Raw genomic sequence first — 42,573 nt, 5'->3', positions numbered from 1 at the left:
TAAGACCTTGCCATTGGAATTGTCCAGACTAATCACTTCTCGATCTATCTTACCTTACGTCCTAACTAAGCTGGCGATTGCTATATTTTTCAGGCTCACAACTTACTGGCTTGTTTAACTGCTCAACAAAATGTGGGTATGTCACTACGCTTACATCCAGATCTACCCCTTGAGACCCGAGTTTATCGCTCGAAAGCGATTCTAGAGGCGGTTGGTATGGGCGATCGGGTCAATTATTATCCCGATAATCTTTCAGGAGGACAAAAACAACGAGTTGCGATCGCAAGAGCATTGGTTAGCGAGCCGAAAATAGTTCTTGCGGACGAACCAACTGCAGCCCTGGATAGTAAGTCTGGGCGGGATGTGGTTGATATCATGCAAACGCTGGCGAAACAACAAGGTTGTACAATTCTCCTGGTAACACACGATAATCGCATTCTCGATATTGCTGATCGCATTGTGCATATGGAAGACGGTCGCTTGGCTCGAGATACAGCTCTAGTAGGTAGTGACAGGTAAATGACCCCAACTTGCTACGGGGAAGTTAGGTTCCAGTTTCTCATCCGCACGTAGCGTGCGTGAACAGAGGAATGTCGCTGCAACTTAGACTATTACGTATTGTTATAATTTATCAAGGAGTTGGATTGGGATAGCGGGCGTGAACCGCATTAATTTCTGTTAATATTTCCTCTGATAAATTGACATTAATACTATCAAGATTTTCCTTGAGTTGAGCCATCGTCGTTGCCCCAATAATCGTACTCGTAACAAACCAGCGTGATCGCACGAATGCCAGTGCTAATTGAGCCGGAGTTAAATTAAACTTCTCCGCAATTTCCACATAGGATTTCACTGCTAAAGGCATATTACCTTTGTCATAACGCATACCAAAGCCTTTAAATAAATCCAAGCGGGTGTTAGCAGGAATACCATTTAAATATTTGCCGGTTAATAATCCAAACCCCAAAGGACTATAAGCCATTAAACTTACATTATGAAACCGACAAGCTTCCGCTAAATGAATACTATAAATCCGATTAATTAAACTAAAAGCATTTTGAATCGACACAATCTTGGGTAAATTGAGTTGCTGTGCCAAATGAGTAAATTCACAGATTCCATAGGGTGTTTCATTACTCACGCCTAAATAGCGAATTTTACCTTCCTTAATTAAATCTGCAAACACTTCTAACTGTTCCACAATCGGAATCGTTTCCCGTTCTTTGGCGATATCATATTCCCATTCCCCAAATATCGGCGTGTAGCGGTCGGGCCAGTGAATTTGATATAAATCGATATAATCTGTTTTCAGGCGCTTGAGGCTATCATTAACCGCTTGGGTAATATTTTGCCGATCAACTTGGCATTTACCATCACGAATCCAAGTAAAATGACGGCTAGGTCCAGCAACTTTCGTCGCAACAATAATTTTATCGCGCTGTTGCTGATGTAACCATTCACCAATATATTCCTCTGTCCTCCCCTGAGTGTCTGCACTTCCCGGTACAGGATACATTTCCGCTGCATCGAGAAAATTTACTCCACAAGCAACTGCATAATCTAGCTGCTCCTTTGCATCTTCCAGGGTATTCTGTTTCCCAAAGGTCATCGTCCCCAGACAAATTTCCGAGACCAGTAAATCACTATCCCCTAGTTTGTTGTACTTCATCTGCTTGCCTATGAGGTTACGCTAAAAATTGTAAAAGATTTAAGTTTAGTGTGACGGTAAAACTGAAAAGCTTCTTCATCCTCGAACTTTTTTCAGCTTTATTTTATTTTCCCTGGGAAAGTCCCCTCTGTATTGTTTGATATGGGTAAAGCTTTTTGTAATGATGGTAAATGAATGGAACATCAGTCCCTGTGGAAATGACTTTCATCTCCTACGTACCTTGAATATCCCGTTGCACGGCAACATAGTAATATCAAAATGACCGACTTCGTCGGAAGGAAGAAGGAAGACGGAAGAGGGAAGATGTCAATAAGCGCGTTTTCCATAAACGCAGTGCTGGCGTAGCCAAAAAATCTTCCATCAAGCATTGCTGACGCAACGCTACGCTAACCGACCCCGAAAGGATGCAAGCCCCGTCCTTCCAGGACCCAGAAGGTTAGAGCCTACGGCGTCGGCGAAGCCTCTGACTAACGTCACGCTATAGCTTCGCTACCTACGGATCCGCTAAGGGAGGAGTACAAGCAACTTTGGACGCGCTGCGCGTTCAGCTTGCTGCGTGCAAACGGCAACATAAAACCTTCTTCCTTCTTCCTTCTTCCCTCTTCCTTCGCTGTGACCTGCATCTGAATAACCAATCTTGTCTGCGATCGCATAAACGTTTAAATCTGTTTCTAATAACAGCAGGCGCGCTGTAAACATCCGACCTTATTAATAAAGTAAATTGTGAATCTGAGTTTATGATGAGAATTTGTAGAAATCTACATAAGAAAGCCGATAGGGGATTCTAATCGTAAATATTTCCTTTGCTCTGAGTTAATAATTTTTCCGCGATAAGATAAGCCTAAACGATTAATATATAGGATTTGATAATTTGAGGACGAATGAGTCCTGCTTGCTTCATTCTATTTTTCTAAATTTGTTGAAATCTTTGCAGCCAATTACTTTCAGCTTATCAAGCGTGCCATTCGTCTATGAGACAAGACTGGTAAGTTCTCAAGTTCTGTTAATTAACCTCTGCAATTATTTGTGGTATTTGTACTTGTTTAAAGGTTTGTATAATAGGCTGAAGAATTACCAGCATACTATGTCCCAGATATCTGATGTCGATATTCGTCCAATGCGAGATGACGAGCGACAGAATGTGTATGCCATAATGCGTCGAGCTTTTCCACTTGTTGATCGATGGTTCTTTTCGTGGACACCGAATGTCCTGGTAGCTGAACAGGGTGGGCAACTGCTGGGAGCTATTGTGCTCAAGTTATTCCCTCTACCACATAATCGTAAAGGAGGTTCGATCTCTTGGGTGTTCACAGCACCAGAGGTACGCGGACGGGGATTGGGGCAACGTCTCGTTGAGAGTGGGCTCGACTTCTTTGAGCGGCAAGGTTGTGATGAGATTCTGACCACTGTTGAAGGTTTCAACACTAGCTCGAGTAAACTATTTGCCACGCGCGGTTTCAGGATACTTTCACCGGGAACTCAGTTCAGACGCTACGGATTGGCGACATTTGCAGTATGGGTAAAGGTCTTTCATTATTTGGATGTTGGTCACTTCTTGTGGGTACGACGTACCTCACCGGAAGCAGATAGTGCAACCTTGCAGTGGTGGGGGACTATTTTAGCAAATTCTTTGATTGGTTTGTTGATGTTATGGCGACTTGACGGTTCCAAGGCAATTAGTTTGGGTATGTGGATGGTTCTAACGCTGATGCTCGTTGTGTTGTTTGGTCTGCGTTATCTGGGCATGTGTTTGATGGCGCAGAAGCAAGGTCTTAAAGTTCGTTTCCGTGCATGGGAATCAGGATTTCCACTCAGCATAATCATCACACTGATATTTGCTGGGGCGATATACCCCATACCAGGTGGCGTTTATCCCACAACAAACCAATGGCGATATCGAGACTTGCTTCCGAAGTTGGGTTGGATCGCATTAGCTGGAACTCTTCCAGTATTAATCATGCTATGGGGAGTCTGTGCAATCTTGCAGTTGAACGTGCCACCACCTTACTTCAGACCTTGGCTGAGCATAATGCTTCTGTTGGGCAAGCCGTTGCTTCTCTTTGATATTGCAATCCCGTTTTTTCCATTTATCAGCTTCAATAGTCGGCGGTTGTGGGATTGGAACAAAATTATCTGGGTAGTTATGACTGCAACGGTTGTCGCGCTATTTTTGGTTTAGGTCTTATTAAATTAAAAAATATGAATGGTTGAATTGTAAGCAAGCAGTAAACACGTTTTTGGTGGGACTGTGCCAAAAGAAAAATTCTGTGGAATAAGATTGAACCCGTCTATAGATAAGTTGTATGGTCAATTTTTCAACCCCACTTCAACATCGTTTTTTCTAAAACCCTCAAAATCAGTCATGACATTTACTCCTATTTGAAAGCAAATTTCTACTCAAGTCATAGTTAAACATCTATATGTTTATTTTTTTAGCTACTTTTTCTTTAGCTCATTATTATTCAGCAATTTAAATATTAACTTGCTAATAATTAGTTTATTAAATTTATAAAAATTCAGATGTTTGAAACTTTAAATTTTACAGTTTTTAAATATATAAACATTTAAGTTCTATTTTGAATACTTGACAAATGTTGAAAAGCTGAGATACTTAAACATCTGAACATGTAGGCGTAGAGTGCTATTTGCCACAAATATTTTGGTGGGAGGATTAGAAACGAGAAAAATGATAGTGACCGTAGCAGCATTGAAAGGTGGTGTGGCAAGTGTGATTCGTTTTCTCTAAACCTTGTAGATTAGAACTTCAGCCGACTGAAGATAATCTCAAGGGGGACGAGAAGCTTGGTTTGAATTAATTTGAACCTTGATAACTTAATGTTTGATGTAAGGCGCGGAATATTACAAATTGTAAATTCTAATTCCTTACCTCCCTGGTGATGGGAGATAGCAATATCCCTATTTCGTCAACCTGACAACTGACGGGATAAAGCGGGATATAAAGCGGGTAATCTGAAATTCGGTAAGAAACCCCCGCAAGCTGGAAGGATATGATTAGCGAAAGCAAACCTATGTCTGAACCTACGTTACCTCCAACAAGCTCACCCGAATTTAGAAGCTTGAGTCAAAATGACACGGCTTAAATGTCTTCTAGGCTTTGCCAGCTAGAAGAATCACTCAAACTGTTCCTTTAACTTGCCGAGTAAAGGAAATCACACAGTATAAGCCCGTAGGATAGTAGGAATCTAACCCCTTCGTAAAACAAGCATTAGGAACGAAGTAACTTAATAAGTTTCTCTTAAGGAAGGTCGATTTCTTAAGTAGTCAGTCAGGCGCATGAACTTATTAAGCGGGATTGTATCAGAAGCAAATGCCTTGTTGTAATGACAAGGATACGCTGACGGATACACGGAATAGTGGAGATAAAAACCGTGAGTAAGAGTATACAAGTCATGAACACAGGAAATCTGATGTATGAATGGAAGGACATTCCCTGGCGCAAGCTAGAGAAACAAGTCTTCAAGCTCCAGAAACGAATTTATCAAGCCTCAATCCGTGGTGATGTCAAAACAGTAAGAAAACTCCAAAGGCTTCTACTAAAATCCAGAGCAGCAAAGCTACTCGCAGTAAGAAGAATAAGTCAGGATAATCGTGGTAAGCGAACCGCAGGGATTGACGGGATTAAAAACCTTAAACCCAAACAACGGTTGCAACTTGCGGCTAATCTTGAGTTACCTAAAAAAGCAATGCCCATACGTCGCGTCTGGATTCCAAAACCTGGAAAGGAAGAGAAGCGATGCAGCGCGGTCTTGGGGGTTTCCCCCATGAGCGACTGCATCAAGAAGCGACCGTTAGGTATACCTACAATGCGGGACAGGGCATCACAAGCTCTGGCAAAGCTAGCACTAGAACCAGAATGGGAAGCTCAATTTGAACCCCATAGCTACGGTTTTAGACCTGGAAGGTCAACCCATGATGCGGTCAAATATTTATTTCTCAGCATGCGCAGACAAGAAAAATACGTACTGGATGCGGATATCAGTAAATGTTTTGACCGAATAAACCACAAAGCACTTCTAAATAAGCTAAATACCTTCCCACTAATGAGAAGGGCAATAAAAGCTTGGTTAAAGTCGGGAGTAATGGAAGGAAATAAAATCTTCCCAACCAACGAAGGAACACCGCAAGGTGGATGTATTTCGCCATTATTGGCAAATATAGCTCTGCATGGATTGGAAGATTACATCAAATCATCCTTCCCTAAAAGTAAAAAACTGGGAAATATAAAAGAAGCAAGCTGGCAACCTACAATTGTCAGATATGCTGATGACCTAGTAATACTGCACCGGGATTTAGAAGAACTAAAAAAAGCTAAGAACTTAGCTCAGAAATGGTTGAATAAAATGGGTTTAGAATTTAGCCTCACTAAAACCAAAATCTGTCATACATTCTACGAATATGAAGGAAATGAATCTGGATTTAACTTCCTTGGATTTACCTTCAAACAATACCCATTAGGTAAAAGAAATCGTAGAAAAGTAGCAGGAGGTGGTTACAGTAGGGATGCATTACATAAGACCATAATTACGCCCACGCAAGATTCCATCAAGAGACATAAAGACAAATTAAGCCAAATTATTGATGGATATAAAACTGCAACCCAAGAAAAATTAATAGGAATTCTTAACCCAATAATTGTAGGTTGGGCGAACTATTATTCAGCAGTTAATTCCAAAGAAATATTTGGTGACATAGACAATTGGCTTTATATAAAACTCAGGAGATGGGCTAATCGTAGGCATCCTATGAAGCCAAAACATTGGATTGCGAATAAATACTGGAATGTTGATTCGTTAGGCAAATGGGAATTCTCTGAAGGTAACATTCCTCTCAAAGAACATAAAAAAACACCCATTAAAATGCACATCAATGTCAAAGAAAACCGCAGCCCATTTGACGGAGATTGGACTTACTGGAGCACCAGAAGAGGTAAGCATCCGGGTCTGAGACCAATATTAGCAAAACTTCTTCGGACACAAAAAGGTAGATGCGCACACTGTAAGTTAAACTTCACTTTAGAAGATGTGATCGAGGTACACCACATAGACCTCAATCACAAAAATCAGAAGTATAACAATCTACAGGTACTACACGGACATTGCCACGACCGCAAACATTGAGGTACTGTTGCGAGCCACTATTACGAGGAGCGCAGTGAATTGAAAGATTCATGCTGCGTTCTGAAGCCGAGTCAGAAAGGTGACTTTCTGGCTTAGGTTAACAATCTACAACTGCATTACATTTAGCTACTTATTTCCAACAAAAGGCTGATACTCTATTAATCGATGGTGACCTTAATCGCAGTGCATTGGATTGGTCTAATCGGGGTAGTTTGCCATTTAAGGTTGCTGATGAGAAACATGGAGTTGAATTAGCAAGCCTTTACGAACATATAATTATTGACACGGGAGTAATACCGAATAATGATGAATTAAAAACTGTTGCCCAAGGGTGTGATTTACTAGTTGTACCAACTACCCCTGATGCTGTAGCTTTGGCTGCTACCTTGCGAATGGTAGAAGCGTTAAAGGAATTTCAGGTTAATTATCGAATTTTACTAACCTTGATTCCTCCTAGTCCAAATAAAGCTGGAGCGGAGGTGAGAAAGGCTTGTATTAATGCTGGTTTACCGATGTTTAAATCTGGAATTCGCCGACTAGCAGTGTTCCAGAGAGCAGCTTTGGAGGGGGTTCCAGTTAATGTAGTAAAAGACCCTTATGCACAAATCGCTTGGCGATGCTACTTTGAAATGGGAAAGGAGATTTTAGCGTGAGTCCAAAGAGAAAAAATAGCCGTTTTGACGATTTAATTGATGCTGCTCAGAATCGTATATCTAGAGATAGATCTCAGTCTAATGATGTTAAAAGCAGTCCAAGGAGTAAAAGTACCGACCCCAACTATACTCGTACAACAGTTTATTTGCCGAAACAATTACACCGACAGCTTAAAACTGCTGCAGCTTCTGAAGTCAGACAAATGAGCGATATCATTATTGAACTGATTGAAGAGTGGTTCGAGAAAAGAAATGGGAAGTAACCAGGAGAGAGGATTCAGCAGCGATCGCACGTTCTCTGGGCGGAATTTCAGTTCCACAATGGGCTTTACATCTGAATTCTATATTTTTTTGCACGCCGACCAAGATAGCAAAGATTACTGATTTTTTTTAAGTACATTCTTAGTGAATCTCCATTTAGACGCAACAAAGGCGAAAAATCCAGTTCCTCCTAGTGCAATTGGAATTCCGATAACTTTATCCCAATTTTCCTTAAACCAATCTCTTTTGTTAACTGCGACTGTGATGGGGCGCTCAAATGTTTTTAAATCTACTAACTCTTCTGATTCATTTGAAAGCTTTACCCTGGCATAAACTATTAGAATTAATGTTTGCTGACCTGATTTTGTTGGTGTCACGCTCCAGCGCCACTTGACCGATTTTCCATCTAATAAAGCTCGATTTTTTTCATCAATGGGTTTGACCTCAAAGTTATTTCCATCGAGGTGTGCTTTCAAAAAATCACTTACTTTAATTTGAGCAACTTCAGCGTCCTTACCCAATTCTGACTTTAGGTCGCGTTTCAAATCATCGGTAATACGCATCTCAACTATTTCAGCTTCATCAACCTTCATTTGAGCAGGTGTTTTAAATGCAATCTGTCCGGGTCTGAGTTTACTAAAAGCTTTCCTTAAATCATTAGAGAAGTCATTGGAACGGTTGTTAGATCGCGATCGAGCAGCAGAAGAAGAAGGAGGAATAGAACCTGATTTGAAGCCATCAATGGATTCAACACGGGGACTATGAGGTATTGCTTCATTGCTAGGTCGTCTATACCCCTTATATCTTCTAGTTTTGGTGACTTGTTGCTTAGGGGTTAGTACCGGTTGTTCTATTTTTTTTGAATCAGTGGGAGAGCCGTTAGGTTGGGTCGAAGGGGAAACAGAACCTGACTTTTCTGGGGAATCTGCTGTACCCGATTGCACATCATGTGATTTCTCTGCTGATGTCTCTTTCCCCGCAAGGCGATATTGTTCTTCTTTGCGAACTATTAGTGAAAACACGCCTACAGAGGAAATAAGAATAACAAGTACTCCTAAAGTAATAAATAAAGAATAGCGTTTCATAGTCGTTAAAAGTTTTTTTATTGATTAATATGACCAATATTAAAATCAGTTCGTTAACGTGCTATTCCGCTTTTCTGATACAAAAAGAGAATTTGTGGGAAGAATAATAAACTTGATAAATGAGTGGGAAATTTGGCTGATATTTAGCTATTTTTAGATAATTCTTTTTGGCTATTTCTCGATAAGTTCTTGGTTTTTTCTCTAGTTTGTACTTCACTTGCTCATAAAGAGCATCTATAATTTTTTCTGTCTGCTTTCTAGCTTGATTTAATAATCCTAAATCTGTTGGGTAACTAATATCACTTGGCGCGCAAGTTGCATCTAATATCAGTTGACCACGATTTTTTGACTCACTTAATTCTTTTTCTTCTTTTTTTTTTCGTGCAAAGATGTTTCTTCTAACATCTTCTTCACCATTTGTTGATTTACTTTGTTGACTAGCTCTATACCTATTCTTTGGCGAAAGTGAACTAGCATTGATGCATCAAATGGAGTATCATTGCTATAAGATAAAATTCCTATAAAATACTGGAGATAAGGATTTTCTCTAATTTGTTCTACTGTTTCTCTATCACTTATTCCTAACTTTTCTTTAATAATTAATGCACCTAACGCCATCCTAAATGATTTAGCGGGTGCCCCCATTTCAAGAGAGAAAATTGAAGCATATTCTTCTTCAAATTCCTCCCAGGGTATTAAAGAAGCCATGATTACCCAACGATTATTTTCTGCTCGCGAAGCGCGACGACGTAGGAGTCATGAACTTCCCATCAAAGGGAAGTTCGAAATCTTCTGATGAGATTTGAGCTTGCTCCTCTTTGCGGTACATATATACTAATTAGACGCTTTAGTGTTACTCACAGTAATGCAAGGCTTTTGGCTTATTCTAGACTTTTTTCTTGCACCTGAATATATTCCTTCGGTCTGATACTGTACTGGGTATCACCTTTTTTTGTTTATTCAGCAAGCCCTAGTTATTGCGTCTCCGTTTAGGAGATAGCAATCTCACAGATGTTGGCGTTAGCGCTTAGCGGAAGCATAATGACGTAGTTAAGTTCATTTTGCGTAAATCCTGTATTGAAAATCCTAGGATAGTTGCTGAGAGAATAAAAAAAATAATATTACTACTAGTAATTATCTATCTTTAATATTTAGTCTTTTATTGTTAATACAGCAATATGAAAAACTATGATTGCAGTTAACCGAACTAATGTTTTTACAGCTAACCGAACTTTTTACTCTTCTCGTTTTATTGGCCGGTTCTCATCAATTATTAGGTGATATAAACCGAATTTACACCGCTTTTAATTATTACTAATATGGATATCAAAGGAAAACAAATTTAACCCTGAAAACAATTAAACAAACACTTAGGAGTTAAAAAGTTATGACTATTGTACGTTACAATCCTTGGGCAGAAATGAACGCACTACAACGCCAAATTGATCGTATGTTTGAGGATGTTCAAGCACCAATATATAGAACTCCTGCTGCTGAGTTGACTGAAACAGATGATGCATTACATCTCAGACTGGAGCTTCCTGGAATTGAAGCTAAAGATGTAGATATTGAAGTTACTGAAAATGCTGTAAAAGTAATAGCACAGCGTAAATCAGAAACTAAAACCGAAGAGGAAGCTAAGACCAGAAGTGAATTCTACTACGGTAAATACCAGCGTGTAATTCCTCTCAAAGTAAGAGTTAAAAATACCGAAGTTACTGCTGAATATAAAGATGGCATTTTGAACTTGACATTACCGAAAACTGTTGAAGAAAAGAATAAGGTTGTCAAAGTTTCTCTGAATTAAGATTGCTATTTTACTGACCTTTGTAATTGGTCGGTTAGCATCAATAACAAAGTGATAATAACCGACTTTACACTACTTTTGGTAATCACTAAGATGGATATCAAAGGAATAAATCTTAAACCTGAAACTAATTAAACAAACACTTAGGAGTTAAAAAGTTATGACTATTGTACGTTACAATCCTTGGGCAGAAATGAACGCACTACAACGCCAAATTGATCGTATGTTTGAGGATGTTCAAGCACCAGTATATAGAACTCCTGCTGCTGAGTTGACTGAAACAGATGATGCATTACATCTCAGACTGGAGCTTCCTGGAATTGAAGCTAAAGATGTAGATATTGAAGTTACTGAAAATGCTGTAAAAGTAATAGCACAGCGTAAATCAGAAACTAAAACCGAAGAGGAAGCTAAGACCAGAAGTGAATTCTACTACGGTAAATACCAGCGTGTAATTCCTCTCAAAGYAAGAGTTAAAAATACCGAAGTYACTGCTGAATATAAAGATGGCATTTTGAACTTGACATTACCGAAAACTGTTGAAGAAAAGAACAAGGTTGTCAAAGTTAATTTGGAGCAAAATTAAGCTTTTCAGTGGTTGTAAATCTTTCTAGTAGTTGTGTGTAAATTATTATCTGAAGTTCCCCTCTGTTTAATGTGTTGATTTAAGTATCAGCCTGGTTGTGTGAGAGCAACTGGGCTTTTTTATTGAAAAAATATTATTCTGCTAAATAATTAACCTAAACTGTAAAGTAAAAAGTATAATAAGCAACATAGTGTTTGCGTGATTTTTTATTTGTGAATTTTTTAATTAATAATTAAATCTAATTAACACTCATCTCTCAACATGACTACTAATCCGATACATCTTCTTTGGTTTAGACGAGATTTACGGTTAACTGATAACGAAATTGTTACATTAGCAACTGCTAACAATGCTCCTGTTTTACCATTCTTTATTATCGATCCCTGGTTTTATCAATGGGCTGATATAGGTAAAGCAAGGGTAAGATTTTTATTTGAATCTCTTGAAGATTTAGATTGTAATTTACAAAATTTTGGTAGCAGATTAATACTACTTGAAGGAAACTCTATAGATGTCCTGCAAGAAATCACAAGACAATTAATAGAGGAAAAATATAAACCTAAGCTTTATTTTAATCGCGATGTACAGGTAGAATATGGTATCGACAGAGATAAGGCTATCATTGACTTATATGAGAATTTAAATCTCGACTTTCATCTTGGCTTAAGTACCTTTTTACAAGCGCAAGATAATCGTTCGCAATGGTTTCAAGAATATTATAGCTATCAAAGACAAAGCACTTTTTTAACTCCTGAAAGTATTAACGTTCCTTTAATTTCTCTACGTTTACCCCAAATTACATTTACCGAACTAAAGCATAAATATCATCATTTTTGGTCGACCAATAAAGTATATTTTAGAGGTGGAGAAACACAAGCTCAAGCAATGCTAGGCTCTTTCCTAGAAGGTAGGTTTAATGGCTATCACTGGAAGCTTTCACGCCCGTGGTTGGCGCAACAAAAAGCAACGTCTCATCTATCACCACATTTAGCGTTTGGTACCACTTCAACTCGTACTGTTTATCAACGTACGAAAATGAGAGCAGAAGAGTTAAAAACTGAAAATCAACCTAAGGCTGAATTTTCTTTGAAAGCTTTTCGCGATCGCTTACGTTGGCGCGATAGTTTTACACAACGTCTCTACTTCTACCCTGAGATTGCTTACAAAAACCGTTATCCAGAATTTGATGAGTGGTATACGCTGGAAAGTTTATCACCCCAAAAACAAGAGTTATTTCATGCTTTTAAGGAAGGTTTAACAGGATTTCCTTTAGTTGATGCAAGTATGAGACAACTCAAAGCTATGGGTTGGATGAATTTTCGGATGAGGGCGATGTGTGCCACTTTTTTAACAATTAACTGCGGGATTTCTTGGCATCATGGTGCAAAGCACTATATGAATTATTTAGTAGATGGAGATTTAGCAATTAATAATTGGCAATGGCAAATGCAGGCGGGTATAACCAATCCACTAAGCGAAACTTTTCGTATTTACAATCCCAACAAAAATATTCAAGATAAGGACCCCTACCTTAAATTTATTTACTATTGGGTTGATGAGTTAAGGGGTTATAGTTTACCAGAAATTATTCAAGCTAAATATGCTGGTAGTAGTTCTTACCCACAACCTATTGTAGATTGGTCATATACTCGTAAAGCCAATGGCAAAATTATCTCGCAACTGCGTAAAAAAGTAAGAGAACGCCTCATCTTGGAAGGAGGAGAAGAATACAAAAGTGCAGTCGCTGCAAAAGAAACTGTAGAAAAATATTGGCAGTATAAAGATAAGGAATACAAAAAAATTAAGGGGAATTGAGACGTAAAGAACAAATTATTGGAATTTGGTTTACCTTAATTAAGCAACTGCACCATAGTTACTGCTAAATTCTGGAGTGAGAATTGCCATTCCTATCTGGACTGCTTTGCGCGATCGCATTGTTTCTATCCAGCGTTGAACGTTGATATATTGATCTACAGAGACTAGGTAAGGAGAAATTAAAATCCAAGGAAAAGTTGCAATATCTGCTATTGAGTATTCTCCTGTGATAAATTCATTGTTTTCAAGTTGGTGCTCGAGAACCCCAAGCAGACGTTGTGTTTCTTTCTCATAACGCGCGATCGCATAGGGGATTTCTTCGGGAGCGGAATTGCGAAAATGACCTAGTTGACCGAACATTGGACCTATGTTTGCCATTTGGAACATTAGCCATTCAATAACTTGGGCTCGCTTTTTTGGTTCGGTGGGTAGCAATTTACCGGTTTTTTCGGCTAGATAAATCAGGATTGCACCAGACTCAAATATGCTTATGTCTGTGTCTCGGTCGATAATGGCTGGAATTTTACTGTTGGGGTTGATTGCAACATACTCGGAGCTGAACTGCTCTCCTTTACTGATGTTTACTTTATGAATGGTATAGGGTAGCTCTAGTTCTTCGAGCATGACTGCGGGTTTTCGCCCGTTGGGTGTGGTAAAGGTATATAGATCAATCATGGTAATGGGTAATGGGTAATGGGTAATGAGATAAGAATTCTGACTTCTGTCTCCTGACTCCTGACTCCTGACTCCTGACTCCTGACTCCTGACTCCTGACTCCTGACTCCTGACTCCTGACTCCTGACTCCTGACTCCTGACTTCTGATTTCTGACTTCTGATTTCTGACTTCTGACTCCTGACTTCTGACTCCTAACTTCTGACTTCTTAAAAAAAATCGGTGGTAATTCTGCTTCTTGAAAAGAATTTATCCACCCGACAAATAAAATTATATTATTTTACATATAGCTTTTGCTTAGATACCGTTTGACATCTTTTACTTTTTTCTTAGCAAGAATGTCATAAGGGTGAATAAATCTTCTTCCCAGTCAACGATAAAACCGTTGAATACTACTTTACAAAACGATTTCTTGTCCTTTTTCAGTAAAACGGACATTCTTTACTTTCCATTGAGGATTTTTAGTTAATGTTGTGCGAACACTATTAAATAACGCAAACTGCTCGCAACTAGAAAGAGAGCTTAATTGTCTTTGAGAATTGGGGGATAAGCGAAAATCAACTGTGGCTACACCGTTTTTGACGTTAACTCGATAACCAGACAGGTTAAAGTCTCCTGAGTCTTGTTTTTCAATAATTTTCCCAACAGCACTTTCAATAGGTGTATTTGCAGGTAGCTCTACCTTTTGTGCAACTAGGCTTTGACACTGTGCATCACTTGTGTAGAGAGTTGCATTAATTGTTCTCTTTAAAGTATCTGAGGGAGCTGCTGCAATCTTTTTAGATGTGGAAGCAGAAGGTTGTTTCGGTGATGAGGATGGAGAAGCAACTGGTTTGGTCTCCGATTTTTCTGTTTCTGATGTCTCGGGATTGGGAGCAGGAGAAACTACACTGTTATTTGCTGTAGAATTTGGACTTTCAGGCGTGTTTGCTGGTGCAGTATTAGTGCTTTGCTCTTGAGTAACCGGAGTGGAGCTACAACTGCTGATGCCAAACACTATTGCAGCTACAATCAAAGGGGAAATATACTTTTTTTCTGTTCTCATCCGTGTACTTTTCATTTATGGATACCTATACTTCTTCCGTAGTCAGGGTGTTCTGTTTCTAACTTCGTATCAATTTACATCATTAAGCAAATTCTTTCTCCGGTATTAATCAATATTTTGTTTCTTAGTATTTCACCCTCATTTTTTGGCTACCAAAATTCTAAGAATCCGATATCTTAAGTCAAGTGAAGTCTGTATATTCTTATATTTGTTGTTAAAAGCTTAAATAAAAATTATGTCCGAATCGCAGCCTTGCAGTTACAACCCCCGTCATGCTCAATGGAATGAAATTCCTATTGATAAGTGGGAACCTGCAAAATGGAAGCAGTGGAAACCAAAACCACCTGCATCAGATCGCAACGCAAAAGTCGAACGCGAATACTTAAGAATCAAACATACTATCAATCAAGCAAATCTAGCTTTAAGTTTGGACAAGGTTAAAATTAAGTTGAAGTTAACAAGTGCCAAATCTATCGCTTTACAAGGTACTTTCCCCTGTAAGCCTGGAGATACTGGTAAAAATAATAGCCTGAATAAGCAGTATACGATTTCCTTGGGTTTTGTAGCAAATGATATCGGGCTCAAAACTGCGATCGCCAAAGCGAGAGAGCTAGATTTATTGTTGATTACGAATCAATTTGAATGGACTTCTGAATTATTGGGTAAGCATGCACGTCATATAGAATTACAAGAATGTACTGCACCACAAAAATTGATTGGAGAGTTAATTCAAGAATATAAAAATGAATTTTGGAAAACTCACGAGCAAAATCGTCAAGGTTTACGCACTTGGGAAACTCATTACCTCAGACATTTAAAAAAGCTACCCCATGATATTCCTTTATCTTTACCAGCATTGGAACAAGCTTTAAAAGCAACAAGACCCCACACTTCATCTAGATTTTACTTGACTTGGCAATTAAAAAAGTTTTGTGATTTCTGTAAGTTTGATGATGGTGGTTTGATTGACTCTTATACAACACCTTTACCTAATCCTAAGATGCGGAAAATTCCTGATGATGAGGAAATTATTAGAGGTTTTTCTCAAATTGGTCAGTCTTTGTCACCCTATACAAGTAAGGATAATGTAGCTTTACCCAAACAATGGCAATGGATATATGGAATGCTTGCGACTTATGGTTTAAGACCCCATGAGTTATTTGCAATCGATTTAGATGCTTTCATTAATCCCAAAAATACTTTTCATTTGGTTACTTTAGATCCTCATTTAACTGGAGGTACTAAAACTGGAGAACGAACTTGTGGTATTCCACCTTTGTACCCCCATTGGATTGATTTATTTAAGTTAAAGGATATTAAACCCTTACTGGATAATAGTGGAAGTTTAAGTAATAAAACTGCCAAAATTCAGATTCGATTTCGGAATACTAACATAGGTTTTAGACCCTACGATCTACGTCATGCTTATGCAATTCGCGGACATCGTTTAAGAATACCGATTAAGACAATGGCTGATTATATGGGTCATACGGTGCAAGAGCACACGAAAACCTACCAAAGATGGATGAATGAAGATACTAACTTAGAAATATATAAAGAAGTAGTAATTCACCGTCAAGGTACTAGTAAGGAAGCATTGAAAAGTCGAATTGCTGAATTGGAAGCTGAGAATTTGGCTTTGAAAGCCGAAAATGAATCTTTGAAAGGAATTTTAGTTCAACAGCAGTTAGGTGAGCTATTGAAGTAATAAGTAATAAGTAATGAGTAATGTTAGCGTAAGCGTACCGGAACCGTAGATATCGGCGTAGCAGCGCAGCTAGAGCGGAAGGGTGTCGGTCGGCGTAAATCTCTAGCGTTGCGTAAGCAATTGAGTAATGGGTAATGGGTAATGGGGTAATTGAGAACTAAGATTATTGTTTGACGTAGGGTTTTAATTCATTCCATAAATCTGGAAAATTCGAGCAAAAATTATCTGGTTTAGCTATTTCCATATCTCGGTAATCAAAACCTGGTGCAACTGCTTCTCCAAGTAAAGCAAATTCACCTTCTTCAAGTACCGTTGCTTTCCAACATCCTCCTGGTACTATAAGTTGAGGTAAGTCTCCTTTATGAATATCAAAGCCAAGTTTTACTCGCTCTAAGTTACCATCAGGATGAATAATTAAATATGTTAGAGATGATCCTGCATAGAAATAATGTACGATATCTGATTTATTTTTGTGGAAATAACCAATAGGTCTGTCATCGCTAAGCATATAATAAATGGAAGTCAATTGCGTTCTTTCGCTTCCTTCTCTATTTGTTTTTATTTTTAAATCCGATCTATAAGTTTCGCAAAAATATCCACCTTCTACATGTTCTATTAAAGAAAGTGTGGTAATTAAGTCATTTTTATTCATGACTGTCTACTCAATAAATCAGGCTGAAATTACTGCTATCATACTGCTATTAACAGCTTATAAATGTTGTTGTAAACATATAGTAAATTTGATATAAATAATTTTAATTCTCTTGACACAATTTAATTGATTTAGAAAATTTTATAAATTTTGCTAAGGAATTCATCACATAATAATGTACTAAATAGTAATACTTTTTTAATATATTAATTTGAATATCCCACTGGGATATAAGCTCATTATTTAGTGCTGTTTGTGTCAGTAGTTAATAACTTCATGGATGATAATTTCATTAGTATAAATCGGGATACTTATTCTTTTCTCCTACAAGAATTGAAAATCCTACGGGAAAAGGTTACAACTTTGGAGAATTCTCAAGATTTATGCAATGAACAAAAAATTTGGCACAGTTTAGAAGAACGCAATCGATTGTTGAGTGGAATTGTAACTGCTGCTAATTGTCTGCTGGCTATTGCGGATTATGATGATTCTATTGATGCTGCTTTAGCTGCTTTAGGGGAATCTGCTTTTGTTGATCGGGTATATGTATTTGAAAATCATTTTTCTGAAACTGGCGAACCTTTAACTAGTCAACGGTGGGAGTGGGTTAGACCTGGAGTAACGCCGGAAATTGATAATCCTTTATTACAAAATGTTGTCTACCAAGAACTTTGTCCCGGTTGGTATGAAAAACTTTCTCAAGGAAGATCTATTATTGGACTTGTTAAGGATTTTCCCGAGCCGGAGAGAGAAATCTTAGCATCTCAAGGTATCCATTCTATTTTTGCGATCCCAATTCAGATTAAAGGTGAATTTTGGGGTTTCATAGGTTTTGATGACTGTCAAAAGGAACGTCGATGGTCTGGGTGCGAACAGTTAATATTAAAGTCTGCAGTTGGTAATTTGGGTGCTGCGATCGCGCGTCATCATACTGAAGTAAAGTTGCGGGAGTCACAACAATTATTGCAGTTAGTGATGGATAATATCCCCCAATTTGTTTTTTGGAAAGACTGCGATTCTGTTTATCTTGGTTGCAATCGTAAGTTTGCTCGCGCTGCTGGTGTTGGGGAACCAGAAAGAATTATTGGTTTGAGTGATTACGACCTAGCTTGGAAGCGTTCGGAAAGTGATTGGTTCCGTGAGTGGGATCGTCGAGTGATGAGAAGTGGGGTTCCCCAATTAAATATTGTTGAGCCTCAACAACAAGCTGATGGAAAACAATCTTGGCTGAATACAAATAAGATACCACTTCGAGATACTCAAGGTAATGTGGTGGGTATTCTTGGTACTTTTGAAGATATCACCGAACGAAAACAAGCTGAAGAAAATCTAAGGTTGATTCAGTTTGCGCTAGACCGAGTTCAAGACAGTGTATTCTTGGTTGAACCGAATGCAAGTTTTTTTTATGTCAATGAAGCTGCTTGTCGCAATCTTGGTTACTCTCAGGAAGAACTTTTGAGTATGACCGTGTTTGATATTGATATTGCACTACCTCCTGGTAATTGGTCGTCACATTGGGAGGGAGTTAAGCAAAAACATTTTTTAAATTTGGAGTCGGTTCACTGTCATAGGAACGGTAAAGAATTTCCTGTATCGATTTCCATTAACTATGTGAAATTTAATGATAAAGAATATAGCTGTACAATTGCTCGTAATATTACAGAGCAAAAGAATACAGAAGCAGCATTAAAGCAATTAAATGAAGAATTAGAATTTCGTGTCGAAAAACGTACAGAGCAGTTATTACGCGCTAAAGCAGAAGAGCACAAACTAATTGCGCTAATTGAAAATAGTAATGATTTAATTGCAATTGCTTCGCCAAATAACGAATTACTGTATATAAACACTGCAGGTTGCGAGCTTTTGGGAATTAGTGATGAAAACGAATTCAAAAACAAAACAATCAAGCAGCTGCATTCCCTTGGAACCTGGAAATATCTTTTGCAGGAGGTAAGACCAGCACTTTTACAGTCTGGAGCTTGGAAGGGTGAGTTAAATCTTAAACATTGTCTTACTAGTGAAATTATTGAAATTGAAAGTAGTATTTTTCTGATTCGTGACGAAATAACTGGGAAGCACATTTACACTGCTAGTATTGGTCGAGATATTCGCGATCGCAAAATAGTAGAAATGAAATTAAAGCAACAAGCAGAAGAGTTAGAACAAAGTCTGTTTGAACTGCGACGCACCCAAGCCCAATTGATCCACAGTGAAAAAATGTCTAGTTTGGGTCAAATGGTAGCGGGAATTGCCCATGAAATTAATAATCCTGTTAGTTTTGTTTATGGAAATCTCAGTCCTGCGTTCAGATATTTTCAAGATTTACTTGGATTAGTCGAGCTTTATCAACGGTTTTATACCCATCCCCCACCAGAAATTCAAGCAGAAATTGAAACCATAGAGCTTGATTTTCTCAAGCAGGATTTAACAAAATTGCTGGAGTCAATGCAAGAGGGAACCCGTCGAATTAAAGAAATTGTCATTTCCCTGCGTAATTTTTCCCGCTTGGATGAATCTGAATTTAAGAAGGTAAACATTCATGATGGGATTGACAGTACTTTAATGATTTTGCGCAATCGTTTGAAAGCTAAACCTAATCGTCCAGAAATTGCGATCGCCAAGCATTACGGTAGTTTACCTTTGGTACATTGTTATCCCAGTCAGTTAAATCAAGTATTTATGAATATCCTAAGCAATGCAATTGATGCTTTGGACGAATATAGTAAAACCCTTTCTTTAAAACATTTGGAAACCTATCCCAGTCGCATTCATATCTATACTGAACATATTGCAGAGAATCGTGTAGCAATTAAGATTATAGATAATGGTCCTGGTATTGCTACAGATATTCAAGACCGTTTATTTGAGCCTTTCTTTACTACTAAGGATATTGGGAATGGTACGGGTTTAGGATTGTCTATTAGTTATCAAATTATTGTTGAAAAACATCGTGGAAAATTATCTTGTCAATCTAACCCCGGTCAAGGGACTGAGTTTTTAATTGAAATTCCTATCACCCATGCTATTAATCAAAATTAATAAATATTGAATTATTACATATTTTTGTAATAGTATTTTCACTGAAAAAATAGATGTTTTTTGTCTGTGGATATTGGGAAATATAAATATTAAAGCAACTCAAATATTTCCCTATAGACAGCTAGAAACATCATGACTGAAAATTTGATGATTTCGGATTTATATCAAAGGGTCGATTCACCATTACAAAATGAACAATCTTTACAAACTGAACTAAAATTACTCCGTCAAAAGATTTCTTGTTACGAACAAATAGCTGCGGAATTTGCCATACTAGACCGTCAGATGCGTTACTTAGCTATTAGTCGAAATTGGCGCGACCGCTATGGTTTAAATGGGGAAGATTTAATTTGTGCTGAGGATCTATGTTCTGTTGATGCATTTTTCGATCAGGAAACCATACCAAATGTTTCTGAGCGCTTACAGGAAATATCTCAAGATTATTTGGATGGGAAAAACGATACATATGAAGAGGATTTTTTCGTTTCCCTTGGTGGTGTTACGCAACAGTTAAATTGGGAAATCAATCCTTGGTACGACGATGATGGTGAATTTGCTGGTTTAAGTGTCATTCAAGAAGTGATTTCTGCTGAAGATTCTAATTCTTCAGGTTTCAATTCTCCCAAATTAGCGCAAAGACTACTCAATCTCCAATTTAGTGTAACTGAAGTATTGTCAGATTCAATTGATTTAGATCCAGCAATATCGAAACTACTCCAGTTGTTTTGTGAGGTTTTAGGTTGGGACTTAGCTGAATTTTGGATGGTTGATAACCAAAATGATTCCCTGAGTTATTTTACTGGATGGGATGTTTCTACTCAAAAATCATCTGGTTTTACTGCTTTGTCATTGGGAAGGAAAATTGCAATTCAAACTCAAAGCTGTAAAAGGTCAGTTTGGATCGACGACATTAACGAAAATAACGGAACTAAAAATACATTCCACGCTGTTTTAAGTTTTCCTATTGTTTGCGGTGGAGAGATATTCGGTATCACTAATTTATTTAGTCAATCGATAAGATGTCAAAATAACAGTCTTTTGCAAATATTGGACGTACTTGGGAAACAACTCGCTCAGTTTATTAAGTGTAAACGAGCAGAAGAATCTTCAATTAAGAATAGAACCCGAATGCAGCAAATGGCTGAAAATGTACCGGGAATGATTTATGAGTTTCGTCTTGGTGCTGACGGTCGTCAATCTTTCCCCTACGTTTCAGCTGGATGTAAAGAAATCTATGGAATAGATGCTGCTCAAATAGTAGAAGATGCGGATATTTTATTTAATACGACTCATCCTGACGATCTAACAGGTTTTTTGCAAACGGTAATTGAATCCGCTCAAACACTAGAAAATTGGACATATAAATGGCGAGTAATTACTCCTATAGGTAAACAGAAATGGGTGAAAGGTGTATCTCGACCCGTACCCCAAACTGGAGGTGATATCCTTTGGTATGGTTGCATCATTGATATTAGCGAGCAGCAAGCTGCATTGCAAGAACGTAAAATCGTAGAAGCTTCACTGAAAAAACTAAATGAAGAATTGGAAGCTAGAGTGGAGGAACGCACGCAACAGTTAAGTCAAAGTAAGGAACAGTTTCAGCAATTAGCAGATAATATTCCGGGGATGATATATGAGTTGCGTTTCAATCCCAATGATACGATGTCCTTCACCTATGTATCTTCTGGATGTTGGGAGATTTACGAATTAGATCCTTCTCTGGTACAACAAAATCCTCAAGTTTTATTTGATATTGTTCATCCTGAAGAGCGAGCAACCTTAAAGCAAACAATTTATGATTCGGCTCGAAATTTACAAAATTACGAACACAAATGGCGAATTAATTTACCTTCAGGTAAGCAGAAATGGTTAAAAGGATTTTCTAAACCACAAGCTCAACCGGATGGTAGTATTCTTTGTCATGGTTGTATTATTGACATTACAAAAAGCGAATTAGCCGAACAAGAACGACAAATTTTTGTATCGTTGATTGAAAATAGTAGCGATTTAATTGGAATTGCGACTTTAGAAGGTAAATTTCTGTATGTGAATGAAGCAGGTTTAAAACTGCTGGGAATTAATAGTTTAGCTGAAGCTAAAAAAAGTTATATCGCTCAAAGTTTTTTACCGGAAGATAGAAAAGATGTACAGCAACGTATTATTCCAACTGTAATGGATAATGGTTTATACCATAGTGAATATCGTTTTCGACATTACCAAACAGGTGAGACCATACCGGTTGATTGTAATATGTTCTTGATTAAAAATCCGCAAACCGGTGAGCCTTTATATTTTGCGACCATTACCCGCGATATTCGCGATCGCAAACAAGTAGACATAAAATTCAAGCAACAAGCGGAAGAATTAGAAAAAAGTTTGCTCGAACTTCAGTCAACTCAAACCCAACTTATTCAAAGTGAAAAAATGTCTAGCTTGGGTCAAATGGTTGCAGGTATCGCCCATGAAATCAATAATCCAGTTGGTTTTGTTTATGGAAATATTGCTCCCTGTCGCGAGTATACTCAAGATTTACTCCAACTAATCGAGCTTTATCGACGTTATTATGCCCATCCCCCAGAAGAAATTCAAGAACTAATCGAAGCTGTCGATTTAGATTTTATAAAAACAGATATCTTACGATTGCTCGGATCGATGCATGAAGGAACCCGTCGCATTCGAGAAATTGTCCTCAGCTTGCGTAACTTTTCACGTTTGGATGAATCGGAATTCAAACAGGTGGACATCCATACGGGAATTGATAGTACTTTAATGCTCCTCCAAAATCGTCTGAAACCAAAACCAGGATATCCCGGTATTGAAGTAATTAAAGACTATGCTGAACTTCCTTTGATTCAATGTTACCCCAGTCAACTGAATCAAGTTTTGATGAATATTTTAGTAAATGCGATTGATGCAATTGATAGCCAAATTAAAAACCAAGAAGGACAGAAAAATGCTCAAATCCATATCCTAACTAAGGTTTTACCTAGCGGTTGGGTTGCAATTAATATCTCTGATAATGGTCCGGGTATTCCAGAAAAGATTAGTTCTAAATTATTTGACCCTTTCTTCACTACCAAAGATGTTGGTAAAGGTACCGGACTGGGGTTATCCATTAGTTATCAGATTATTGTCGAGAAACATAATGGTAAACTATATTGCCAATCTAATCCTGGAAAAGGGACTAGTTTCACAATCGAAATCCCGACTAAACAAGGGTAAGAAGATGGAATAAAGGACTAGGGAGATAGAATAAAATCTAAAAAATTATTAGCAATAACAGGAAAAATATATTTAAAATACAGAGTCAATAAATCCAAACTTAAAAATTAATCATTTTTATTAACTTTCAATTTTCTGAAAATGAAAAAAATAATATAGGTTAGTTCGCTCGCGTTCGGGTATTCCTTTACTATATATATGAAAGATAATTAGTTATTGCTGTTATCCATTATCAAAAAAATATGGATATTGAACTAAATTTGACACCGAATCACATTAGTACTTTAGTATTAATGAAATGAGTCAAAAATCTATTTTTTAGTTCATGCGTTCTACAATAATTGGGTTAAAAAGTAAGAAAAAAGTAAGAAATGGATAAAAATCAAACAGTTAAAAAGTCTAAAAATAGGTTATCCCAAGAGGCTAAACCGCGCAAGGTCTTTGCGCAGCATTGGCTCCAGGATGATAGGGTTTTAGGTAAAATTATTGGTGCTGCGCAGTTGGAACCGGAGGACAGAATTTTAGAAATTGGTCCGGGAACGGGAATACTTACCAAGCGTTTATTGCCTTTGGTAAAGTCATTGATTGCGGTTGAAGTTGACCGCGATTTATGTAAAAAATTAGTCAAAAGTTTGAGGGATAAGAAGAATTTTTTGTTATTGCAGGGTGATTTTTTGACCCTTGATTTAGATGCTAATCTGGTGAGTTTTGCAGCTTTTAAAAACCCGAATAAAGTTGTGGCAAATATTCCTTACAATATCACTGGACCAATCATTGAAAAGCTATTAGGAAAAATTTCTCAGCCCAATAGTAATCCTTACGATTCCATCGTACTTTTAATTCAGAAGGAAGTTGCTCAAAGATTAGTGGCGAAACCTGGGACAAAAGCTTTTGGGGCGCTATCAGTAAGGGTACAGTATTTAGCTGAAGGAGAGATAATTTGTAATGTTCCGGCTAAGGCGTTTTATCCCCCACCAAAAGTAGAGTCAGCGGTGGTGAGATTGACTCCTAGAGCGATAGATATTCCTGCTAACAATCCCCGTTATTTGGAAACTTTAGTTAAGTTGGGATTTAGTTCAAAACGGAAAATGTTACGTAATAATTTACAATCGATTATTGAGCGAGATAATTTCACAGAATTGCTCGAAGAATTAGATATAAATCCTCAAGTTCGAGGAGAAGATTTAAGTGTTGCTCAATGGGTTAATTTGGCGAATAGGTTGGGGGTTGGGGATTAGGGATTGGGGATTGGGGATTAGTAATAGTAATTTTTGACTTTTGACTTATGTCCGTAGGACACGCTATAGCTATAGCTGCGCTACCTACGGAGCCGCTACCTTACGGATCCGCTAATGACTTTTGACTTTCTGTTGAGAGGTATTTTAGGGGAACAAAGGGTAGATAAAGAACTTGAAACAACTAAAAATTTATGTGAATGGCTGGGTTATTTACCTCTTGGTTTAGAATTAGTCGGACGATATTTGCAAGAAGACCCAGATTTATTGATCGCAAATTTGTTGGAAGAGTTGGAACAAGAGCGATTAGGTCAGAAAGCGATCGCTCAGTCGTCAGAAAAATTAGCAGAGACAGAAATCACAGCAAAGTTAGGAGTTCAAGCAGCATTTAACTTGACTTGGGAAAGACTTGATGCAAAAACTAAGGAAGTTGGAGAATTATTAAGTTTATTTGACCCCAATGCAATTGCTTGGAAATATGTAGATTCTATCAGTGACTCCTTAAACTGGAGCAAGAAAGATGTTAGAAACGGGAAAAAGCAACTTTATCAACGTCATCTAATCAAAAGGTTAGAACAAGAAGAAGCAAATTATCAAATTCATCCTTTAATTCACGAGTTTTTAGGATCTAAATTACAAGCATCTACACAGACACAGGAATTAAAACAAGCATTTACTAGTACTTTTATTGAAATTGCTCAAAAAATTCCTGACGTAACAACCTTAGAAATTATCAATTCTGTCCAAAACGCTATACCCCATTTAACACAAGTTGCAAAAAACCATCTAGATGGACTCAATCATACAAATTTATTTTCGGTTTTTCTTGGTTTAGGGAGATTTTACAGAGGACAAGGTTTATATGCGTCAGTACAACCTTGGTTTGAGCAATGTGTATCAGAAGTAAAATCCCGTTTGGGAGAAAATAATCTTGATTATGGATGGAGCTTGAACAATTTAGCTTTACTCTACTCCGACCAAGGAAAGTACGCAGAAGCAGAACTCCTTTTTATCCAAGCATTGGAAATCACAAAACTGCAACTGGGAGTAAATCATCCCCAAACCGCAGACAGTTTGCACAATTTAGCTATTCTCTACTACTCCCAAGGAAACTACCTTCAAGCAGAGCGCCTTTATATCCAAGCTTTGGAAATCAGAAAACTGCAACTGGGAGAAAATCATCCCCACACCGCAGACAGTTTGAACAATTTAGCTATTCTCTACTCCGATCAAGGAAAGTACCCTGAAGCAGAACCCCTTTATATCCAAGTATTGGAAGTTTTAGAGCGGGTTTTGGGGTCAAATCATCCTAATACTAAGATGTATCGACGAAACTTGGAAAAATTACGCACAAAAAAGCGAGAAGTACCCGGACAGCAACAGCAAAAGCAAACAAGTAAGAATGATTCTTGGTTGAGAAGATTGAAGAAGCGGTTTTTTGGATGATAGGTAAAATTATTTCTGTACTTCGTCGGACAAAACCCGAACCTGTCATTGCGACGAGGAACGAGGAAGCAATCTCACCGACTTGTTTTTATTAAAGATGTTGGGATTGCTTCCTGACGTCGCAATGACAGGTTAAGTTTTTTGTTGTGAGTATTAGAGATATTGGAATTGTTATTTCCTTACGGTTAATGACGATAATTTTAATTGGTCACGAATCGAGGGACTCACCAAAGAGATCGTGTTGCTCTTGAAAAGTTCTTCCTATCTCAGGTAAACCTAAATCTGCACAAAGAAAATCAACTCCATCGATAATCTTAGGTATTTGAACTTTATCAACTTGTAAATTAGCAAAACACTTTTCTCTATAATCAGGTCTGTCTTGAAAGTTTTGTATGCTTCGTTCTAAAGGTCGTATAACTTCGTAAGCATTTTCAGCCTTATCAATTGAAGATTGAGGAATTGAATAATTTAACCTAAGAACCGCTAAATCAATTAAATCTCTAGCTTGTACGCTATCATCCATGTATCGATCAGAATTGGATAGTAACTTAGAGGTAAAACAGTCAATTAAACTTAAACAGGGAACAGATGACCATTGTGTGTATCTTGGTAAATCTAATTGAAAACGAGTTTCTGCAATAATTTCGGTTTTGATAGGTACATTATCTACAGAAACTATCATCCGAATACCATACTGGTCAGTTGTAGAACGTCCAATTTTGATTTTACTCAAATCACGAAATAGTACCTCGTGTCCATTGTCAAAAATCTTTGTTCGTAAATATTTATAACCTCCCGTACTAACAGAAGATAAAAAATCAATATCATTGCTGCATCGGTATTCTTGAAAATCAAGAGCAAGCAGAGTTCCACCACCAAAATAAGTAGAACCTTCCTTAAGAATTTCACAATCTAAAGATTCAATAATTGTCAGAATTTTGTTGTGGTGGTCTAATCTAAAGTTCATAACTCAACTTTCAACCAGGAATCATAAATATCGGCAATTTTCTTAATAAACTCAAGTTCATCACCCTCAAGATTATTGAACAAACTTTTATATTTCCAACCACGCTCGTAACAACTGAGCATTTCTTCTGGGGTAAACTCATAAACATTGGTAATCTGCCAACAAATTGATTCTAGAAAAGGTAGGTTGCTCGGAATATTAGTCATTTCAGTCACCATGAATTAAATTATTCGTTTTGTTATATCAAAATCAATATTTTTATTTTCTGAAATACTTTAGTCCATTAAAAATGGACTTATGCTATTTGACAGAGAATTAATTCTAGCAGGGGGTTCTTTTAGTTGAATTTTAAATTCTGTTATTGTAAGCATGACCCAATGGTCATCATCAGCAAATATGGTTCCAATCGCTAATCCCCCAATCCCCATGCGCAGCTACACTTTACTTGCACCAGCTAAAATCAACTTATATTTAGAAATCATTGGCGATCGCCCCGATGGATATCACGAGTTAGTGATGATTATGCAAAGTGTCGACCTTTGCGATCGCATAGATATTGCAGCTAGTTCCCAAGATATAATTCGCGTTCGTTGCGATGTTCCCGATCTACCCACAGATCGAGGTAACTTAGCTTATCGCGCAGCAGAGTTAATGACACAAAAGTTTCCCGAAGCATTTGCTCAATATGGTGGAGTAGACATAACCATTCAAAAAAGAATTCCCATCGCAGCAGGTTTAGCAGGGGGTTCCAGCAATGCAGCAGCCGTATTGGTGGGGATAGATTTACTATGGAACTTAGGGTTAACCCGTGCAGAACTTGAAGAATTAGCAGCAGTATTAGGTTCCGATATCCCCTTTTGTATTGGTGGGGGAACCGCGATCGCAACCGGAAGAGGCGAAAAAATTGCTCCTTTAAAAGGATTAGACAATATATATATAGTATTAGCTAAATATCGCAGCTTAGAAGTATCCACCCCTTGGGCATATAAAACTTATAAACAACAATTTGAAAATACCTATCTTCGGGATACCAATAGTTTAACCGAACGAGCCGCAGCCGTACATTCAGGACCAATGGTACAAGCAATTGTCCATCAAGATACTGCAGAAATTGCTCGAAAACTCCACAACGATTTAGAAAAAGTTGTATTACCAGCTTATCCCCAAGTATTGCAACTAAGAGAAACATTCGCCAACGCTGGAGTATTAGGAACAATGATGTCCGGTTCCGGTCCCAGTGTCTTTGCTATTTGCGAAACCCAAAAACAAGCAGAAGAAGTAAAATTACAAGTTCTTCATACAATATCTGATGAAGATTTACAATTATTCGTGGTTAGATCGATTAAAAATGGTATCCAAGTAACATCTCAAAGTTAATTTTTGAGTGAACTTGTTTAGTTATTTTTTTAGTTAATTTTCAACTAACTACATGAATGAATCAAAAACAACCGAGGAAACTCCAACCACCACAGAAACACCAACTAGTCCTTTACGCAGTCTTACCGGTGCTGTAATTTCCGGTGGGTTGGGATATGCAATGTACAACTTGATGATTACTATCGCTACAAACTTTGCAAACAAACCCATTCATTCCGATAACCCAGTGACATTGAGAATTTCTTCGTTAATCCGAACAGCAATTGTCGGAATGATTGGATTGGGAACCACAGTTTTTTGCGTTGTCGCTCTTGGTTTATTCGCTTTAACCATACAACTCATACTCGAACAAAAGAAACAAAAAGAAGTTGACGGTTAATTATTTGTTGCTTATTTGAACGGTAGGGTGTGTTAGACGCAAGTCGTAACGCACCGCCATATAAGATTAATTACAGGGTAGGTAGGTTGGAGTTTGTTTGTATATTCGACGGTGCGTTACGGCAAAACAATATGCTCATCATTCCAAAAACTTTAACATGCCGTAACACACCCTACGATTGAATTTTGGTAAATCTATATTTCACTTAAGCTTCTTTGTGACTTCCGCGTAAACTTCCATTCGGGAGGAGCAAACAGATAACAAAAGCGTTTCGACCAAGAGTTAGTAGAAGTAATATCTTTATAAATTTCTATCCATTCATTAAAAACAACTTTGAAAGGATTATTCGATTTTATGGGGTGAGTTAAACCATAAACCGGAGGATTTGACGTTTCTTCTGCTGCAAAAGTTCCAAATAAACGGTCAAAGATAATTAAAACTCCCCCATAATTACGATCTATATATGCAGAATTAGAAGCGTGATGTACTCGATGATGTGATGGAGTATTCAAAAACCATTCCAAAATACCCAGCTTGGGAATTAGTTCGGTATGAATCCAAAATTGATAAACCAAGTTTAAAGCTAGGGCGGTTATAACTGCAATTGGTTGAAAACCAATCCAAACAAGCGGTGTAAAAAATAAACCTGCACCAGAGATACCACCCGTCCATCCCAAACGATAAGCTGCTGACAAATTAAAATATTCCGGTGAATGATGAACAGCGTGAGTAGCCCAAAACCAACGAATGCGATGTGATGCTCGATGGTACCAATAATATACAAATTCTAATCCAATAAATAGTAGCAGTATATTCCACCAACTATCTAGAGCAATAGTTGAGATCCGATGCTCCCACGCAAATGCGATTAAACCCGCAGTGGGAACTATGGGAATGAGTTTGGATATGCGATTTCCCACAGCGATCGCCAGGGAAATCAAACTTTCTCGAACTGAATACTTTTGTTTCTTCCACCGCACTATCCATAAAACTTCAATTGCAATGGAAATTAAGAATAAAGGAAGAAATTTGAGAGTTATATGAGCGTAATTCATATTTTTGTTAGACGTAATTGTTTATTTTTCTGAGGAGACGCAAAATTAATGTGACAAATGCGAAGATCCATGTATACACAATACGTCGGGTAACACCTTGAAAACATGAGTCAGGAGTCCTCAATTAAATCAGGACTTTAGTCCCTAAACTAGTCATGACTAATGATTCTGGTTTTTGTCAAAACTGTTAAGTAAACTAGTTTATAAGTTATGTAATAAATCTGATACAGCAATCATATTTGATTTGTGAACAGATAAATACTGTAGAGACGTTGCATGCAACGTCTCTACAGTATTTATTTTTATGAATTATTTAGGATTGCTATATTGAGATTAAATTGAAAATAAAATTTAAGAATAAGAAATTAGAATTAAAACTGTGACATGATTGCTCTAATTAAAACTCGGAAATATCCCCTAAGATTTTTACTTTATTTAGAATGGGTTTTGTTGGGGATTATCATTATGGGTGAAGTGTTTGCATCTTCATTTAATGTTGCTTCACTTTTACCAAGAAACCCACCGATGAATATTGTTTTTTTATTTATATTTGGAATTATTGGTTTAAAATTACCATCACAAAACAAATTACATAAAATTATTTATACAAGCTTAGAAATAGGCTTAATTATTATTGCTTCATTTTCCGGAGGAATTCTTTTAGTACCGCTACTTTATATTATTTTGATTGCTCGTAATTGTGTGATTTTTCGAGGTATTACCCGTTACTTAGTCAGCGGACTAGCTATATTTTTATCTTTATTTACACAGCTTCACCGCACCCAAATAGTACAGTATATTCAACCTTTAGCAATCAAAAAACAATTTGCAATTGTCATATTCGCCTCTGTATTAATATTAGGAATCAGCGCTATTTTTATGCAAATGGCGATTAATGCATTACTCAATGAATTTCAAAGTCGGCAAAAATTAAGCATTGCAAACGAACAACTCGCGATCGCAAATGCTCAATTAAGTGAATATGCATTAAAAATTGAAGAATTAGCAACTTTACAGGAGCGTAATCGCATCGCTCGAGATATCCATGATTCCGTCGGTCATGCATTAACAGTTTTAAATTTACATTTAGAAGCTGCTGTAAAAATATGGCAAACTGACCCAGAAGAAGCAACAGAATTTTTAATTGAATCAAAAAGATTAGGTTCAAATGCTCTCAAAGAAGTTCGTCAATCAATTTCGACTTTACGTGCAGATCCATTAGCTGAATTATCTTTGGAAGATGGAATCATTTCTTTATGTGAGGATTTACAACGTTCCAGTAATATTTCCCCAACTTTATATTTAAATTTAAATGGTTTAAATTTTAACTTAAACTTAAACCTTAAACCTGAAATTAAAATTGCAATTTATCGCATAACTCAAGAAGCATTTACTAATATTTTTAAGCATGCAGAAGCTACAAAAGTTAAGATTAAAATAAACGTTAAAAATCAAAAATCTAATAGTTTACAGCTAATTATTGATGATAATGGTAAAGGATTTAAGCCGAATCAAAACACAACCGGTTTTGGCTTGCAAAGTATGCGCGATCGCGCCCTTACTGTTGGTGGTACTTTAAATGTAGAAACAGCCCCAAATTCTGGATGTAAAATTACTGCAACTTTTCCAATATAGAAATTTTTGCTTTTGCTCTACTTCCCGGGTGAAATGCTAAACGCGTCTTAGTACAGAAGATAATAACCCCCTCCTAACCTCCCCTCGGGGAGGAATGGGAATAATCAATAAATTTATCAGTTCCACAATTCCACAATTTAATATGATTCGTTTATTATTAGTCGATGATGAAAACTTAATCCGTCGCGGACTCAAAGCCTTACTCAAATTAGAAAAAGATTTAGAAATAGTCGGAGAAGCAGAAAACGGACAAACTGCAATTGATTCCATTCCCACTTTGCAGCCCGATGTTATTTTAATGGATATCCGCATGCCGATAATGGATGGTGTTGCAGCCACAAAAGAAATAACAAAAGCTTTCCCGCAAATTAAAATCTTAGTACTTACCACCTTTGCAGATGAAGATTACGTTACCCAAGCATTACATTATGGTGCTGCTGGATATTTGCTTAAGGATACACCTTCTGAAGAATTAGCCCAAGCAATTTGTTCAGTACATAAAGGTTATACCCAACTAGGACCAGGACTAGGTAAAGTTATGGCTCAAAAACTTTCCGTTTCCAAATCTCCACCACCTGGTTGGGATGAACTTACAGCAAGAGAAATCGAAATTTTACAGTTAGTTGCGAAAGGTTCGAGTAATCGGGAAATTGCTGAGGCTTTGTACTTGAGCGAAAAGACTATCAAAAATTATATGACTCGAATTTTGAATCGGTTAGATTTACGCGATCGGACTCAAGCTGCAATTGTTGCTAATTCATTTTTTGGTAATGAAAGGTAAAAGGTTGCAATGGATAGAGATTTTTAACTTCAAGGATTATCACTATCATCAAGCAAATAACACTGGTTGTTAATAGTCTCGATAGTGGCAATAAATTCTCCCACATCACCAGTAAATTCTCCAAGGGAATTATCGACTTCATTTAACATTAAATTTGTAAAAAAATTCGACTCGATTCGCGAGATAAGGAAGGGTAAAGAGAAGAAGAATAGAAGAGAAAAGAGCAAAAGTATAAAGGGCTACTAAGGACCCCTGAGGGAAACAACGCAAACAACCCGAAAACCATTGAGGAGATTCCTACCGTCGGGAATGTACCAGTAGCGAGTAGCAGAACGGCAGTAAGGAGGAACGTAGTACCACGAACCACCACGCAGTACACGATAACGATTATCATTATCAATACAAGCACTACCATTTGTCGGCGCTCCATGATAATTTTCATGCCAGGTATCTTGACACCATTCCCACACATTTCCGTGCATGTCGTACAAACCAAAAGCGTTTGGTGGAAATTGTCCCACCGGAGTCGTTTCTTGAATATTTCCCCCGTAATTTGCTAATTCAGGAGTAATCGTTTCACCAAAATGAAATGGGGTTGTTGTTCCTGCTCGACAAGCATATTCCCACTCTGCTTCCGAAGGGAGGTGTCCAAATTTAAACGTAAAAATCCCACTCATAAATCGGAAATTAGAGATTTGAAAAAAGATTTAGAAATTATTGTTCCAAAGGCAGCTTGAGCATTTCATTCACGGGTATTGTACTTAAGTGCGAAAGCTGCTGCGACCTTCTCCCTATCCATACCAAGGATGAAAATTAGTTGTGGATCATTCGATATCATCAAGTTTATAGCCTGCATCAGTTCAGCGGACTTAGGAACCTCACAACGATCAAGGTCATCAATGAAAACATAGACTTTATTTATACCCGCATATGCTTCCACAATCTTTCTGAAGTCTTCATGGAATTTCTCAACAAAAGGGAGTTTGCTATTATAGTTAGGGGATGTCAGATATTTTGTTAAATCGTTTTTTGGAGATCCAACAACAGAACTTTTTAATTTGAGTAACAAAGAAATGAAACCGGCTACTGAAATTAAGGTTACTAAAGATCTAACTAGCCACCGTAGAAAATCTTGATTTTCTTTATTTGTAGATATTTGTTTAAATAAATTATATAAATCAGTTCCTTGTTGATGCAGATCTTCTGCTTTGTGATAAACCAGAATCAGCAGGGTTAGCACAACAGATAAGCTTAAAACGAATAATATAATTTTCTGTAATCCATTGTTCCAATCAAAGCGGAACCAAAAAAGTTTAATATTTCCTATCAGAATAGGAAATATATCACGAAAATCACGAGGACGAGAGATTTGGCGGATAAATTCGAGTGCAAAAGCTGCCCATAGAGCTTCAGCTTTATCGTACCTCCAAGCATTGAACCACACTACTTTCGGTTTAGGTTTTATTTTATTGAACCATAAGATACACAATCTGAAGAAAAAATTCCTACTTTTAGATTTGTGTTTTTTTTGCTCTTTTTTTAATGCCTCTGGTGGAATATCTTCAATTACTTTTTTGAGTTGTTTCATAAAAGAAGATTTACCGCTACCCCATTCACCTTCAATAGAAAGAGTGAGTGGGGGTTTGGTATCAGGATTGGTTAAAAATTCTGCAATTGCTGTAACATAAGGTTCAAAACCAAGAGCATCTTCCTCTGCAGCTCGGTCACTAACACCAGCGTTAAAAACGTTATTTTTTCTCGCTTCTTCCATTAATTGTAATTGAAAGTTATGATACTTATCTTTAATAAATATCATACCTACAAATATTGCCTAATAATCAAATATGGGGTGAAAAGCATTATTTTAAATACTTGTAAACAAAACAACAAGTACATCAGTGTGCATCCGTAGAAAAATATTTCAAACGATTTATGCCGAAATTCGAAGAGCAACTCGACAGTATTTACGCAGCAAATCGCCAAGAATGGCGCGAATGGTTAGAGAAAAACCATAGTACGACCATTGGAATATGGCTGATTTACTACAAAGTAAAAAGCAGTAAATCCAGCGTAAAATATAGCGAAGCAGTCAAAGAAGCCCTATGTTTTGGCTGGATTGACAGTAAAGTCAAATCAATTGACCAAGAACGCTACATGCAAATATTTACACCCCGCAAACCAAAAAGCGTATGGTCGAAATTAAATAAACAATACATAGAAGAACTTATAGAACAAAACTTGATGACTGCAGCTGGTTTTGCAAAGATTACAGCAGCAAAAGAAGATGGTTCCTGGGAAGCATTAGATGCAATTGAAGCTTTAATTATCCCTGAAGACTTGAAACAAGCATTGGAAAGCAACGAAGCAGCGAAGAGAAATTTTGAAGCATTTAGCAACTCATCCAAGAAAAGCATATTATTTTGGATTTCCAGCGCTAAGCGTCAGCAAACAAGGTTAAAGAGAATTGAAAAAACAGTAAATTCAGCAGCAGAGAATAAAAATCCTTTAGCGTGATGTATCTCTCAAGGAAGATAAAAGGTCAATTAGTCAAAAACAAATAAAAACCCTCGAATACATCAAAAAATTAATTTATCTTACTAAAGTAGTATGCTTCAATTTGCAATAATACTTGAGCACTTCATATTCGTATCTATCCTGAGAATGATAAATAGATATATATCATCCACAACAAAAAATATGCTTATTTGCGCGTATATAGCTTAAGAATCAAAATAAATAAGTTGCGTGTCAATAAGCTATATAATATAACGTTTGCGAATAAAAATCTAAATGAACTGATTTTAAGGACTAAGTAAAGAATCTGAAAATGTATTGTGTTTGGTGACAAGTAGCTATTATTTTTGAAGTGTATAAGTCACACAACACACATTATTCATCAGTCGAACACCATAGTAGAGATTTATTTTAAAGCTCTAATTATCAGGTTCTGATTATAAAGTTATGACTTTTTAAGGTTCTATTCTTGTTAGATACCTAATTTTTGTAACCCTAATTTTTGTAACCCTAATTTCTTAATGCATATCCATCGCAAACAGTTTGTTATTGGTCCAGAAAAATTTCTTCTCAATGAAACCTGGAAATCTTACCAGCTAAGTCATTCAGTTTGGCTTTCATGTTGTCCCGACCTTCAAGTTACCACCATCAAAGATAACAATGGAGAAGCCTGGTATGTTTTGGGTATAGCCATACAGACTTCGCAAAACAAAAAATCCCCAGCAGAGGAAATTAAACAAACTAGTAGCGATCAAGTTCCAGAACTGTACTCCACCTGGAGCGGACGGTGGGTTTTAGTTGGTAATGGAAAACTACACCTAGATGCAAGCGGATTATTGGGATGTTTCTACCACCAAAATTCTCAAGGACAAGCATGGATTTCCAGTAGTGTAGCCCTCCTAGCTCAAATTGTATTTAAGGGGCGATCGCCAGTTATTGATTCTCGTCAACTCAAACATGAGGTTGGTATTTCCTGGTATACTCCTCCATTTTCCCGGTTCGATGGGATATCCCAACTACTACCAAGCCAATTGTTAGATCTATATTCTGGAGAGATCCAACCGAGACAATTAATGCCAGAAATTTACCTCGATCGCGATTATGAAGATATCCTCGAGGAAATTCAAGAAATTCTAGTTACTACCCTACAACAACTAGCAAAAATATCTCCCGAACTATGGTTAGGAATAACAGCAGGATATGATTCCAGGTTGATACTAGCTTTAAGTCATGCTGCGGGGATAAAAGTTCAACCCTTTACGCGAATAGCTGCGCGGATGTCCATTGCAGATATGATTATTCCCCCAAAGCTCACTCAAGACTGTGGTTATTCCCATATATTTACCCGTAATTCTAAATATTATCCCCAAAGAAGCAAACTGGCTCAGGAACATACTGGTGGTCATGTATCCCAAGGAGATGCAGAACCTTTTGTTAGTGGGGTTCGAGATAACTTGAAAGGGATTTCCTTCGGAGGTCATGGATTTGCAGTTGCAAAAAGTTTTGTACCGACCTTACCAGAAATCCTCCCCAATGCAGAGGTAGGAGCAAATATGATTGCAGATCTATTTCAAGAATCAAAAAATTCCACAGCCACTGCTGGTTTAAAAGAGTGGTTAAACTGGATAATTGAGAACCCTCAAGAAAATTTGAATTGGAGAGATCGTTTTTATCTTGAGCAGAGACAAGCTGGTTGGTTAAGTAGCAAAGAACAACTTTATGACTTAAATGATTTTTCTCGATTTCCAATTCTTAATTCCGCGTATTTATACTCATTATTTTTAAGTATTAAAGAAGAAAAAAGATTTGCTTCAACAATCCAGATCGATCTGATCAACAAGATAGCTCCTCAACTCAACCAATATCCTTTTAACCCTCCCGAATCATATTTTAATAGTTTCCAGATATTCACCTCTAAGATTGTCAAATTCAAGAAAAAAGATTTATCAAATAAAATACTTAAAAAGTCACAAAAAATACTACATAATTCATTTTTTGGATTGATTTAAAAAAATAATAATCATATTTAGTTTTTTGAAAAACAACTTTTGTATAGATTTTACCGTTTATACAAAAGTTGTTTTATATGTCCGCTTAATACCGTTGCCTGATACCAGTACTTTTAAAGCATCTAAATCACTCAAACATCCTAACAAAATTAAAAGCCAAAATCAAAAACTATCAAGCTCACGCCACACTTGAAAACAGATAGTAATAATTCATTAAACGAAGAATAAAACACCTACAATAAGAATCTTGTCTATAAATTTAAAATTCCTGGCCAATTATGAAGGAATAGTGTTAGTATCTACAGCAAACATAGCAATTTATATATCCACAGAGATATTTACTTTGCTATGAGAATGATAGGGAAGGGGTAACAATGGTGGGATTTTTGTAGTTCCGTAAAAAGAGCTAATTCATAAAGAAGCACCCATCAAGAGATGCGATAGAAAATAGAAAATTTGTAGTCTTAACGACAAAGCATTTGTTATTACAAAGCTCGCTGCTTGTAGTAATATTTACCGGCTATCCTGCCAATAGATGCAAATGCTACTCAAACTGTAGAGAACAAGCAGAATTGAGCAGTGTATTGCATTCCGTCAAAGGAAAGAATACTTCAACTTACCTCTAACCCATTCATGGCTATCATCACAGTTACCAATACGAAAAATAATGGCGTTGGTTCACTACGCGAGGCGATCGCTAAATCCGACGATGGGGACAAGATAGTTTTTTCACCCAAACTTGCGGATAAAACCATTCGGTTGGACGAACAACTTGTAGTTGATAAGAATCTTACGATTGATGGGGGTAATGCACCCAATCTCACCATTAGTGGCGAGAATAAAACGCGTATTTTACAGATTACCTACGATTACTCAGACGTAGTACTGCGAAACCTCACCTTTGCCAATGGTAAAGCAGTTGATGACAATCCCGATAAGATTGTTCGAGGTGGGGCGATAGAACTGGTTGACTCCAATACCTTAGTAGTCGAGAATTCTCGCTTCATTGATAATGTAGGCGAACGGAGTGGGGCTATTTTCGTTGGTTATGGTTCTAATGCAACCATCAAGAATAGTGTGTTTGATGGAAATGATGGTTCGGTTGCAAACGATGATTTCAGTGCGGGTGCAATTTCCACCTACGGAGGTGGAGAAGGAGCAAAAGTTGTTAAAAGTAATGGCGAACGCAACGTCGGTGGAGATGCTTTTCTCAAGATTAGTGATAGTACCTTTACAAATAATAAAGGTTACTATGGTGCTGTTTATACTTTACTCAACGAACTAAAAGTAGAAGATTCGGTATTTAAGGATAATGAAGGCTTAAATGGAAGTGGAGCTATTTTCACCGATGGAGCTAGTGGAAGTGCAGAGCGGGACGGTATTGGTGGAACAACTCTGATTAACAATGTTGTCGCTGAAAATAACAAAGGTGGTGGAGATTATGGTGGAGCCTTTTTTCTCAGCGGATATTCAGATGACAAAATTATTGTTGAAAACAGCAAAATAACTAACAATAAGGCTTATAGAGGTGGCGGTTTAGCCGTTCAATCCTATCGAGATGAAGACGATCCAGTCTCATTAGTCATCCGCGATTCCACAATTGCTAATAATACTTCCACATCTCAAGGTGGTGGTTTATGGACAGATGTAAAAGGTGGAGTTACAGTTGAAGACTCGACCTTCTCTGAAAATAAAGTTACAAGTTCTGGTAAAAATGGAGACATAGGCGGAGCAATTGTTTTAAATACTCCCAAAAAAGCTAAATCAACGATAAAAAATACGACATTTGTTGAAAACTACGCCGACCGTCAAGCAGGAAGTATTTGGATCGCTGGGAAAGACAACGCAAAAAATCTCACCATTACTGAATCTCGTTTCGCAGATAATCGAGCAGGTGGTCAAGAATTAGAGAATACAGTTAATTTCGTAGTTAAGGATGGTGGTAAGAACGTTGTTCAAAATAAAAACGGCGTTCAAGATGCAAACGACGGAGAACCTGCGATTACTGGAGCTAAACTTACTGAAGATTTGGACATTGACCCGATTACCTCAAATGGTGGTAGTTCTGGTATTCCAGGGGCTAAACCAAAAGTTAAACCTATCCCTCAACCAACCGTAGAAGTAGAAGAACCCAATCCAACCTTTACACCTGTCAAGGATAATCCCTTACATTATGAAGCCGAAGAACTTAACCTTAATGGCTATCGCGTCGAAAATATCGCAGGTTCCAATGGATCGGGCGGAAAATATATTTCTCTGAAAAAAACTGGTTACAATCGAGGTTCTGCTACAGGTACATTTCGGGGAGAAGCCGGAACTTATCAAGTAAAAGTCGGTTACTATGACGAAAACGATGGTCAATCCCAAGGGAAAATAACTGTTGGAGGGAAAACAGAAAGCTTTATTTTTGACCGCGATTTACCCAGCAATCTACCAAAACCCTCCACAAAAACTAGCTATATCGCCATAGAAGAAGTACAACTAAAACCAGGAGACATCTTTAAAATTGAAGGTGTTAGTGACAGCAAAGAATTTGCTCGGTTTGATGAGATTGAATTTATTCCTACTGAAAAGGTTAATAATAAGGGTAAAGTCGATGCTAATGAAATATTAGACTCGAGTGATGATATTGAATCTATTCCTACCCAAGATATAAAAGATAAAGGTAAAGTCGATTCTAATGGAATAATAGACCTGAGTAACGTCGATCTTGATGGAAATGGCAAAACTGACGATACAGTTTCAGTGAGCTTAGACAAGATTTTCAGTCGCGCATCCTATAAAAATTCCGGAGGTTTCTACCAGGTACTGGATACAGATGGAACAGTTGTCGACCCAATCACAAACAAGTCGATTCGACCGGGAGAAACAGGATATGAAACAGCAGCATTCAAACAACGTATCTCCGAACTGGATTTTAATGCAGACGATCGCAGCGTGACGACACAGGTTGATGGGGGAATATTCTTAGCACCTTACTTAATTGCAGACGGTACCGTAGAAGAATTTCTCGAGCAAAACCCAACTAATCAGTATAGAAACGGAAGTGGATTACATGCTTACTTTGGGTTTGAGAATGGGAATCCAGATGGGATACAACACCTTCAACTCTCAAATAACAAATTTGGTTTCGAGGATGTGTATGGTGGAGGTGATCGGGATTTTCTTGATTTAACCTTTAATGTCAATGTAGAGAATTAATTAGAAGTAGTTAATCGTACTTGATAAATTTCAGCCTCTAGACTCTGAAATTTCAGTTTTCTAAGGGTTTTACTCTTGCTGTTATTTCTATTGAAGTATCTTAATTTACGGACTGAAGGCTATATTGAAAAATATAGCCAAATTTCACATTTTTAATGTGTTAACTAAAATATTAAATTTATTCAATGATTTCCAATAAAAATTCCTAAATACTTTACTATAAGCACCTAATTAATTGCTATTGCTGCTGTTAAAATTATTATGCTTTACATCGTTGGGTGCCATAGATGAAAAAGTATTGGTTTTATCTTATAGTATTGAGTCTATTTATAGGCGCAAATCTATACTATATTCATAACGATTCTTATCAAGAAACTTTAATTGCTTACGTTGAAGAAGATACTAAAGAAGATGACTTCGATGATATAAATCTTCCCCAAGGAACATGGCGTTATGGAGGTAGTAGCAGTTGGGTACCAATACGCGAACAATTTGAGAAAGCAATCGAGACTACCCATCCTCAATTTAAATTAGAATATGTGGGCTCAACTGAAGAAGCTCCCTCTTCTGAAACTGGAATCAAAATGCTATTAAATGACGAAATTGATTTTTCTCTATCTTCTCGAATTCTGAAAAAAGAAGAACACCAAATAGCAAAACAGAAAGGTTTTAAACTCAAAGAAATTCCAGTTGCTGTTGACGGAATTGCGATCGCAGTAAATCACAATCTTAATCTTCCTGGCTTAACCATTACTCAGATCAGAAGTATTTATACCGGCAAAATTAGTAATTGGAAAGAGTTGGGTGGACCTTCGCTTCCCATTACACCCTATTCTCGCCCTTTAGGAGAATCAGCAACAGTTGAATTTTTTAAACATGAAGTTCTTCGCGATCAAAGTTTTGCTGACAACGTTAAATTCGTTGACATTACTACACAGGGATTACAAAAAGTAGCAAACGAACCTGGTGCGATTTACTACGCTTCTGCACCAGAAATTGTTCCACAATGTAGCATTAAATCTTTGGCTATTGGAGAAAGATTAGATCAATTAATTAGTCCTTATAAAAAACCATTTATTCCAACCGAGGAATGTCCGCAACAACGCAATCGGGTCAATCTGCAAGCATTACACAGTCATACTTATCCATTTTCTCGACCATTATATGTAATTGTGAAAGATGAAGATGACAAGAAAGTTTTACAAAAAGATAAATACAAAGCAGCACAAGCTTATGCAAAGTTATTCCAAACAGATCGAGGACATAGCTTAATTCAAAAAGCCGGATTTATTCCGATTGCAAATCAAAATAACAAATAGGTTTTATTGAAAAAATTTGTTGGAGTTAACCTACTACTTGGGTTCCCCAAATTTCCCATACCTTCAGCAGTATTTGGATATTAGTCATATCTTCTAGATTAGTTAGTACATATTAACCAATGACTAAAGTCATGGATGCAGGTATGACTTTATGTACATATCTCTGCTGGAAATTTATGACTTTCTGCTCATGTGTACTTGGACTTCAATTCTTATGATGATGAAGTCAAAACAACAAGGACACCTATGGGTCACGCTCCTGTAAATATCTCCCTGAATAAAATTCATTTTTCTTCAATATTTACTTCTGATGACAATTTTGTTGGGATAACGGTAGTATTGGGAGCATAATCCTGTTGTTTGCGAAATTTTAGAGCGACGTACTGTAATTGTTACAAAAAAAACTAACACCCAGCACTATAAGCTAAAACTCTATTTAGATGATAGCAAGTAATGAATCATTTCATTGGGTAATTTGTGATGTTACGTCCGTTTAATTACTGACTAAAGAATATGTTTATAGTTACAAGTTTGCAGTTACAAGTTTGTAGTTGCAAATATATCTTGCACTAAATTGTTTCTATTTTGCTAGTAAATTAAGTTGATAGTAACAAATATGTCGGATTTCGATCCATCTATTCTCTTTGAAAAGGTGGAAAGTTTTTAGCAGAAATGATGTATTAAACAAATAGTTTTTTCTTTGTTGAAATTTAAAACTGACTTTAGAAGCAAATTTCTAATTTCCGTACCTTTTTCCTTATTACGGAGGTGTATCCATGAATATAGGATTAGATAATTCAACTTTAAGCGATCTATTACACTATAGAGCTATCCATCAGCCCAACCAAATAGCTTATACTTTTTTGACCGATGGATCTACGAAAGAAATCGCCATAACCTATGCAGAATTAGATCTAAAATCGCGAGCGGTCGCTTCTAAATTGCAATTAAACAGTAATATTGGTGCTCGCATTTTACTGCTGTATCCCCCTGGTTTGGAGTTCATAGTAGCTTTTTTTGGTTGTATATATGCTGGAAGAGTAGCAGTTCCGGTTTATCCTCCCCGTCCCAACCATTCCCTATCCCGCTTACAAGCAATAATTGCAGATGCTCGGGCGACTATAGCTCTAGCAACTACCAGTGTATTATCTAATGTAGAGCAAGGATTTGCAGAATTTCCAGACTTACATAACATCTCCTGGATTACAACTGACAATAGACTCTTCCGAAAATTTGCAACACGCTAGCCGTCTGGTTTTGGACAGTGTTAACTGTGAGCCAGAACTAACGTAATAATCAGA

At 37.2% G+C, this 42,573-nt stretch carries 31 protein-coding genes and 4 pseudogenes; 23 read left to right on the top strand and 12 right to left on the bottom strand.

The genetic code is table 11. The features are described 5' to 3' along the window. Positions 1–81: 81 nt before the first annotated feature. Positions 82–519 (top strand): annotated as a pseudogene (locus BC008_RS02110) (ATP-binding cassette domain-containing protein); the annotation flags it as partial. 112 nt (positions 520–631) lie between these two features. On the opposite strand, the gene BC008_RS02105 reads toward BC008_RS02110, so the two are convergent. Beyond that, positions 632–1,669 carry an NADP(H)-dependent aldo-keto reductase gene (locus tag BC008_RS02105; protein WP_027846956.1) on the bottom strand — a complete coding sequence of 346 codons (1,038 nt, stop codon included), beginning with the start codon at positions 1,667–1,669 and terminating at the stop codon, positions 632–634. 504 nt (positions 1,670–2,173) lie between these two features. Then, positions 2,174–2,368 (bottom strand): helix-turn-helix transcriptional regulator, encoded by a 195-nt coding sequence (locus BC008_RS02100; protein ID WP_058183028.1) that lies wholly within the window; start codon positions 2,366–2,368, stop codon positions 2,174–2,176. Positions 2,369–2,822: 454 nt separating this feature from the next. Between BC008_RS02100 and BC008_RS52585 the strand changes: the two are divergent. From BC008_RS52585 to BC008_RS02080, 5 genes and pseudogenes are all read left to right on the top strand, one after another. Beyond that, positions 2,823–3,140 (top strand): annotated as a pseudogene (locus BC008_RS52585) (N-acetyltransferase family protein); the annotation flags it as partial. A 27-nt stretch (positions 3,141–3,167) separates the two neighbouring features. Continuing rightward, positions 3,168–3,848 (top strand): hypothetical protein, encoded by a 681-nt coding sequence (locus BC008_RS51100; RefSeq protein ID WP_235595779.1) that lies wholly within the window; start codon positions 3,168–3,170, stop codon positions 3,846–3,848. A 1,210-nt stretch (positions 3,849–5,058) separates the two neighbouring features. Continuing rightward, complete coding sequence (ltrA, locus tag BC008_RS02090) at positions 5,059–6,807, top strand: group II intron reverse transcriptase/maturase (RefSeq protein WP_235595778.1); 1,749 nt, start codon at positions 5,059–5,061, stop codon at positions 6,805–6,807. Between the two features lie 101 nt (positions 6,808–6,908). Beyond that, positions 6,909–7,460: pseudogene (locus tag BC008_RS02085) on the top strand (ParA family protein); the annotation flags it as partial. Then, entirely contained in the window at positions 7,457–7,723 is a 267-nt protein-coding gene (locus tag BC008_RS02080; protein WP_027846101.1) for a hypothetical protein, read from the top strand. The pseudogene BC008_RS02085 and the gene BC008_RS02080, both read left to right, overlap by 4 nt. A gap of 114 nt (positions 7,724–7,837) precedes the next feature. On the opposite strand, the gene BC008_RS02075 is transcribed toward BC008_RS02080, so the two are convergent. Next, positions 7,838–8,806: a hypothetical protein gene (locus tag BC008_RS02075; protein ID WP_058183024.1), complete on the bottom strand. Its 969-nt coding sequence runs from the start codon at positions 8,804–8,806 to the stop codon at positions 7,838–7,840. A 142-nt stretch (positions 8,807–8,948) separates the two neighbouring features. Beyond that, a pseudogene (locus BC008_RS02070) lies at positions 8,949–9,635 on the bottom strand (transposase); the annotation flags it as partial. Between the two features lie 558 nt (positions 9,636–10,193). Between BC008_RS02070 and BC008_RS02065 the strand changes: the two are divergent. From BC008_RS02065 to BC008_RS02055, 3 genes are all read left to right on the top strand, one after another. Continuing rightward, the gene (locus BC008_RS02065; RefSeq protein WP_058183022.1) at positions 10,194–10,613 is read left to right on the top strand and encodes an Hsp20/alpha crystallin family protein; all 420 of its coding nucleotides are present in this window, start codon (positions 10,194–10,196) and stop codon (positions 10,611–10,613) included. A gap of 160 nt (positions 10,614–10,773) precedes the next feature. After that, the gene (locus tag BC008_RS02060; protein WP_058183020.1) at positions 10,774–11,199 is read left to right on the top strand and encodes an Hsp20/alpha crystallin family protein; all 426 of its coding nucleotides are present in this window, start codon (positions 10,774–10,776) and stop codon (positions 11,197–11,199) included. Positions 11,200–11,460: 261 nt separating this feature from the next. Beyond that, positions 11,461–13,014, top strand: a complete 1,554-nt coding sequence (locus tag BC008_RS02055; RefSeq protein WP_235595777.1) for an FAD-binding domain-containing protein — start codon at positions 11,461–11,463, stop codon at positions 13,012–13,014. 39 nt (positions 13,015–13,053) lie between these two features. Here the strand turns inward: BC008_RS02055 and BC008_RS02050 are convergent, their stop codons facing one another. Next, complete coding sequence (locus BC008_RS02050; RefSeq protein WP_027846878.1) at positions 13,054–13,689, bottom strand: glutathione S-transferase N-terminal domain-containing protein; 636 nt, start codon at positions 13,687–13,689, stop codon at positions 13,054–13,056. Positions 13,690–14,085: 396 nt separating this feature from the next. Further along, entirely contained in the window at positions 14,086–14,733 is a 648-nt protein-coding gene (locus tag BC008_RS02045; RefSeq protein WP_058183018.1) for a GerMN domain-containing protein, read from the bottom strand. A 235-nt stretch (positions 14,734–14,968) separates the two neighbouring features. Between BC008_RS02045 and BC008_RS02040 the strand changes: the two genes are divergently transcribed. Beyond that, the gene (locus tag BC008_RS02040; protein ID WP_027843989.1) at positions 14,969–16,441 is read left to right on the top strand and encodes a hypothetical protein; all 1,473 of its coding nucleotides are present in this window, start codon (positions 14,969–14,971) and stop codon (positions 16,439–16,441) included. A gap of 163 nt (positions 16,442–16,604) precedes the next feature. On the opposite strand, the gene BC008_RS02035 is transcribed toward BC008_RS02040, so the two are convergent. Continuing rightward, positions 16,605–17,093: a cupin domain-containing protein gene (locus BC008_RS02035; RefSeq protein ID WP_027843990.1), complete on the bottom strand. Its 489-nt coding sequence runs from the start codon at positions 17,091–17,093 to the stop codon at positions 16,605–16,607. A 276-nt stretch (positions 17,094–17,369) separates the two neighbouring features. Between BC008_RS02035 and BC008_RS02030 the strand changes: the two genes are divergently transcribed. The 4 genes from BC008_RS02030 (at position 17,370) to BC008_RS02015 (ending at position 26,035) form a co-directional block, all read left to right on the top strand. Further along, positions 17,370–20,132, top strand: coding sequence for a PAS domain S-box protein (locus tag BC008_RS02030; RefSeq protein WP_058183016.1), 2,763 nt, complete (start codon positions 17,370–17,372; stop codon positions 20,130–20,132). Positions 20,133–20,264: 132 nt separating this feature from the next. Beyond that, positions 20,265–23,354, top strand: a complete 3,090-nt coding sequence (locus tag BC008_RS02025; protein ID WP_058183014.1) for a PAS domain S-box protein — start codon at positions 20,265–20,267, stop codon at positions 23,352–23,354. A gap of 371 nt (positions 23,355–23,725) precedes the next feature. Next, positions 23,726–24,592: a 16S rRNA (adenine(1518)-N(6)/adenine(1519)-N(6))-dimethyltransferase RsmA gene (rsmA, locus tag BC008_RS02020; RefSeq protein WP_058183012.1), complete on the top strand. Its 867-nt coding sequence runs from the start codon at positions 23,726–23,728 to the stop codon at positions 24,590–24,592. Between the two features lie 114 nt (positions 24,593–24,706). Continuing rightward, on the top strand, positions 24,707–26,035 hold the full coding sequence (locus BC008_RS02015; RefSeq protein WP_058183010.1) for a tetratricopeptide repeat protein: 1,329 nt from the start codon (positions 24,707–24,709) through the stop codon (positions 26,033–26,035). A 208-nt stretch (positions 26,036–26,243) separates the two neighbouring features. Here the strand turns inward: BC008_RS02015 and BC008_RS02010 are convergent, their stop codons facing one another. Beyond that, complete coding sequence (locus BC008_RS02010; RefSeq protein WP_027843991.1) at positions 26,244–27,002, bottom strand: nucleotidyl transferase AbiEii/AbiGii toxin family protein; 759 nt, start codon at positions 27,000–27,002, stop codon at positions 26,244–26,246. Then, complete coding sequence (locus BC008_RS02005) at positions 26,999–27,208, bottom strand: hypothetical protein (protein WP_235595776.1); 210 nt, start codon at positions 27,206–27,208, stop codon at positions 26,999–27,001. Before BC008_RS02005 ends, BC008_RS02010 begins: the two co-directional genes overlap by 4 nt. Before the next feature lie 220 nt (positions 27,209–27,428). Between BC008_RS02005 and ispE the strand changes: the two genes are divergently transcribed. Together ispE and BC008_RS01995 are read left to right on the top strand one after the other, a co-directional pair. Next, entirely contained in the window at positions 27,429–28,379 is a 951-nt protein-coding gene (gene ispE / locus BC008_RS02000; protein ID WP_027843993.1) for a 4-(cytidine 5'-diphospho)-2-C-methyl-D-erythritol kinase, read from the top strand. A 52-nt stretch (positions 28,380–28,431) separates the two neighbouring features. Beyond that, the gene (locus tag BC008_RS01995; RefSeq protein WP_027843994.1) at positions 28,432–28,758 is read left to right on the top strand and encodes a DUF3082 domain-containing protein; all 327 of its coding nucleotides are present in this window, start codon (positions 28,432–28,434) and stop codon (positions 28,756–28,758) included. Between the two features lie 194 nt (positions 28,759–28,952). Here the strand turns inward: BC008_RS01995 and BC008_RS01990 are convergent, their stop codons facing one another. Beyond that, positions 28,953–29,813: a sterol desaturase family protein gene (locus BC008_RS01990; RefSeq protein ID WP_027843995.1), complete on the bottom strand. Its 861-nt coding sequence runs from the start codon at positions 29,811–29,813 to the stop codon at positions 28,953–28,955. A 465-nt stretch (positions 29,814–30,278) separates the two neighbouring features. Between BC008_RS01990 and BC008_RS01985 the strand changes: the two genes are divergently transcribed. Both BC008_RS01985 and BC008_RS01980 read left to right on the top strand, forming a co-directional pair. Continuing rightward, positions 30,279–31,448, top strand: a complete 1,170-nt coding sequence (locus tag BC008_RS01985) for a sensor histidine kinase (RefSeq protein WP_235595775.1) — start codon at positions 30,279–30,281, stop codon at positions 31,446–31,448. Between the two features lie 142 nt (positions 31,449–31,590). Beyond that, entirely contained in the window at positions 31,591–32,229 is a 639-nt protein-coding gene (locus BC008_RS01980) for a response regulator transcription factor (RefSeq protein WP_027843997.1), read from the top strand. A 242-nt stretch (positions 32,230–32,471) separates the two neighbouring features. On the opposite strand, the gene BC008_RS01975 is transcribed toward BC008_RS01980, so the two are convergent. Both BC008_RS01975 and BC008_RS01970 read right to left on the bottom strand, forming a co-directional pair. Further along, positions 32,472–32,906, bottom strand: a complete 435-nt coding sequence (locus BC008_RS01975; RefSeq protein WP_058183008.1) for a formylglycine-generating enzyme family protein — start codon at positions 32,904–32,906, stop codon at positions 32,472–32,474. A gap of 65 nt (positions 32,907–32,971) precedes the next feature. Further along, positions 32,972–34,000 (bottom strand): KAP family P-loop NTPase fold protein, encoded by a 1,029-nt coding sequence (locus tag BC008_RS01970; RefSeq protein WP_161938066.1) that lies wholly within the window; start codon positions 33,998–34,000, stop codon positions 32,972–32,974. A 161-nt stretch (positions 34,001–34,161) separates the two neighbouring features. Between BC008_RS01970 and BC008_RS01965 the strand changes: the two genes are divergently transcribed. From BC008_RS01965 to BC008_RS01945, 5 genes are all read left to right on the top strand, one after another. Then, positions 34,162–34,743, top strand: a complete 582-nt coding sequence (locus tag BC008_RS01965; RefSeq protein WP_027845558.1) for a YdeI/OmpD-associated family protein — start codon at positions 34,162–34,164, stop codon at positions 34,741–34,743. 521 nt (positions 34,744–35,264) lie between these two features. Further along, entirely contained in the window at positions 35,265–36,752 is a 1,488-nt protein-coding gene (locus BC008_RS01960) for a hypothetical protein (protein ID WP_058183007.1), read from the top strand. A 633-nt stretch (positions 36,753–37,385) separates the two neighbouring features. Then, the gene (locus tag BC008_RS01955; RefSeq protein WP_058183005.1) at positions 37,386–39,953 is read left to right on the top strand and encodes a DUF4114 domain-containing protein; all 2,568 of its coding nucleotides are present in this window, start codon (positions 37,386–37,388) and stop codon (positions 39,951–39,953) included. 287 nt (positions 39,954–40,240) lie between these two features. Then, on the top strand, positions 40,241–41,272 hold the full coding sequence (locus BC008_RS01950; protein ID WP_058183003.1) for a substrate-binding domain-containing protein: 1,032 nt from the start codon (positions 40,241–40,243) through the stop codon (positions 41,270–41,272). Between the two features lie 776 nt (positions 41,273–42,048). Continuing rightward, complete coding sequence (locus BC008_RS01945; RefSeq protein WP_027845559.1) at positions 42,049–42,519, top strand: AMP-binding protein; 471 nt, start codon at positions 42,049–42,051, stop codon at positions 42,517–42,519. Positions 42,520–42,573 lie beyond the last annotated feature (54 nt).

This window comes from Mastigocoleus testarum BC008 (assembly GCF_001456025.1).
In the GTDB taxonomy this organism is placed as follows: domain Bacteria; phylum Cyanobacteriota; class Cyanobacteriia; order Cyanobacteriales; family Nostocaceae; genus Mastigocoleus; species Mastigocoleus testarum.
The sequence above is the reverse complement of the archived record's forward strand: the minus strand, read 5'-3'. Positions and strand labels throughout refer to the sequence as shown.

Coding starts and splice junctions, on each gene's coding strand:
- BC008_RS02075 (WP_058183024.1), bottom strand. CDS start 8,806: ATGAAACGCTATTCTTTATTTATTACTTTAGGAGTACTTGTTATTCTT.
- BC008_RS02055 (WP_235595777.1), top strand. CDS start 11,461: ATGACTACTAATCCGATACATCTTCTTTGGTTTAGACGAGATTTACGG.
- BC008_RS01975 (WP_058183008.1), bottom strand. CDS start 32,906: ATGAGTGGGATTTTTACGTTTAAATTTGGACACCTCCCTTCGGAAGCA.
- BC008_RS01945 (WP_027845559.1), top strand. CDS start 42,049: ATGAATATAGGATTAGATAATTCAACTTTAAGCGATCTATTACACTAT.
- ispE (WP_027843993.1), top strand. CDS start 27,429: ATGCGCAGCTACACTTTACTTGCACCAGCTAAAATCAACTTATATTTA.
- BC008_RS02050 (WP_027846878.1), bottom strand. CDS start 13,689: ATGATTGATCTATATACCTTTACCACACCCAACGGGCGAAAACCCGCA.
- BC008_RS01960 (WP_058183007.1), top strand. CDS start 35,265: ATGCATATCCATCGCAAACAGTTTGTTATTGGTCCAGAAAAATTTCTT.
- BC008_RS02040 (WP_027843989.1), top strand. CDS start 14,969: ATGTCCGAATCGCAGCCTTGCAGTTACAACCCCCGTCATGCTCAATGG.
- BC008_RS01990 (WP_027843995.1), bottom strand. CDS start 29,813: ATGAATTACGCTCATATAACTCTCAAATTTCTTCCTTTATTCTTAATT.
- BC008_RS01965 (WP_027845558.1), top strand. CDS start 34,162: ATGCCGAAATTCGAAGAGCAACTCGACAGTATTTACGCAGCAAATCGC.
- BC008_RS02015 (WP_058183010.1), top strand. CDS start 24,707: ATGACTTTTGACTTTCTGTTGAGAGGTATTTTAGGGGAACAAAGGGTA.
- BC008_RS02030 (WP_058183016.1), top strand. CDS start 17,370: ATGGATGATAATTTCATTAGTATAAATCGGGATACTTATTCTTTTCTC.
- rsmA (WP_058183012.1), top strand. CDS start 23,726: ATGGATAAAAATCAAACAGTTAAAAAGTCTAAAAATAGGTTATCCCAA.
- BC008_RS02010 (WP_027843991.1), bottom strand. CDS start 27,002: ATGAACTTTAGATTAGACCACCACAACAAAATTCTGACAATTATTGAA.
- BC008_RS02105 (WP_027846956.1), bottom strand. CDS start 1,669: ATGAAGTACAACAAACTAGGGGATAGTGATTTACTGGTCTCGGAAATT.
- BC008_RS01995 (WP_027843994.1), top strand. CDS start 28,432: ATGAATGAATCAAAAACAACCGAGGAAACTCCAACCACCACAGAAACA.
- BC008_RS02025 (WP_058183014.1), top strand. CDS start 20,265: ATGACTGAAAATTTGATGATTTCGGATTTATATCAAAGGGTCGATTCA.
- BC008_RS01970 (WP_161938066.1), bottom strand. CDS start 34,000: ATGGAAGAAGCGAGAAAAAATAACGTTTTTAACGCTGGTGTTAGTGAC.
- BC008_RS02005 (WP_235595776.1), bottom strand. CDS start 27,208: ATGACTAATATTCCGAGCAACCTACCTTTTCTAGAATCAATTTGTTGG.
- BC008_RS01980 (WP_027843997.1), top strand. CDS start 31,591: ATGATTCGTTTATTATTAGTCGATGATGAAAACTTAATCCGTCGCGGA.
- BC008_RS02065 (WP_058183022.1), top strand. CDS start 10,194: ATGACTATTGTACGTTACAATCCTTGGGCAGAAATGAACGCACTACAA.
- BC008_RS01985 (WP_235595775.1), top strand. CDS start 30,279: ATGGGTGAAGTGTTTGCATCTTCATTTAATGTTGCTTCACTTTTACCA.
- BC008_RS01950 (WP_058183003.1), top strand. CDS start 40,241: ATGAAAAAGTATTGGTTTTATCTTATAGTATTGAGTCTATTTATAGGC.
- BC008_RS02035 (WP_027843990.1), bottom strand. CDS start 17,093: ATGAATAAAAATGACTTAATTACCACACTTTCTTTAATAGAACATGTA.
- BC008_RS02100 (WP_058183028.1), bottom strand. CDS start 2,368: ATGTTTACAGCGCGCCTGCTGTTATTAGAAACAGATTTAAACGTTTAT.
- BC008_RS01955 (WP_058183005.1), top strand. CDS start 37,386: ATGGCTATCATCACAGTTACCAATACGAAAAATAATGGCGTTGGTTCA.
- BC008_RS02045 (WP_058183018.1), bottom strand. CDS start 14,733: ATGAGAACAGAAAAAAAGTATATTTCCCCTTTGATTGTAGCTGCAATA.